This is a genomic window from Bradyrhizobium sp. 17 (genome assembly GCF_023073515.1).
GTDB lineage: Bacteria > Pseudomonadota > Alphaproteobacteria > Rhizobiales > Xanthobacteraceae > Bradyrhizobium > Bradyrhizobium canariense_D.
Window position 1 is genome coordinate 1 of the sequence record NZ_JADPJQ010000039.1, and the last position, 57,671, is coordinate 57,671.

At 57.2% G+C, this 57,671-nt stretch carries 43 protein-coding genes, 1 tRNA gene and 4 pseudogenes; 36 read left to right on the top strand and 12 right to left on the bottom strand.

All coding sequences use genetic code 11. The features are described from left to right. The first annotated feature begins 392 nt into the window (after positions 1–392). The 3 genes and pseudogenes from IVB13_RS07350 to folD all read left to right on the top strand — a co-directional run bounded on the left by IVB13_RS07350 (position 393) and on the right by folD (position 4,415). Entirely contained in the window at positions 393–1,196 is an 804-nt protein-coding gene (locus IVB13_RS07350) for an enoyl-CoA hydratase (protein ID WP_247488124.1), read from the top strand. A 195-nt stretch (positions 1,197–1,391) separates the two neighbouring features. Next, a pseudogene (locus IVB13_RS07355) lies at positions 1,392–2,459 on the top strand (porin); the annotation flags it as partial. A 990-nt stretch (positions 2,460–3,449) separates the two neighbouring features. Next, the gene (folD, locus tag IVB13_RS07360) at positions 3,450–4,415 is read left to right on the top strand and encodes a bifunctional methylenetetrahydrofolate dehydrogenase/methenyltetrahydrofolate cyclohydrolase FolD (RefSeq protein WP_247488126.1); all 966 of its coding nucleotides are present in this window, start codon (positions 3,450–3,452) and stop codon (positions 4,413–4,415) included. A 16-nt stretch (positions 4,416–4,431) separates the two neighbouring features. On the opposite strand, the gene IVB13_RS07365 is transcribed toward folD, so the two are convergent. Next, positions 4,432–5,433, bottom strand: coding sequence for a GlxA family transcriptional regulator (locus tag IVB13_RS07365; RefSeq protein WP_247488128.1), 1,002 nt, complete (start codon positions 5,431–5,433; stop codon positions 4,432–4,434). A 296-nt stretch (positions 5,434–5,729) separates the two neighbouring features. Here IVB13_RS07365 and IVB13_RS07370 point away from each other — a divergent pair, with 296 nt between their 5' ends. The 14 genes from IVB13_RS07370 to IVB13_RS07435 all read left to right on the top strand — a co-directional run bounded on the left by IVB13_RS07370 (position 5,730) and on the right by IVB13_RS07435 (position 24,765). Further along, the gene (locus IVB13_RS07370; protein ID WP_247488130.1) at positions 5,730–7,388 is read left to right on the top strand and encodes a class I adenylate-forming enzyme family protein; all 1,659 of its coding nucleotides are present in this window, start codon (positions 5,730–5,732) and stop codon (positions 7,386–7,388) included. A 552-nt stretch (positions 7,389–7,940) separates the two neighbouring features. Continuing rightward, complete coding sequence (locus tag IVB13_RS07375) at positions 7,941–9,122, top strand: alpha-hydroxy acid oxidase (RefSeq protein WP_247488132.1); 1,182 nt, start codon at positions 7,941–7,943, stop codon at positions 9,120–9,122. A gap of 156 nt (positions 9,123–9,278) precedes the next feature. Continuing rightward, entirely contained in the window at positions 9,279–10,721 is a 1,443-nt protein-coding gene (locus IVB13_RS07380; protein ID WP_247488135.1) for an FAD-binding oxidoreductase, read from the top strand. A gap of 49 nt (positions 10,722–10,770) precedes the next feature. Further along, positions 10,771–11,676 carry a fumarylacetoacetate hydrolase family protein gene (locus IVB13_RS07385; RefSeq protein ID WP_247356425.1) on the top strand — a complete coding sequence of 302 codons (906 nt, stop codon included), beginning with the start codon at positions 10,771–10,773 and terminating at the stop codon, positions 11,674–11,676. Between the two features lie 809 nt (positions 11,677–12,485). Continuing rightward, positions 12,486–13,736: a sarcosine oxidase subunit beta family protein gene (locus IVB13_RS07390; RefSeq protein WP_247488188.1), complete on the top strand. Its 1,251-nt coding sequence runs from the start codon at positions 12,486–12,488 to the stop codon at positions 13,734–13,736. Positions 13,737–13,756: 20 nt separating this feature from the next. Continuing rightward, positions 13,757–14,032 (top strand): sarcosine oxidase subunit delta, encoded by a 276-nt coding sequence (locus IVB13_RS07395; RefSeq protein ID WP_247356423.1) that lies wholly within the window; start codon positions 13,757–13,759, stop codon positions 14,030–14,032. Then, complete coding sequence (locus IVB13_RS07400; protein ID WP_247488138.1) at positions 14,029–17,013, top strand: sarcosine oxidase subunit alpha family protein; 2,985 nt, start codon at positions 14,029–14,031, stop codon at positions 17,011–17,013. Before IVB13_RS07395 ends, IVB13_RS07400 begins: the two co-directional genes overlap by 4 nt. Next, complete coding sequence (locus tag IVB13_RS07405; RefSeq protein ID WP_247356419.1) at positions 17,006–17,626, top strand: sarcosine oxidase subunit gamma family protein; 621 nt, start codon at positions 17,006–17,008, stop codon at positions 17,624–17,626. The genes IVB13_RS07400 and IVB13_RS07405 overlap by 8 nt, the downstream gene beginning before the upstream one ends. 79 nt (positions 17,627–17,705) lie before the next feature. Further along, the gene (gene purU, locus IVB13_RS07410; protein ID WP_247488190.1) at positions 17,706–18,569 is read left to right on the top strand and encodes a formyltetrahydrofolate deformylase; all 864 of its coding nucleotides are present in this window, start codon (positions 17,706–17,708) and stop codon (positions 18,567–18,569) included. A 160-nt stretch (positions 18,570–18,729) separates the two neighbouring features. Further along, positions 18,730–19,518: an SDR family oxidoreductase gene (locus IVB13_RS07415; RefSeq protein ID WP_247488140.1), complete on the top strand. Its 789-nt coding sequence runs from the start codon at positions 18,730–18,732 to the stop codon at positions 19,516–19,518. A gap of 1,405 nt (positions 19,519–20,923) precedes the next feature. After that, positions 20,924–22,183 carry a Glu/Leu/Phe/Val dehydrogenase gene (locus tag IVB13_RS07420; protein ID WP_247488142.1) on the top strand — a complete coding sequence of 420 codons (1,260 nt, stop codon included), beginning with the start codon at positions 20,924–20,926 and terminating at the stop codon, positions 22,181–22,183. Positions 22,184–23,241: 1,058 nt separating this feature from the next. After that, entirely contained in the window at positions 23,242–23,514 is a 273-nt protein-coding gene (locus IVB13_RS07425) for a hypothetical protein (protein ID WP_247488144.1), read from the top strand. 394 nt (positions 23,515–23,908) lie between these two features. Next, positions 23,909–24,175, top strand: a complete 267-nt coding sequence (locus IVB13_RS07430) for a DUF3551 domain-containing protein (RefSeq protein ID WP_247488146.1) — start codon at positions 23,909–23,911, stop codon at positions 24,173–24,175. 389 nt (positions 24,176–24,564) lie between these two features. Next, a complete protein-coding gene (locus IVB13_RS07435) occupies positions 24,565–24,765 on the top strand; it encodes a hypothetical protein (protein ID WP_247356764.1) in 201 nt (66 codons plus the stop codon). 1,495 nt (positions 24,766–26,260) lie between these two features. On the opposite strand, the gene IVB13_RS07440 is transcribed toward IVB13_RS07435, so the two are convergent. After that, positions 26,261–26,791, bottom strand: a complete 531-nt coding sequence (locus tag IVB13_RS07440) for a gamma carbonic anhydrase family protein (RefSeq protein ID WP_247488148.1) — start codon at positions 26,789–26,791, stop codon at positions 26,261–26,263. A 51-nt stretch (positions 26,792–26,842) separates the two neighbouring features. Next, positions 26,843–27,133 carry a hypothetical protein gene (locus tag IVB13_RS07445; protein ID WP_247488150.1) on the bottom strand — a complete coding sequence of 97 codons (291 nt, stop codon included), beginning with the start codon at positions 27,131–27,133 and terminating at the stop codon, positions 26,843–26,845. Positions 27,134–29,761: 2,628 nt separating this feature from the next. Here IVB13_RS07445 and IVB13_RS07450 point away from each other — a divergent pair. The 4 genes from IVB13_RS07450 (at position 29,762) to IVB13_RS07465 (ending at position 36,515) form a co-directional block, all read left to right on the top strand. Continuing rightward, on the top strand, positions 29,762–30,805 hold the full coding sequence (locus tag IVB13_RS07450) for an ABC transporter substrate-binding protein (protein ID WP_247356768.1): 1,044 nt from the start codon (positions 29,762–29,764) through the stop codon (positions 30,803–30,805). A 538-nt stretch (positions 30,806–31,343) separates the two neighbouring features. Then, a complete protein-coding gene (locus tag IVB13_RS07455; RefSeq protein WP_247488153.1) occupies positions 31,344–33,452 on the top strand; it encodes a hydantoinase/oxoprolinase family protein in 2,109 nt (702 codons plus the stop codon). 4 nt (positions 33,453–33,456) lie between these two features. Further along, on the top strand, positions 33,457–35,208 hold the full coding sequence (locus tag IVB13_RS07460) for a hydantoinase B/oxoprolinase family protein (RefSeq protein ID WP_247488155.1): 1,752 nt from the start codon (positions 33,457–33,459) through the stop codon (positions 35,206–35,208). A 260-nt stretch (positions 35,209–35,468) separates the two neighbouring features. Beyond that, positions 35,469–36,515, top strand: a complete 1,047-nt coding sequence (locus IVB13_RS07465; protein ID WP_247488157.1) for an ABC transporter substrate-binding protein — start codon at positions 35,469–35,471, stop codon at positions 36,513–36,515. 30 nt (positions 36,516–36,545) lie between these two features. Here IVB13_RS07465 and IVB13_RS07470 read toward each other — a convergent pair. Continuing rightward, positions 36,546–36,782 (bottom strand): annotated as a pseudogene (locus IVB13_RS07470) (IS3 family transposase); the annotation flags it as partial. A gap of 1,016 nt (positions 36,783–37,798) precedes the next feature. Between IVB13_RS07470 and IVB13_RS40030 the strand changes: the two are divergent. The 3 genes from IVB13_RS40030 (at position 37,799) to IVB13_RS07485 (ending at position 41,049) form a co-directional block, all read left to right on the top strand. Further along, positions 37,799–38,212, top strand: a complete 414-nt coding sequence (locus IVB13_RS40030; RefSeq protein ID WP_253075495.1) for an extracellular solute-binding protein — start codon at positions 37,799–37,801, stop codon at positions 38,210–38,212. Between the two features lie 564 nt (positions 38,213–38,776). Then, positions 38,777–39,673 carry a carbon-nitrogen hydrolase family protein gene (locus IVB13_RS07480; RefSeq protein WP_247488160.1) on the top strand — a complete coding sequence of 299 codons (897 nt, stop codon included), beginning with the start codon at positions 38,777–38,779 and terminating at the stop codon, positions 39,671–39,673. A gap of 317 nt (positions 39,674–39,990) precedes the next feature. Further along, positions 39,991–41,049, top strand: coding sequence for an amidohydrolase family protein (locus IVB13_RS07485; protein WP_247488162.1), 1,059 nt, complete (start codon positions 39,991–39,993; stop codon positions 41,047–41,049). Between the two features lie 121 nt (positions 41,050–41,170). Here IVB13_RS07485 and IVB13_RS07490 read toward each other — a convergent pair whose 3' ends face one another. Continuing rightward, the gene (locus tag IVB13_RS07490; protein WP_247488164.1) at positions 41,171–41,320 is read right to left on the bottom strand and encodes a hypothetical protein; all 150 of its coding nucleotides are present in this window, start codon (positions 41,318–41,320) and stop codon (positions 41,171–41,173) included. A 746-nt stretch (positions 41,321–42,066) separates the two neighbouring features. Between IVB13_RS07490 and IVB13_RS07495 the strand changes: the two genes are divergently transcribed. The 4 genes and pseudogenes from IVB13_RS07495 to IVB13_RS07510 all read left to right on the top strand — a co-directional run bounded on the left by IVB13_RS07495 (position 42,067) and on the right by IVB13_RS07510 (position 46,279). Continuing rightward, positions 42,067–42,357: a hypothetical protein gene (locus IVB13_RS07495; RefSeq protein WP_247356675.1), complete on the top strand. Its 291-nt coding sequence runs from the start codon at positions 42,067–42,069 to the stop codon at positions 42,355–42,357. A gap of 856 nt (positions 42,358–43,213) precedes the next feature. Then, positions 43,214–43,558: a hypothetical protein gene (locus tag IVB13_RS07500; protein ID WP_247488167.1), complete on the top strand. Its 345-nt coding sequence runs from the start codon at positions 43,214–43,216 to the stop codon at positions 43,556–43,558. Between the two features lie 214 nt (positions 43,559–43,772). Further along, positions 43,773–45,078 (top strand): annotated as a pseudogene (locus tag IVB13_RS07505) (IS701 family transposase). A gap of 124 nt (positions 45,079–45,202) precedes the next feature. Continuing rightward, complete coding sequence (locus tag IVB13_RS07510) at positions 45,203–46,279, top strand: methyl-accepting chemotaxis protein (protein ID WP_247488169.1); 1,077 nt, start codon at positions 45,203–45,205, stop codon at positions 46,277–46,279. Between the two features lie 406 nt (positions 46,280–46,685). Here IVB13_RS07510 and IVB13_RS07515 read toward each other — a convergent pair whose 3' ends face one another. From IVB13_RS07515 to IVB13_RS07525, 3 genes are read right to left on the bottom strand one after another with little or no spacing between them, the layout of a single operon-like run. Next, a complete protein-coding gene (locus IVB13_RS07515; RefSeq protein WP_247356680.1) occupies positions 46,686–46,910 on the bottom strand; it encodes a recombinase family protein in 225 nt (74 codons plus the stop codon). 14 nt (positions 46,911–46,924) lie between these two features. After that, positions 46,925–47,761 carry a recombinase family protein gene (locus tag IVB13_RS07520; RefSeq protein ID WP_247488171.1) on the bottom strand — a complete coding sequence of 279 codons (837 nt, stop codon included), beginning with the start codon at positions 47,759–47,761 and terminating at the stop codon, positions 46,925–46,927. Continuing rightward, the gene (locus IVB13_RS07525; protein WP_247356684.1) at positions 47,742–47,933 is read right to left on the bottom strand and encodes a hypothetical protein; all 192 of its coding nucleotides are present in this window, start codon (positions 47,931–47,933) and stop codon (positions 47,742–47,744) included. The genes IVB13_RS07520 and IVB13_RS07525 overlap by 20 nt, the downstream gene beginning before the upstream one ends. A gap of 190 nt (positions 47,934–48,123) precedes the next feature. Between IVB13_RS07525 and IVB13_RS07530 the strand changes: the two genes are divergently transcribed. The 4 genes and pseudogenes from IVB13_RS07530 (at position 48,124) to IVB13_RS07545 (ending at position 49,671) form a co-directional block, all read left to right on the top strand. After that, positions 48,124–48,285: a hypothetical protein gene (locus IVB13_RS07530; protein ID WP_247356700.1), complete on the top strand. Its 162-nt coding sequence runs from the start codon at positions 48,124–48,126 to the stop codon at positions 48,283–48,285. After that, positions 48,246–48,443, top strand: a pseudogene (locus tag IVB13_RS07535) (transposase domain-containing protein); the annotation flags it as partial. The gene IVB13_RS07530 and the pseudogene IVB13_RS07535, both read left to right, overlap by 40 nt. Then, positions 48,440–49,042: a plasmid pRiA4b ORF-3 family protein gene (locus tag IVB13_RS07540; RefSeq protein ID WP_247488173.1), complete on the top strand. Its 603-nt coding sequence runs from the start codon at positions 48,440–48,442 to the stop codon at positions 49,040–49,042. The pseudogene IVB13_RS07535 and the gene IVB13_RS07540, both read left to right, overlap by 4 nt. Before the next feature lie 224 nt (positions 49,043–49,266). Beyond that, positions 49,267–49,671, top strand: a complete 405-nt coding sequence (locus tag IVB13_RS07545; RefSeq protein ID WP_247488175.1) for a hypothetical protein — start codon at positions 49,267–49,269, stop codon at positions 49,669–49,671. On the opposite strand, the gene IVB13_RS07550 is transcribed toward IVB13_RS07545, so the two are convergent. The 4 genes from IVB13_RS07550 to IVB13_RS07565 form a co-directional block, all read right to left on the bottom strand. Further along, complete coding sequence (locus IVB13_RS07550; RefSeq protein WP_256467682.1) at positions 49,623–50,408, bottom strand: extracellular solute-binding protein; 786 nt, start codon at positions 50,406–50,408, stop codon at positions 49,623–49,625. The two genes, IVB13_RS07545 and IVB13_RS07550, sit on opposite strands and share 49 nt — an antisense overlap. Before the next feature lie 869 nt (positions 50,409–51,277). Further along, positions 51,278–51,353: transfer RNA gene (locus tag IVB13_RS07555), tRNA-Ile, on the bottom strand. A 529-nt stretch (positions 51,354–51,882) separates the two neighbouring features. Then, the gene (locus tag IVB13_RS07560; RefSeq protein ID WP_247488179.1) at positions 51,883–53,589 is read right to left on the bottom strand and encodes an MFS transporter; all 1,707 of its coding nucleotides are present in this window, start codon (positions 53,587–53,589) and stop codon (positions 51,883–51,885) included. A gap of 115 nt (positions 53,590–53,704) precedes the next feature. Beyond that, the gene (locus tag IVB13_RS07565; protein ID WP_247488181.1) at positions 53,705–54,817 is read right to left on the bottom strand and encodes an ABC transporter ATP-binding protein; all 1,113 of its coding nucleotides are present in this window, start codon (positions 54,815–54,817) and stop codon (positions 53,705–53,707) included. Between the two features lie 88 nt (positions 54,818–54,905). On the opposite strand from IVB13_RS07565, the gene IVB13_RS07570 reads away from it, so the two are divergent. From IVB13_RS07570 to IVB13_RS07585, 4 genes are all read left to right on the top strand, one after another. After that, positions 54,906–55,730, top strand: coding sequence for an ABC transporter permease (locus tag IVB13_RS07570; protein ID WP_247356692.1), 825 nt, complete (start codon positions 54,906–54,908; stop codon positions 55,728–55,730). 10 nt (positions 55,731–55,740) lie between these two features. Continuing rightward, on the top strand, positions 55,741–56,574 hold the full coding sequence (locus tag IVB13_RS07575) for an ABC transporter permease (RefSeq protein ID WP_247356693.1): 834 nt from the start codon (positions 55,741–55,743) through the stop codon (positions 56,572–56,574). Positions 56,575–56,763: 189 nt separating this feature from the next. Beyond that, positions 56,764–56,931 (top strand): hypothetical protein, encoded by a 168-nt coding sequence (locus IVB13_RS07580; protein ID WP_247356694.1) that lies wholly within the window; start codon positions 56,764–56,766, stop codon positions 56,929–56,931. Then, the gene (locus tag IVB13_RS07585) at positions 56,910–57,293 is read left to right on the top strand and encodes an SET domain-containing protein-lysine N-methyltransferase (protein WP_247488184.1); all 384 of its coding nucleotides are present in this window, start codon (positions 56,910–56,912) and stop codon (positions 57,291–57,293) included. The genes IVB13_RS07580 and IVB13_RS07585 overlap by 22 nt, the downstream gene beginning before the upstream one ends. Positions 57,294–57,671 lie beyond the last annotated feature (378 nt).

Genomic DNA, 57,671 nt, shown 5'->3' on the forward strand with positions numbered 1-57,671 from the left:
ATTTGGTGCGACCGAGACTGAAACTTGGGAGTTCGAGGATACCGGACGCTGGCTCTGGTGAGCCGCGAGCAGATTCGATGCCTCCGATCGTCGCGAACGGGGGCCTTGGGTTGGACGCGCATCATTGGGCCGGGCGCACCCTGATGAGCTCTCCACCCCAGAGGTTTTGATCTTGATTAGCGCAACGAAGCCGTTTCTCAGCGATCGGGTACGGATGAGAAATTGCAATACTCTAATCCCAGTGCCGTACGAGCAATAACTATCGCGATGAAGCCGCTAAGCTCGCTGTCAAGACGAGTTTGAATCGTTTCGTCCCAATCGGGACGTCCGGGGCGGGGCCGTGCAGCACATACCGAGGTAGCTCGGAATTCGACTTTAGAGAGGACATATATATGAGTTACGATTGTATCGCGGTGGAGCAGCGAGGGGCGATCGCTTGGCTATTTCATAATCGACCTGAGTCGCGAAATGCGGAAAGTCGACAGTTGCTCGACGAGTTGGATACCGCGCTCGCCAACGCGGTGAAGGACGACTCAGTTAGGGTGATCGTGATCGCCGGAAAGGGGGATCACTTTTCCGCAGGACATGACCTTAAGGAAGCGCAGGCAACCCGGGCCGGATTCACCGTCGAGGAGCGTTATGCTTATGAGGAGCAACGCTACCTGGACTACGCGCTTCGGATTTGGGATTGCCCTAAGCCGACCATTGCGTCTGTTCAGGGAGCCTGCGTTGCGGGCGGCTTCATGGTCGCCAATATGTGCGACATCGTGGTTGCCTCTACCGACGCCTTCTTTGCTGATCCTGTCTGTAAAAGCCTTGCGTCAGCCGCAGTCGAAGTGCTTGTTCATCCTTGGGTGATGGGGCTGCGCGCTGCGCACGAATTCCTTCTAACTGGTAGAAGGATGTCAGCTGTAGAGGCGCATCGTCTAGGCATGGTAAATAGAGTTGTACCGCGCGCGGACCTTGAGGTCGAAACAACAACGCTCGCCGAGGACGTAGCTTCCGGTTATCCGTTTGCATCGAAGCTTATCAAGCGCTCGTTAAAGCGCGCGGCCGACATCCAAGGCTTTCGCGCTTCGTTGTTAAGCCACTTCGATACTCATCAGCTTTCGCATGTGTCAGACGAATACCGCCAGATGCGGGAAGGGGGAATTGCCGCAGGAATTGCGCGCGGCAAGGAAGCAGCAAAGAAATGATCAGCCAGACGCATGCGTCTCATGGCTTATTTTGAGCAAATCATTTTGCGGTCTCGAAAAATGCGAGAACTTGGGCGCCTCCAGCTTCGAGCGTCGAGTAGGGTACAGTATACCGACCCGGAATTGCTGACCTGTGCAGAAAAGCTGCGCTATCAGGGTGGTTCGACAGCGTATACCACGTCGATCGGTTCTGCGGTTGGCGCCGGTTCGCTTGGCGTTTATGACGCTCCAGTTCGCTGGGTTCACTTTCGGTAAGGCGGCCTCGCAGTTTAGCTCGCCCTGGACCCCTTATCCCGGCAACCTCTTCGAGCTACCCGGTGGTGGCGGCTGGGAGCCCGTAAACCAGTTTACTTACACGGCTGACTTCGGTCGAGGCATCACAGCCTCCTTCTCGGCCCAGGACCAAGTCGTTAATTACACAACCAACATCTGGAACGTGAGCGGTGCGACCGCAACTGGTCTCGCCACCGGTGCGTACGGTGCCAACGACGTTGGTCGCACGCGAGCGCCAGACCTAGTCGCGATGCTTCGTGTTGACCAGACGTGGGGTCTCTTCCAGGCGTCGGTCGCCGCGCATGATAACCATGCTGCCTACTCTGGCGCGACTGAAGTCACCGGCCATCCAGGCGACAAGTGGGGTTGGGCTGGTCAGTTGGCATTATCCATCAAGAACATTCCGACGGGACCGGGTGATACCATCAACGTCCAAGGCGTGTATACGAACGGGGCAAGCCGCTACAACTTCGATAGCTATAAGTCGACCACCTACCGATGTATGGGGGCACCGGTCTCGCGGGTGCCAACCAGAGCGTCGGCTTTGCTGGTATCTCTGACACCGTGTTTGTGACTGGCTCCGATCAGCAGTCGACCACGACCTATGGCTTCAACGGCGCCTACACCCACAACTGGGATCCGTATTGGAGCACGGCAATCTACGGTGCGTGGGCAGCCGTACGCTACAACAACGCGGCCAAGGGCTATGTCTGCGGCGCGGTCGTCGCGACTCTGGCGCTGTCGAGCGGTCTTGCCGGCTGCAACCCCGATTTCAACTATCAGGTTGTCGGTACAGTCACGCGCTGGACCCCGGTCAAGAACCTGACTTTCTCGGCTGAACTTACCTTCATGATGCTCGACCAGAAGTACAAAAGCGGAAGTACGGTGACTCTTCCGGTACAGTCGAGCACTGCCAAGCCGGGTGCCGCGTATGAGCTGAAGGACCAGAGCAACCTGGCGCTGTTGCTACGCGCTCAGCGCAATTGGTAAATTTAACTCGAACTTGCGAAAGGAGAAAAGACGCGGCCTATGGATCTGAGTTGACCTCCAAGAAGGCCTTCGGCATGCCCGCCGGAGGCCTTAGAAAGTTAGAACCGATAAGCTTTGGAAACAATCTTCCCAAGCTCTGCAAAAGCATGGTGTCGCTGAGCTACTTCCCGCGAGCGGTAGGCCGCGCGGAGGGATTCCTAAAGCCAACGGCGTCATCTGTTCTCTGAGCCTTCGAGCGCCGCGGACCGCGTCGACAGATCGATCATCAAACAGTATCTGCAACCGGACTTGGATCCTGTAGATCCTGACTCCTAGGCCCATCGGCCGAAAAAAAGAGCACCAAGCGATCGAGCAAACGACCAAGCGATGCTGAGTCTGTGACTGGGTTCTGGATGTCGCATCGAAGGCGCTTTCGGCACGCTCATCATGCCATTCCGGTGAGAGCGCTTCGGAAGCACTGTTAGGATCCCGGGTTTTGCTAGGTGAGGACTATCCAAAAGCCGCAAGCCGGAACATTGCAAGGCGAGTGTAGACCGGCTGCTGGCGAGTCGTTGCTTGGACGTTTCCGACGCGCGGTAGCATTAACCCACAATCGCAAATGTCGCATATGGTCATGTTAGTGACGTGCCCCGTCAAGGAAGCTTGGTCTCACCTGAGGTTTAATACAAATCAACAGGGTGGCAGATAGGGCTGCAATCGGCCGATCTCCGCTGAACGTGCGTGAAATATGTCAAATGCTCTCAATCAAACCGGCGACGTCGCTAGTTTCGTGCATGTTGCGTTGCCGTACTGCATGATGGTGGAGCGCGGTATTCCGAACCGTTGGAATGGCAGAGTGCGTCGGAAGCGGGATTGCGAAAAATCGACAGTGCCGCGCGAACGTGCTGCGTCATACGCGTCAATCGATGGGGGCTGCGATCATAACGACAGCAGCATCATTGGCGGCCCGCCGAATAGGCGAGAAGTCACTAACATGCTCAGGAATTGACGATGAGTGCTATCGTAATCGATGGAAAGGCGATCGCCGAGGTCCTTCGGAATCGCGTTGCGCGCGATGTGGCGTGGCTTCAAGCCGAATGCAACGTTACCCCGGGGTTAGCCGTGGTGCTGGTTGGCGAGGACCCGGCCAGTTCGGTTTACGTGAGGACGAAAGCCAAGCAGGCGCAAGCCGTCGGCTTTAAATCTCAACAATTCCTGCTGCCGAGCAATGTTGGCCAAGCCGAACTGCTGACGTTAATCGAGAAACTTAACGCTGACGACACGGTCGATGGCATCCTCGTTCAGCTTCCACTGCCGGGGCACATCGACCGTTGCCGTGTCCTGGAAGCCATCGATCCGGCTAAGGATGTCGATGGCTTCCATCCTTACAACATTGGACGATTGGCGGCCGGTCAGCCCGCTCTTGCCCCTTGCACCCCTCTTGGTGTTGTCCACCTCGTCAAGACTGTTGTGCGTGACCTGGACGGGCTTGACGTTGTCGTTATTGGTCGCTCGAATATCGTCGGAAAACCTCTGGCACTGCTTCTCGGTGATGCCGGATGTACCGTTACAGCTGCACAGCTCCAGACGCGCAATCTGCCGGAACATTGCCGAAGGGCCGACATTGTCGTGGCTGCCGCCGGCTGCGCGGGGCTGGTCCGTGGCGATTGGCTTAAGCCGCGCGCGATTGTCATCGATGTTGGCATCAATCGCGCGACGGATTCGACCGGCTCCCCCAAAATTGTCGGAGATGTTGCTTTTGCCGAGGCAAGCAAGCGCGCGAGTTACATTACTCCTGTGCCTGGCGGCGTTGGTCCGATGACAGTCGGCTACTTGCTCGCGAATACTGTTGACGCGACGATTTCGCGCCGAGAGTTGTCATCGCTGGCGAATCCTTACGATCGGGACATTTCGTCATCATCCAAGCTCAAATCCGACAGAGAGATCGTTCGGCTTGATCCTGAGCGAGCAACCTAGAGGCCCGGCGTAACTGCTACCTTTCGGGCGTTTCGTGCAATCGCTCTGCTCGCGGCGCTTTACCGAAGCGTGCCCGGTATGTGCGAGAGAAGTGGCTCGCACTTGTAAATCCGCAGGCTAGCGCAATCTCGAGTACCGAAAGGCTGGTTTGCCTGACCAGATCACGCGCGCGATCGAGCCTCAGCGCTAAATAATGCTCGCCGATTGAGTGTCCGAGATGTTGGCGAAAAAGGCGTTCGAGATGTCGGAGCGAAACGTCAGCTAGACGAGCCAGATCTTCCCGCGATACTGGATTTTCCACAGTTTGCTCCATTCGACTGATCACCCGAAGCAGGGGCGCATGTGCGATGCCGAGACGTTCTCGCAATGGCATTCGCTGGGGACCGGTTCCTTCGCGAACGTGAGTCTGAAGGAACCACTCACTCACAGCCATTGCTAAAGCGCTTCCGTGTTCGCGAGCAAGCAGGGCGTGCATCATGTCAAGCGGCGCAGCGCCACCGCTCGATGTCAATCGATCACGATCGATCTCATAGAGAGAGCGCCGCAGATCGAGGTCGGGGTAGTCCTCGACAAAGGCCGGCGCATGCTCCCAGTGAATGGTAAATCGGTAGCCGGTGAGCAGAGTCGCCCGCGCAAGAATGTAAGGTCCGCCCGATACCCCACCTAGAGTGACGCCGAGCCGAGCAAGTCTCCGTAGCCATGCGAAAGTCGGAGCATGTCGAAAGAGCGCCGGATTGCCGCCGGCGCATACGAATAAGTAGTCGAAGTGAGCGTCTGTCCCGACACAATAGTCCGTTTGAATACGTACGCCGTTCGATGCCGCGGTGGCTTCTCCGTCGATCGAGACATGACTCCAGTGGTATAGCGCTCGACCGGATAGGCGATTTGCGGCGCGCAGCGGTTCGATCACCGACACATAAGGCAACATTGCAAAATCAGGAATCAACAGGAAGCCGACATGAGCCGCTGGTTTGGTCAAGTTGTCGCTTTTGGGCAATCGAAGGTCGCTGGCGATCATGACGGAGAAGCTACGCCGTTCAATGTGCACTAGACAAGCGGGACTTTTGGGGCGCCGGCTTTGGGCCGCTGATGCCGGCCTCAGGAAAACGCCTGGCGCAAAGAAAGCGAAAGAGGTTGCCTGTGCTTTTGCAAACAGATGATGTCTTGTTGCCGTCGTTGTTGCGATGCAGCGATCAATTGGTGGCGACGTCCTGCAACCAATCCTCCCGCACGAAGGATTCAATTCTGGCTCGATCGCGCCGATATCTTCACATCAGCTAGTTGGCTGCATTTTTACTCCTTAGGCTCCCTATGATGACCTCTGCAAAAATAACACGAAACAAGCTGCGTGATCAGGTGGCAGGCGCCTTGCGCAAGGTTGAGGCGCTGGAAGCGGCATACGAGACGATCACGGTTGGACAGCTTGTTTCAGAGCGAGCGCGAACGCACGGTTCGGCCACTGCGATCAACGTCTTCGAGCGCGACGAGCGCGCAACGTACGCGGAGATGGACCGCTGGTCCAATAAGTATGCCCATGCTTTGCGGGCATTTGGAGTGAGCAAGGGGGATCGCGTTGGTGTGATGCTGCCAAATCGAATCGAGTTCCCGATCCTTTGGTTTGCCTTTGCAAAACTCGGTGCCGTGATGGTGCCGATCAACAAGCGCCTGACGCCAAGAGAGATTGAATATGTTCTTAGCGACACGCAGGCTAAGTTTGCGGTCGTTGACGAGTCCTCATGGGCAGTGTTTTCGGCAATGGATCCATGGCCGCAAGACCTCTCGAAGGAGCGGGTCATTGTTGTCGGGCAACGCCCATCGACGAGCGGGACGTGTGCTTCCCTGGATGATCTGCTCAAGGGCGCGGGAGAGGCTCCGGTTAACGAGGATGTCGGCCCCGACGATCTGCTGAACATTCAATATACCTCGGGGACGACTGGCTTTCCCAAGGGCTGCATGTTGACGCACGACTTCTGGGGCATTGGCTCGTATCGATGGGCGTCCATGGACTATGAGCCGTACAAGAGCTATCTCTCCATGGGGCCGTTCTCCTACGGCGAGCCGCAAGCCCATCTTCTGAAGTCATACCGACAAGGCGGAACGCTTTACCTCGCTCCGCAGATCAGCTCGACGCGGTTGCTCGGCTGGATCAAACAATACGGCATCGAATGGTGTTCGTTTCCCGAATTGGTTGCGCGTCAGGCAGAGGCCGAGAATATCGACGGAACGACTTCGCTCAAGCAGACCATAAATTGGGGCTGGACTCCCGAGACGCTAGCCCGTTTCCGCAAGCGGTTTGGCGTGCGTACCGGCGACGGTTTTTCGATGACGGAAATCAGCTTCGGCACCATATTGCCGAATGAACTTGAAGAGGCGATCGACCTTGGCTCGGTGGGCATACGCGCGCCGTTCCGTGAGTTGCGGTTGGTCAATGACGACGGCAGCCCTACGCCGATTGGCGAGATCGGTGAGCTCTGGGTGAGGGGGCGCGGGATTTTCAAGGGTTACTGGAACAATCCACAGGCAAATGCTGCCGTATTCGAAGGTGAATGGTTCAAGACGGGTGACCTGTTACGCTGCGACGATCTCGGCTTCTATTGGCTGGTCGGACGCAAGAAGGACATGATCCGTCGTTCGAGCGAGAATATTGCTGCGCGCGAGGTCGAGGCGGTCATCTGCGAAATCCCCGGGATCTCGGATGTCGCCGCGGTGCCAGTTCGCGATGTCAAGCGGGGTGAGGAGGTCAAGATCTACGTGGAGCTCAAGGAGGGCGTCACGCCAGCAGATCTGCCGGTGGAGCGCATTCTCGAGCATGCTCGAGCGCGTTTGGCTGCCTTCAAGGTGCCGCGATACATTGCCTTCATTCCAGCTCTTCCCCGGCCCGATACAAAGTCACGGGTGCTCAAGCGCGAATTGACGGCCATCAGCGATCCAATCTCCGGCTCCTATGACACCGAGGAGATGCGCTGGCGTTAGCTCGTTCTCTTTCGCGCGAGCGAGCTGAGGCCGCGGTTTGTATATTTCGACAAGGAGAAGGGGCGTGCGCAAAGCTGAGTGGCAAGAGTGGTTTCGTTACGACTTGGCGGCGGCCTACAGATGCACGGCAGAGCCGTAATCACCTTAGTAGGAGCTACGGCCAGGCCAGCGCTCAAACGCCGCTTTGATCGCATAAGCCCGGAGCACGCGACCTGACGGTACGTAGGGGCGTGCAACCTGAGCGGTGGCAACCAATAGAGCCCATCATGAAAAGACCCTCCAAGACATTTCCTTGATGAATGGGGTGCGCTCGCTCGCGACTGGAGCACAAGAAAGATCGAATGATTGGAGTAATCAGCCGCTCCGTCATTTCGCATGCGGAGTGGATTTGAGGTCAAGTGATGCCTTTCAAATGGAAAAAAGTGGCGACCGCCTTTTCTAGTTCGGAACGGATATTGTGGACGTGGTCGTGGGTCGGAAAACGTAGCGCGCCTACCTCGGAAAGCGCTGAAGTCGAAATGTCACGCAATCAATCTTCGTGGAAGTAGCAGGATGATGAACGATGTGGTGAATATCGATGATCTGCGTAAGCTGGCGAAGCGCCGGCTCCCGAAGATTGCCTATGATTACGTTGAGGGCGGCACCGACGACGAGGCGGCCCTACTCACCAATCTACAGGCATTCCGCCGGACGCGTGTCATTCCGAGGTACCTCGTCGATGTCAGTGTGCGCGATCAGTCGACCGTCCTGTTCGGTCGCACTTATTCCAGCCCGATCGGTATCGCGCCGACCGGACTGGCCGGCCTTCTTCGCCCGGGTGCGGACATCATGCTGGCTCAAGCGGCGCGCGACGCCAACGTGCCTTTCATCATGTCGGGCGTTAGCACGGGTTCGATCGAGGATCTTGGGAAGGTGGCACCCGACCATGGATGGTACCAGCTCTACTCGTCCAAGGATCCGTCGATCTCCGAAGACATGATTAAACGGGCGAGCGATGCTGGGCTGAGGACTCTGGTCTTTACCGTCGACGTGCCGGAATCCTCCAACCGCGAGCGCGACCTTCGGAACGGTTGGCGGCGACCGTTAAAGCTCACCTGGAAGACCAAATTCGAAGCGCTCCGGCATCCGGCCTGGATGATGCAGTGGTTGCAACATGGGGCACCTTACTTCGACAACTGGACCAAGTACGCAGGTCCCAATGCTAGCGTCGAACAGGTGGCCGATCTTGTCGCCAACCAATGCCGCGCGCCGATGACCTGGAAGCATGTTGAGCGCTATCGTGAGCTGTGGAAGGGAAACTTTGTGATCAAGGGAATCATGCACCCCGATGACGCGGTGCGCGCGCATTCCCTTGGCGTCGACGGTATCATCGTCTCCAATCACGGGGGCCGCCAGCTCGACAATGCGCCTTCGCCGCTCGAGATGCTGCCCAGGATTCGCGACGTGGTGGGCGACAACATGACCGTGATGCTCGATAGCGGAATTCGGCGGGGGCTTGATGTCTTGATCGCCATCTGCATGGGCGCTCAGTTTGTCTTCCAGGGCCGGCCAACGCTCTACGGCGTGACAGCTGGTGGAGTAGCCGGCGCAGCAAAGGCGCTGGCGATCTTCCGTCGCGAAATCGACATCAGTATGGCCCAGATGGGCGTGAGCAGCATCGCCGATCTAGGCCGGCATCACTTGATGTGGAAAGACAATGAGGATTGGCGCAGCAATCGCCGCGAAGAAACGTAGCGGGTCGACTTCAATCTGGTCTTGAGCGGCCATTCCTACCTCACCATCAAGCCGACTCGGTCGCGCCCGGGTGTGTGTCTGCCTGCGGCCACGCCAGCCTCCCCGCCGTGAGTATCCGCGACTTGACTTTCAAGAGCATCGATGTTCGGAGAAACAATGATCATGTCTGACGTTCAGAATTTGCTTGAGCGGTTGATCTCAGCGGGCACTGAGATCATTGGGGATGGTGGAATGCTATCGCAATCTACAGATATCGCGGGGTATCTCGAAGATGGGCGTCGCCGCTACAAGGGTGAGGCGTTGGCCGTGGCACTCCCCAAGAGCACCCAACAAGTCGCCGCTATTGTCAAACTTTGCGGTGAGCTGGGCATCGCGATCGTACCGCAGGCCGGCAATACAGGCATGACCGGTGGCGCAATTCCCCTCGGCAATCGCCCTTCGATGATCCTTAATGTTTCTAGATTGAACCGCGTCAGAGAGATCGACATTCAAAACAATTCGGTGATCGCCGAGGCTGGCTGCATCCTGGGAACTCTGCGAGAGACCGTGCAACAAAAGCAACGGCAATTTCCGATGTACCTTGGGAGCGTCGGAAGCTGCCAGATCGGCGGGCTAGTCTCTACAAATGCGGGAGGCACAGGCGTATTACGGTATGGGAACATGCGCGATCTTATCTTTGGACTGGAGGTCGTGCTGTCCGACGGACGGATCTGGAATGGCTTGAAAGTGCTCCGCAAGGATAATTCAGGATACGATCTGAAACAGTTATTCATTGGCGCAGAAGGTACACTGGGGATCGTAACCGCGGCCGCCTTGAAGCTGTTCCCGCTGCCGACGACGACGGGGACGGCGATGGTGTCTCTATCGCGAGTCTCCGACGCTGTTGATCTGCTGAGGCTTTTTGCCGACTGCACGGGCGGCAAGGTTGAAGCATTCGAACTGATTTCGAAAGGGCAGCTACAAAATGTCCTGGCTCATTTCGGTGAGCGGCCCCCTATGGACATCTCATCGCCATGGTATGCCTTGATCGAACTCGCCGACAGCAGCACGAACTGGGACCCGTCTGAAGTGTTCGAACGCGTTCTGAACGAAGGAGTTGAGCGCAAGCTCGTTAATGACGCGATTGTTGCATCGGATTCACTTAAGGCAGAGCGCTTGTGGAAGTATCGACACAGTATTTCCGAAGCAAACATGCGCAAAGGCTTCTCGGTGGCTAATGACACATCAGTACCAATTTCTAAGCTGGAGATCTTTATCGAGCGCGTGGATGCGCGGCTCCAAACCGAGTTTGACGCTGCGGATGTATTCCATTGCGGTCACATTGGTGACGGCAACATCCACGTGATCATCGTCTTTGACAGGCTCGTCTACGATACCCCTGTCAAGAGGGAGACGGCCGCGGCGCGCGCGAACTTCATCGTACACGAGGCAAGCGTCGAGCTTGGAGGAAGCATTAGCGCCGAGCACGGGATCGGGCTCATGCACGTCGAGGAGTTGAAGACCTTCAAGGAAGGCATCGATCTGGAGCTCATGGCTGGCATCAAGAAGACCCTAGATCCCCGAAATATCATGAATCCTGGCAAGATCTTGGGCTGCTGATGTCCTGCCGAAGACTGTACATTATTTCCCACACGATTGAGAGAGTACGATGAAGTTATTTTGTGCGCGGCTCCGCGATACGGTTCGCGTCGGCGTCCTTTCAGGTGATGAGGCCGTCCTTCTGCCACAGCGATTTGGAGACCTTCTGGAAATTATTGAGGCCGGCGAAGAGGCCCTGGAGGAGATAAGGCGAGTTGCCAGTGAAGCGAGCGCCGAACGTATGCCGTTTGCGGACCTTTCGCTGCTTTCTCCCATCCGGCGCTTTCGCCGTGACGTCTTGTGTGTTGGCTGGAACTATCTCGATCACTTCAATGAGGGGCGTGAGAAACGCGCTCCGCAAGCGGCAAAAGAATTGCCTAAGGCCCCGACGTTCTTCACGAAGAGCCCATATACAGTCATCGGTCCGCGCGATGCTATCGCTTACGACGCGAGACTTTCGGGTGAATGGGATTACGAGGCGGAACTTGCGATCATCATTGGGCGAGCCGGGCGCAGCATACCCGAGAAGGACGTTCGCAATCATATTTTCGGTTACAGCCTGGCGAACGATATCTCGGTGCGCGATATGCAGCGAAAGCATGGCGGACAATGGTTCAAGGGAAAGAGCATGGACGGAACGATGCCGCTCGGCCCTTACATCGTGACAGGCGACGAGATGGATCTCCCGGCTGTTCGACTGCAATGTCTGGTGAACGGCGAGCTTCGCCAGGATGCATCGATTTCTCAAATGGCTTTTCCGATTGAGCGCCTTATCGCCGAAATTTCGCTTGGAATGACATTGCAGCCGGGAGACGTGCTTTTGACCGGAACGCCTAGTGGCGTTGGATACGCGCGGACCCCTCCATTGTTCTTGAAGGAAGGTGATGAAGTGCTGGTCCGGGCCACTGGGCTCGGCGAATTGAGGAATCGCCTCGTGCACACCGATCTTCTTGGTTGCTCTGATGTAAAAATTTGAGCGCTCACTACGTGCAGCTCGGCCATGATAGGGCAATCGCCATCCATGCTGCCGAAGCAGCCTTCCGTCGGCCTCGTTCGGTCTACGCGTGCGATTTCCAACCCAATCGACCGATCGAATGGAGCTGACATAGACGCGTCAAACCGATCTGCCTAAACGACGTTCTCGGAAGCCGCCCCTGTGGAGCTCGATACTTCCGAGTTCCTGACGGCGACCGATACGAGCGCGCGGCTCCTGCAAAGAGTACACGCTCGCCAAAGGCTGTCGGCACCCAATCCCGCAGCTGTTCCGAGAGCGATGCGAGGCGCATCGGCCGCAGTTGGTGCGGTTGCGGGCGCGATCGTATCAATAGTTTTGTCGGACCAGGATCCGAGCGGACGACAGACGATACGTTTCCGGCCTTCACACGAGCGCGCAGATGGCGGTCGTTCGCAGTCCAGCCACGTCTCAATCCGAATAAGATCGGATTGTCAGCGCTCGTATTGGACTGGTTCGATCGATGGCGCGTAGACATCGGGGAGCGACATTCCCTCGCCAAAAGATGTCCAAGGCAGCTAACCTGGATATCCCGCATCGCGATCCTCAAGTCGGGGGCTGCGGCTGGCGGCCTGATGCTGCTGCGCCCGATTAAGGCATTGGGGCAGGTTACCCGGCCATGAGGCGTCCGAACCTGGCATCGGCTGTGGCCAGAGGACCTGTCGCTTTCAGGCAATGGCAGGTCGCTAGCGATCATGCCGGCGAAGCAGAGCAGTTCAATGTGTATCAGAAGGCAGGACGATCCGGCCGCGCTTACCCAGTATTCGGACCCAATGCGCTATTCCATATTTTCTCTCATTGGCCAAACTCTAAAGGGACATCGTGGCTGGCAGCCTACCTGGCGCGACGCAGCGCCCAGGCCCGAATACGACGTTCTGATCATCGGTGGTGGCGGTCACGGTCTTGCCACAGCTCACTATCTTGCAAGTCGATTTGGCATCAACAACGTTGCCGTGATCGAGAAGGGTTATATTGGCTCTGGTAACGTGGGCCGCAATACGACGATCATTCGGTCAAACTATCTGCTGCCTGGAAATACCCCTTTCTACGAATTGTCGATGAAGCTCTGGCAAGGGCTGGAGCAGGACGTGAACTACAACGCGATGGTCAGCCAGCGCGGGGTTCTCAACCTCTTTCATTCGGACCCGCAGCGGGACGCCTACGCGCGCCGCGGCAATGCGATGCGGCTCGCCGGCGTCGATGCCGAGCTGCTCGATCGCGAGCGGGTGCGTGCCATGGTGCCCTTCCTCGATTACGAGACAAGCCGCTTCCCCATTCAGGGTGGGTTGCTGCAGAGGCGTGGCGGCACCGCGCGCCACGACGCCGTTGCGTGGGGTTACGCACGGGCGGCCGATAGTCGGGGCGTCGACATTGTGCAGAATTGCGAAGTCACCGGTGTCACCATCATGAACGGCCGCGTGAGCGGGGTCGCGACGACGCGTGGCCCGATCAGAGCGAAAAAGGTTGCGCTCGTTGTCGCGGGTAACTCTTCCCGTCTTGCCGCGATGGCAGGGATGCGGCTACCAATCGAGAGCCACGTTCTGCAGGCCTTCGTCTCCGAAGGGCTCAAGCCTTTGATCGATTGCGTGGTAACTTTCGGCGCGGGCCATTTGTACATCAGTCAGTCGGATAAGGGCGGCCTCGTGTTCGGTGGCGACATCGATGGCTACAATTCCTATGCTCAACGCGGCAACCTCCCGGTGATTGAAGACGTGATGGAGGCGGCGATGGGTCTGTGGCCCGGCTTGGGCCGGGTGCGGCTGCTGCGTCACTGGGGCGGCATCATGGATATGTCGATGGACGGTTCGCCGATCATCGATCATACGCCGGTTCAGGGGCTCTATCTCAACGCGGGCTGGTGCTACGGCGGCTTCAAGGCGACGCCGGCCTCCGGCTTCTGCTTCGCCCACCTCATCGCCAAGGATGAGCCGCATCCCGTCGCTGCCGCTTACAGGCTCGACCGCTTCGCCACCGGTCGGGTGATCGACGAAAAGGGCGCGGGCGCGCAGCCAAATCTTCACTGAGAGATCATTGAGCTATCCCAATGCGCATTCCATGTCCCCATTGCGGCGCGCGTGACGTCCAGGAATTTACCTATCTGGGCGATGCGGGCCTGCAGCGTCCCGATGGCCTCGCTGCCACGGAAGCTGCGATGTTCGATTACGTCTATCTCCGTGACAACCTTCGCGGTCTTCACGAGGAGCTCTGGTATCACGGCGCCGGTTGCCACGCCTGGCTCGCTGTGCGCCGTCACACATTGACCCATGCTATCGAGTCGGCGGTGCCGGCAAAGAGCCGCTGGACGGGAGCGGCAGCATGAGCACGCTGCCGTTCCGTCTCCCCAGCGGTGGCCTGATCGACCGCACCCAGGCGCTCTCCTTTCGCTTCGATGGCAAAGGCTATGCCGGGTATGCCGGCGACACGCTTGCCTCGGCGCTTCTCGCGAGCGGCGTGCGGCTCATCGGTCGGTCTTTCAAATATCACCGGCCCCGCGGTGTTCTCTCTGCCGGTTCCGAGGAGCCGAACGCGTTGGTCGAGCTGAGGACAGGTGCGCGACGCGAGCCGAATACGCGAGCGACGACCATCGAGCTGTTCGATAGTCTTGAAGCAACCAGCCAGAACCGCTGGCCCTCGCTCGCATTCGATTTGCTATCTCTAAACGGTCTCGCTTCGCCAGCTCTCGTCGCTGGCTTCTACTACAAGACCTTCATGTGGCCGGCCTCGTTCTGGGAGAAGCTCTACGAGCCATTGATCCGCCGCGCCGCGGGACTGGGACGTGCCGCCCAAGCCGGCGATCCCGACCATTACGAAAAGGCCTTCGCCTTCTGCGATGTTCTGGTGATCGGTGGCGGGCCGGCGGGCCTGTCCGCCGCCCTCGCGGCCGGCCGCAGCGGCGCGCGCGTCATCCTCTGTGACGAAGACTTTAGGCTCGGCGGTAGTTTGCTCGCTGAACAGCGCGAGATCGATGGGCGTCCCGCTGCCGAATGGCTAGCCGTCACGCTGGCCGAACTCGCAAGCTTGTCCGAAGTGCGCATCATGCCGCGCACCAGCGTGTTCGGCCTCTACGATCACGGCATCTACGGTGCGGTTGAGCGCGTCAACGATCACGTCGCCCTTCCGCCCGCGCATCAGCCGCGACAGCGCAGCTGGCGAATCTACGCCAAACACGCGGTCCTCGCCTCCGGTGCGCTCGAGCGACCGATCGTCTTTCCCGGAAACGATCGCCCCGGCGTCATGCTCGCCGGCGCGGTGCGCACTTACATTAACCGCTTCGGCGTTCTGCCTGGCCGCGAAGCAGTCCTCTTCACTGCCGGCGACGGCGGTTGGGCGACGGCGCGCGATCTCGCAGCGGCCGGTGCTCGCGTGGCAGCGATCGTTGATTCCCGTAGCGAGATCGATCCATCACTCAAAACGCTGGCCCAACGTGTCGGCGCGCCGCTGTTTGCGGGCAGCGTGGTCGAGGCGACGCAGCGGAGTCGTGAGCTGCGCGGCGTCGTCATTCGCGATGCTTCCGGCAAACGAACGACTCTGTCTTGTGACCTGCTTGCGGTCTCCAACGGCTGGAACCCGACGGTTCACCTCACGTCTCACCAGAATGGCAAGCCGGTTTGGGATGATGCGGTCCAGGCATTTGTGCCTGGCGCGCTGCCGCCGAACCTCGCTGTCGCCGGCAGCGCAGCCGGTCGCTTCACGCTCGCTGAAGCACTTAAGGACGGAGCGCGGCTTGGCCGGGAAGCGGCAGCGGAGGTTGGCCTCGCACCGGCGGCGGCCGAGGCGGCTCACGCAACTGACGCTGAGCTGAATGGCCTGATGCCTGTCTGGCGCGTGAGCGGCGGCAAAGGCAAGGCCTTCGTCGATCTCCAGAACGACGTCACCGACAAGGATGTCGAGATCGCAGCCCGCGAGGGCTTCCGTTCGGTCGAACATCTCAAGCGTTATACGACGCTCGGCATGGCCACCGACCAGGGCAAGACCTCGAATTTCGCCGGTCTCGCCATTATGGCCGAGCAGTCGGGCAGGGCGATCCGCGAGACCGGTACGACGAGTTTCCGTCCGCCCTACACGCCGGTTGCCATCGGCGCGCTTGCCGGCCACCACCGTGGCAAAGATTTCCGGCCAGCTCGTCTGGCACCGACCCATGAATGGTCGTGCCAGCAGGGCGCCGTCTTCGTCGAGACCGGCCAATGGCTGCGAGCGCAATATTATCCCAAACCGGGAGAAAACGATTGGCTGACCGCGGTCAACCGAGAGGTGCTTGCGGTGCGCGGTAGTGTCGGATTCTGCGATGTCTCAACGCTTGGAAAGATCGATATCCAAGGCGTCGACGCAACAGAGTTTCTCGAACGCGTTTACATCAATGGCTGGAAGGCGCTGCCGGTGGGCAAGGCCCGGTACGGACTCATGCTGCGTGAAGATGGCTTTGTCTTGGACGATGGCACCACCTCTCGCCTGGGCGAACATCACTTCTTGATGACCACCACGACAGCCAACGCCGGCAAGGTGATGCAGCATCTGGAATTCTGCCATCAGGTGCTTTGGCCGGAGCTTGACGTGCGGATGGTTTCTGTTTCCGAACAATGGGCGCAGGCATCAATCGCTGGTCCAAGATCTCGCGATGTTCTGCATCGTGTGGTCGACGCCGAGCACGATATTTCCAACGACGCCTTCCCATATCTCGCCGCGCGCGAAATCACGGTTGGTCGAGGTATCGCAGCACGCTTGTTCCGTATTTCGTTTTCGGGGGAACTCGCCTACGAGCTCGCAGTTCCGGCTGAATACGGCGAAGCGATGATGCGCGCGCTCATGGTGGCTGGGGAGCCATACGGCATCACACCGTACGGCACCGAGGCGCTTGGCGTGATGCGCATTGAAAAAGGGCATGTAGGAGGCAACGAGATCAATGGCCAGACGACAGCGCGCGATCTGGGGCTCGGCAAGATGATGTCGTCAAAGAAGGATTTTATTGGCCGACTGATGGCGAAGAGGGAAGCCTTGATGGAGAGCCACCGTCCGAGCTTTATTGGTGTTCGGCCTGTGAATTCCTCCGACCGCCTACGGGCCGGTGCACACTTTCTCGGAGTTGGTCGCGCAGCCGAGATGGAGAATGATGAAGGCTACATGACCTCGGTGGCCTACTCGCCAAACTTGAAGCAGTGGATCGGGTTGGGCTTTATCAAAAATGGGGGGAGCCGAATCGGCGAGCGTGTCCGCGCTTTCGACCCGGTCCGCAATGGCGATGTCGAGGTGGAGATTTGCTCTCCCGTGTTTCTCGATCCCGAAGGAACTCGACTTCATGGTTGAGCAAGAGACTGCCACTTGGCGTGCCCGTGGCGCTTGGGCCGGTATTGCCGAACCCGGACAGATCGGCGCGAGGGGCGATCCGGATATCACAGCAGTGACCTTGGACGACGCAGGTTTTGCAACGCTGATTGCGTCTTCCGGCTCTGCCGATCTGGAACTTGCCATCAAGCGGACGATCGGCCTCGATCTACCACGGAGGCCATTGGTCTCACTATCGAACGCGCATGGTTTGGCGTGGGCTGGTCCGGACCAGTGGCTCCTTATTGCCCGACAGAGAGCTGGCTTCTCTGACGTCCTCGCCTCGTTGTCGGGTTTTGCCGCGGTGAGTGATCAGAGTCATGGCCGCGCCGCATTGCGCGTATCGGGGAGGCGGGTACGGCAGGCCCTGGCAAAAGGTGCGATGATCGATCTCCATTCTTCCGTGTTCCCAGTCGGCGCGACAGCGCTGACAAGCTTTGCACATATCGGCGTGCAGTTGTGGCGAACCGAAGATGGGCCGGATGGCGCAGTCTTCGAACTGCTTGTAGCGCGCAGCATGGCCGGCAGTTTTTGGTCCTGGTTCACTGCTTCGGCAGCGGAGTTCGGCTGCCATGTTACGTGTGGTCGATGTTAGTGTCCGCGCGCTACGTTCGTTTTATTTCAGCGTATCTTCACCGCAGTTCGCGAGGGATCGCCGTCAGGCGATGACTACCATGTCCGAGCATTCTATGATCCTTGCATTGTCATGCCCTGATCGACCGGGCATCGTATCGGCTGTCTCGAGCATCTTGTTTGAAGCAGGCTGTAACATCACCGACGCTCAGCAATTCGATGATGAAGAGGCCGGCCGCTTCTTCATGCGCGTGGTGTTCGATCGGCTCGAGCAGGCGAAATCAAAAGCGGAGATTTTGGCCGCTATCGAAGAACTGGCTCAGCGCTTCCTTATGACATTTACGCTGAGAGAGACTTCTGCAAAAAAACGGGTGATGCTTCTGGTTTCTAAATTCGATCATTGTCTAGCGGATTTGCTATATCGCTGGCGCATTGGCGAATTGCCCATGGAAGTGAGTGGAATTGTTTCCAATCATGGGCGCGAGCACTTGGCTTCTACCGATCTGGGAGAATTGCCGTTCTATCACTTGCCTGTCACGAAGCAGACTAAGATGGAGCAAGAGTCGCGTATTTGGGAGATTGTGCAGGAGACAAACACGGATCTTGTTGTCCTTGCGCGCTACATGCAAATCCTATCGGACGGATTCTCGGCGAAGTTGTCGGGACGCTGCATCAACATTCATCACTCATTTCTACCTGGATTTAAGGGCGCCAGGCCCTATCACCAGGCCCATGCGCGAGGCGTCAAGCTCATCGGAGCAACCGCCCATTATGTGACCTCAGATCTCGACGAAGGACCGATCATCGAGCAGGATGTCGAAAGGATCTCGCATCGCGACACGCCAGAGGACCTCGTTCGCAAAGGGCGCGACATCGAGCGGCGCGTTCTCGCCCGAGCTGTGCGCCATCACCTGGAAGATCGCGTGATGCTCAATGGAATGAAGGCGGTCGTCTTTACCGGCTGAACGGAGCGCGACAGAATAAGGCGGAGCTGTTCGAGAGCAGCGCTGAAGCTTGACGTGCGACAATGTGGCGCGCGAAGCACATAAATGCATCGCGAATTGATTGGAAGCCCACAATCGTTTGCCGCTGCTTGAGAAGAGTTTGGCTACATAGGAGGAAGCGATGTCAGAGAATGGTTTGTGTGCAATCGTGACGGGTTCAGCGTCGGGGCTTGGAGCGGCCACCGCGACACTGCTCGCCAAAAATGGCGCGAGCATTGTGATTAACTATTCCAATAGCCAGAAGGAAGCTGAGGCCACTGCCTCTACCTGCCGTGCGGCCGGCGCTGCCGAGGTAATTGTGGTGCAGGGGGATGTTTCGCGTGATTCGGATTGTAGGAAAATTGTCGCTGTTGCTGAGGCGCAGTGGGGCCGGCTCGACGTTCTGGTCAACAATGCCGGTACGACGAAACATATGGCGCACCACAAACTCGATGGGCTTTCAGCTGAAGAGTTTCAGCAAATCTATGCGGTCAACACCATTGGGCCTTATCAGATGATACGGGCAGCACGAGCGCTGCTGGAAGCGAGTGCGAAGGCAAATATGCGGGCCGCCTCTGTGGTCAACGTCTCGTCTGTCGCCGGCATCAATGGCTTGGGTTCGTCGGTCGCATACGCTGCAAGCAAGGGCGCTGTCAATGCTATGACGCTCTCGCTGGCTCGTGCGCTCGCGCCTTCCATCCGCGTGAATGCGGTTTGCCCCGGCTATATTGATACTCCCTGGTTCACGAAGGGCCGTGGCGAAGCTGGCGCGAAACAGGTGCGGGATGCGATAGTAGAGCGCGTGCCGCTCAAGATCGCCTCCTCCGCCAACGACGTAGCGCAGCTCATCTACTTCCTGGCCAGTCCTGCATCTAGCAATATGACCGGCGAATGCGTCCGCGTGGATGCGGGAATGCATTTGCTCTCGTAACCAGTTTGCCCCTGCCTCCAGGCGTCGCGCCATCTGGCGGAGGATAAGTATCGCCGCGAGCAATCTGCAAGCGCAGCTGCGTCAAGCTTAGCTCTCCCGAGCAGGCGTGGGAGAAGCCGATCGGTCCGAAACGCGGTCAGGCCCCCATGGGCGCGAGAGCTTCCCGCCTTAATGTCTCAGAGCAGCGATAACATCGTAACCCTTTCGATTAGTCTTTCGATCGCCTGCCTACAGGGTGTGGTTACACCGACATGCCAGTCTAGCAAGCGGACGCAAACCCGCCCCATCGATGCTATGATGATCAAGTTCCACGCCATGAGTGGGTGTCCGCAGCTCGCTGCGGCTGAGCGGTCCTTTTGGCGCTGCAGCCAAACTAACCTTTGCGGTTGCGTCTACTGTATAGTAGCGCGATGCGCTACGTAGTATTTACGAGACAGTTTGCCGCCGGTAAACCCTAACTGCATCCATCCCCATCTCCGACCGCTCTCCTTTTTGGATGTGGACGGACATGAGTATCGTGACTTTGTTTGCGAGATGACGGCGGGAATATACGGTCACAGCCATCCAGTTATCCGTGAAGCAGTGATGAGGCGGCTGGACCTCGGCTGGAGCCTCGGCGGCCACACGTCCCTTGAAGGCGAACTGGCGGAGCTCCTCGCAGGACTGTTCTCTTCCATAGAGCGTGTCCGTTTCGTCAATTCTGGAACGGAAGCAAACATGTTCAGCATCCAGTTAGCTCGGATCGTCACCAACCGTTCCGCCGTGCTCGGCTTCGACGGTTGTTACCATGGAGGGTTGCTTGGATTTTCAGCCAAGCCTAATCCGCTAACTATCCCCTTTGTAAAAAAAAGCGGAGATGCGCTCGCGGAAATCTGCGCGATCCGAACTCTACCTAGCACGCTGTCTCGCCCTGCCTTTCGCGACGGCGTCAGGAGCCCTACCGCTGCATCAGCTCCTACGACCGTCTCGTTCGTTCGAAGGAAGAACTCATTTCTTGGAGCGTCTGCGCTCGCGCGCGAGATACAAGAGTCTGGAGCGTCCGTTCTGACGACTGAAAGGTTTCAGCGTGTCGCTGGAAGGCAATCGTAGGTCGGTTGCGGTCACGCCAGGAGGATCAAGTTCTGCGAAGACGACAAAAAAGTGGCTACTCTTTCGTTGCTGCTACTTCCTGTGTGAGGCCTTTGGGTCCTCACCTATTTTCATGGCTCTCAGCAGCCAGATGCAAACTGGAGCTCTAGCTTGAGATTTGGAAGCGACGCGCACAGGAGCTGTTGCCCTCACTTGGGTGATTCAGTGGCTTATCAGTTGTGCCACCAATAGAGCATCGTCATCCGTTCGATGCGCCTCCGTCCAAGTACAGCACGGGTCAACATCTGATGAGTCGTTTGCAGCTAAAGGAGCTAACGTGACCGCATATCATGGGCCGGTCTTTGAGATGGCCGAAAAACAGTTTGAAGTAATAGCGGATTATCTGTGCCTACCGGGAGACGTTAGAGCTAGGCTACTACTGCCCAAGCGAGCAGTCATAGTCTCTTGTCCGATACATCGTGACGACGGGACGACCGCCGTCTTTGAGGGCTATCGCGTTCAGCATCACCTCACCCTTGGCCCGACGAAAGGTGGCACGCGTTTCGCGACCAGCGTTGATCTCGGTGAAGTGGCTGCGCTCGCGATTTGGATGAGTTGGAAGTGTGCGCTGGTCGGACTGCCGTATGGTGGCGCAAAAGGAGGAATTTGCGTAGATCCTTCCAATCTGACTAAGCGCGAGCTCGAGGCGCTTTCGCGTCGGTATATGCAAGAAATGATTCCCTTTGTCGGGCCGCATACCGATGTGATGGCACCAGATATGGGGACAAACGAACAGATTATGGCTTGGTTCATGGATACGTATTCAATGTACCAGGGGCAAACGGTCACCGAAATCGTGACAGGCAAACCTGTCAGTGCCGGCGGCACCTTGGGGCGCCGTGAGGCGACAGGACGAGGCGTTGCTCATCTGGTCGGTCGCGCCGCGGCCGAACTCAACATGAATCTCGGTGGCGCAACAGCGATCGTGCAAGGGTTCGGAAATGTTGGTTCGATTACCGCTCTCGAGCTACACAATATGGGCGTCAAGGTGATCGCGGTGAGCGACCACACGAGCGCACTCTATCGCCCCGCGGGTCTCGATATTCCACAATTGGTCAGACATGCAGCTTTGCGTGGTAGCTTACAAGGCTACTCTAGTGAGCTCGTTTTGGATTCTCAGGAGCTGTTGACGCTGACGTGTGACATACTCGTACCCGCGGCAATGGAGCGGGTAATCGACGCCAAGATCGCCAATGGTCTGCGATGCCGCATACTCGCGGAGGGCGCGAATGGCCCGACAACGCCCGAGGCCGACCGGATCTTGGAAGAGCGACAGAAGGACATCTTTCTCATCCCGGATATTTTGTGCAATTCCGGAGGCGTAGTTGTTAGCTACTTTGAATGGGTGCAGGACCTTCAGAGATTGTTTTGGGAGGAGGACGAGGTCATGCGGCGGGAATATCAGGTGTTGGATCGCGCGTTTGATCGCGTCTTGGCGCGAAGCAAGCGAGACAAGATCTTAAGCCGGACTGCTGCTATGGCCATAGGCGTAGAGCGGGTGCGCGGTGCCAAGGAGACACGTGGGCTGTTCCCATAGCAGAGCGCCCCCTGCAGGCTCTTTCCGTTTGCTGCCCTCGGCGTGTCGGACGGCGAGGTGTCAATCTCAGCCTTTATTCTCGAGGGCATTGATTGGAAGAATCCGCGACACGGGCGACCTACCAGCACGAGCTGGGCGAAGAAGTTTGCGGTTGTAGACCATTTGGAGGGTACAAGGTCCAATCTGTGATTCACTGCTTTGCTTTAGGGCTGATGGCGATTCGAGATCGGTTGACGTTGCCGCCCTGAAAGGGCGCCGGTGATCGAGCGCGCGAAGGCTCTGGAGACCGCGGAAGAATTCTCAATCCCACGCGCGAAAAGTCCGCGGGTGCCTTCACCATCAAGGGAGAGGATCCGAAAGGTCGCTTTGCGGCCAGAGTTGCTTCAGGCGTGCACGGATTTAAAACGGCGGTCGGATCAGCTTGCACCGCTGACGTCCAATATTGACTATTTGCAGAATCCGACCGTTTCCGCGTCTCTTTCGCCTCCAGCTCCTCCTCCGCCGCCAACCCCCACCATTTCAAAACTGGCCAAGAGGAGCAGCCAGCCCGCGTAATCAGAAGGGTCGGTTTCAGCTGGGGGCGCGCCACTGATCTCCGACCCGGGCACGGACCAAGGTTGATCACATCCTAAAAGGCTTCTAGCCGCAATCCAGCCCACCAAAGAGGCCTTCATCGACATAATATATGTCGGGCCGCTTGCGGAGCCAGGCCGATTTCGGATGATTTGAAAGAGGGTAGCGGTGAAGTTCGTCTGCAGGCCGGGCCCGTTCCCAGCAGAAACTTGTCGGCCAGGGTTAAGCTTCCTGAATGGTAAAACTAGGAAACAACGTGTTTTGGGTTAGGATCTCTGTCACCGGGGCTGGTCTGCATTTAATCACGACGAACAATTTTGAGCCCCGGAGGGCCGCGGGCTATACTGTCGGCGGCCGTTTTTCAAGAAGAGGCGGAAGAGGGTTGGTCGTTCCGATCTGGCGTTGGGCGTCTGCGCCATCATGTTGCAGGCTGGGTTGTGATGAACTGGCTCGTCTAGCGCGGCCGAGTCGTGCGGAGGGCTTCAATGTATGACTGTAAGAGCGAACTCGATGCGCTCGTTGCTGAAACGATGGCGTTCGCCAAATCGCTGAAGGTGGAGATCGAGCGGCCGCGGCCGCAGCCAGACAAAGTCGGCGAGTGGACTGGCCTCAGCGTGCCCGACTATGGCGCCAGCGAACGCGATGAGATCAGGAAGCGGGTCGAAATCTTCAAAGCGCATCAAGAGCGCTTCACGCTCGAGCGCGAGGAGTATGCCGATTCACTGCTGCGCCGGATCAGGCCGATCACAAAATCCTAGAGCTCTTGGTCGAGCCATTCATGAGCCCCCAGGTCCCTTAAGTGCTGCAGCTCAAGCAATACGCGCTCGACGGCAAACCAAAAGTGCCGCGAATTTTCCATCGTTTCCGTCATTGCTAAGCTCGCCGTCGACTTGCGACCGACCCGAACCGGCTCATTCCGGAGCGCGAGAGATCCCAAGCTCGATCCATTGTTTGACCTCGTTTTGCGCCGCATCACGCTAGAAAGGTGCAAACAGAATTAAAGCTCCGAACTAGGAGCTCCGTTACACCCGAGCTTCTTTCGAAAGGCGATCGGCCCCGGGACGGCGACCGGTATTTGCCATTGACTAAGATCAAAGCATCAAATCCGGATCCTATATCTTTCAGCAAGACTTAACGGAGGCTAGTGATCTCATGCGGAACGTTCTGTTTATCGGTGTGCTTGCCCTTCCCATCCTCGTCGGCGTTGGATCGCCTTCGACCGCGGCTCCGCGGGGGCGTTCGAATATCCGTCCGGCTCCGCGGGACGTTTATTGCCTGCAGGGACGTATCTGGGGATATCCTGGGAATTGCCAGTTTTCGACCTATGACCAGTGCACGGCAACTGCATCCGGCACCTACGCCTATTGCGGTATGAATCCGATCTACGCTTTCCAGCGACAAGGAGGACAGTTGCGCTGATGTGTGATCGTCAGGTCTGATCGAGACATCGGTCGGAGTATTGCGCACATCAATGGGCCTGCCGTGCAAGCTTGAGAGACGTTGGACGCCGCCTGATCTGGGCGCCCGGCATCGAGCGCGCTCGCGATGCAATTTCCTCAGGTGCATCAAGACGCGGAGCAACAACGATTGGGACCTAGTGGCTGATCGGAGTCACGCGCCGTCGAGTGTGGGTTTTTAATTCAATTCAAGGAAAACAACGCGAAAGCGTCAAACAGACATCTCCTTGTTGCGTTCTTGTCAGCTTATTCCTCCACAGTGACCTTTCGACTGTTCTACTTTGGGTAGCTTTCCGCGCGGGGCGCGAAATTCCGCCACGCTACCCGCTAGAGAATGAGGGAGATCTCCAAATGTTGGATGCCCCCACCACTGCGCTCCTACGGATGGTCCTCGACGACGTCTGCAAGAATGTTTCCCGGTACGATACCGGTGCTCGTACCCATGTCGCCTCGAAAATGTTGGAAGCCGCGGCCACAGGTGAAATGAGACCTGACCGCCTCAAACAAATCGGTCGCGATGCTCTTTCCAAAGCCCCGACAACGGGGCGTTAGGCTCAACTAGGGTCTCGTCACTGAGGAGCCACGGAGCCGGTTCTGCAGCGACGATTTATGTGACTGCGTCCGCCACGCACTTGGCAGAAGCGTATCCCGACGAGGCAGCCAAGTCGATGAGGCGCGTAACGGGAATTTTGCTCGACTTCCAGACCTCAGATCGATCGGGGGTAACGAGTGGTCTGATCACTAAATGCCGCTGCTATTCGTCGCGCAGTCGTTCATTTCGTTGCTGTCATCTCTGGCCTTACTTTTTCGGCTCGTCTGTCGTTTGCCAATGCTGGCCTCGTTCGGTCATCCTTCATATTCGCGGCCTTGATTCGACTCACTTTCGTTCTCAGGTCAACGTAAGGATTGGCTTCTGTGCGGGTTTCGATGCGCTCGCGCCGGCAGTCGTGATCGCGAATAGGGGACCGCGATCCAATCGCCGAACGGAATCAGAACTGATGATCCTGATGTTGCTCGTAGCGCTAATGCGCAGAGCTTGGTATAAGCGGGGCAGGACCTGAAATCTTGATCGGGACCTAGCTGTCGCTTCGCTGCAACCTGAGCTGCTCCTTCGGGCTTCCATCCCATCTGCAATCCGATTTGCGTAGTCAAGGGCGTAAGGGCTCGCTCGATCTTCGGCTATGGGCTAGGGGCCACCCAAGGTTGCCGTTTTCACCGACGTGCCTCAAGTAGGCCAACGTGAATGCCCAAGGCGTCGTGCTGATGCTCGCTACGCCAGTGATCGAGCGTTTCATGGCACCCATCGCGCGCTTGCCAAGGTACCTCGACGCTCGACCAGTAAGATGACGCTCACAACAAACGCGGGGCGGCGGCAGTGAGTTGCGAGCTTCTCGCGGCCTCGCTCATTGATTTTCCAGTACACTGCGCCAAAAGTTGTATCAGCTCCATTGGCGCGGACGCGCAATGCTCGCGCAAACTACGCGCTTTCACCGTTGGCGAGCGCCGTAGTTCGTGACGTTTGGTTCGAGCCGCTATCTTTCAATGTTCCAGCCGCTATCTTCAAAAAGCTGTTGCGTTTGGCATAAATATAATGTATTAGTATACAATACGGAGTGTTTTGGCCGGTGCCCGGCCGCATGCCAGTGTTGGCGGCGCGCAATTCTAGTTATGACGTTGTTCGTCGCATTATTCCTCCCGCGACGGACCATACTGGCCGCCCCCTTTTGCGGGGCGGCCTTTTTTCTCTATCAGATCGCGCAGCATTGCGGGCCCGCGCCGTCAAGGACGAGACGCGCAGGCTGATTTTCTGATCAACCGATAGTCTGGAGACCTGTGGAGCTGGCAGCAGAAATCAATTCTCAGGTCGCCGCGGCTCGCGAAGGTCACGGAACGTTCGCGCCCAGGTCGTCACAATGGTCGCCATTTATAAGAACTGCTTGGCTCAGGCATCGGGCGACACGTCCAGCCGCAGGATGCTTAAAATGACGAGCATTGCAAAGTGATGGTGAAACGCCTTTGAGCGGCGGTCCTTGGCTCCGGTTTAGAATCAGCCGATCCGCTTCAAACCTTTCTCGAACCGTGGGCCGTTCGCGAGGTAAAACGTTGCGGCTCTCTCTATCCGCTCGATTTGGGCGAGATCAAGTCGCCTGATCGCTCGCGCCGGCGCACCCATGATCAAGGATCGTTCAGCAAACGTCTTACCTTCGGTAATAACCGAACCCGCACCTACAATGCTGCCCCGACCGACCTTCGCGCCATTCAACACAATAGACCCCATACCGATAAGCGCGCCATCTTCCAATGTGCAACCGTGCAGAACGACGTTATGGCCAATCGTACAGTTCTTGCCAATGATCAGCGGAAAACCTGGATCACTGTGGCAGGTCGAATTGTCCTGGACGTTTGAACCTTCGCCGATCTGAACCCACTCATTGTCACCGCGAATCACGGCACCGAACCAGACGCTCGCGCCCTTCTCAATCCGCACCTTGCCAATCAGTGCTGCAGTATCCGCAATAAAGTAGTCCCCATTAAGCGGAAGATCGGGCGCCTGCCCGTCCAGTTCGTAAATTGCCATGAACGTCCCCTGCGTAAGAGAAGCGAACTTGGCACAGTCGAACGCATATCTTCAAGCCTGTACCTGCGGTGTCGCGGCATGCGCATCGTCCCGGCTGACGGAGCGAAAAGCAGCAACGATTTCGGCGTCCTCTGCCGCGCGCGCAATGTCGCATACGGTCATGTAAATGACGTATCCCCTCAAGCGCACTTCGACAAACGGCCAATCATCGAGCAGATGTCGTGCGGCTCTCGCACCGGCGATGCGCCAGACGGTCTCGTCCGCAAAGGGCGCGATACCAAATTCAGGGGGCATGCATGCATCTCGGATTTTGCAAACGGATTTGTGATCGAAAGCGCTCATTCCAAAGAGTTCAGCTGCTGCCGCTGGACCCAAAAGCTGTGGCCGTTTCAAAGATGCGCTGAGAGGGCCTCACGAGTGCTCAAATCAAGAAAGTGGACATCTTGACGTTTCGACGCGCTTGTAAACTCTGAACACCATTGCATTAGGGGCCCCTTCCTTGTCGTAGTTGCCTTGTTGAAGGCGAGGACGCCCTGAAACCTCTCTCACGCGAGACACTGGGTCGAGCCAGGATCGTTCGCATGGTCGAAACGATCAAGCTCCGGAATCTATGTAGGGCGTATCAAGCTCCGTGTCAGTGCGAAGCACGTGAGGATTAGAACCGCCGGTCAAATCGTTGAAAAAAGGATGCCCGCGCTCCTCTCGGGGATTCGGTTAATTCCTTCCTCGACTCGCACAGAAAGTCGATCAAGCTATTTCGCTAAATCAAGCAAGAGCTGCAGGTGAAGGAACCGTATACTTCCGCGGGAAGGAGACGACCAGGCATACCAACTTAGCTCCAAAGCTGGCAGTCGTCCGCGCTGTGGCATCCAGCATTTTGGCATTTTGCATCCAAGGCGCGTCGAAGACGGAGCCAGCGGGGGGGCGCTTCAATCTCCTCGCGGTAAGGAATTGGTGCCCCCGACCAAGACCTGGTCGCAAACAAGGAACCCCGATTCTGAGTGGCGCAGTGCGACCGCCAAGCCCAGCAAAACGAACCCTTGCCAATCCCGCTAAGATAGGAGATATTATATAGCGATACATGGTATCAGATGCGACATTCAAACGAAGTGACTTTCAGATGGGAAAACAGTCGGGGCACCTCGATGCGCTTCGAAATTCGCTGCGAGCCGCGACCGCTGCAGCAACAAGATACTAACGCGGCAACCATGCCCTCAAAGGCGAGATGGGGGGGGCGGTAGTGATGCTTGCGCAACGCATCAACATCAGGAATACGATTCTGAATAGTCTGCCGCCAGCAGAGTTTGAGCGCCTGCGGTGCTACCTCCGTCCGGTCTCCTTTAAACGAAATAGCGTTCTCGAGGAGCAGTCCAGGCCCGTGGAGAATCTCGGCTTCATCGAAAGCGGCCTGGTATCCCTTCGCCGAAATTCAAGTATGAACTCGGTTGAGATCGCGCTCATCGACCATCGAGGAATATTGGGGGTATCCACGCTACTTGGTATGGATGTGGCGGGTCACCAATCAATTGCGGTGACGTCAGGGACGGTCCTTTCTATCCGAGTAAGCGATTTGCAGTGCGCAATGGAAGCCCAACCTGACATTAAAAGTCGGCTCTTTTGCCGCGTTCAAGCGCTGTTGGTTCATACTTCACAGGTTGCGCTTTGTGCTCTCAGCCATAGTGTTGAGCAACGTGTTTCCGGATGGCTGTGCCACGCGTCGGATGCTTTCGCTGGAATGGAACTTCCCGTGACCCATGAGCACATAGCCACAATGCTCGGGTTACGTCGAGCTAGCGTAACCGAAATGCTTATTCGATACGAGAACCAGGGACTGATTGCAAAGACGCGTGGGGCGCTTCGTGTTCGGGATCGCGACCGATTGAGACAGATCGCCTGTTCTTGTTGCTCAACAATTGCTTCACATAGTCCATATGTGGCTAAGCCGCTGTCGTCGATCGGCTCGCAAGGTTAGCTCCTTGAGAGCTTCTTCTTGCTCCGCAATCCGTGTGGTCTCTTATCCTGTTACTGAGGCGCAGGCATCGCGCCTGAAAACAGCCCCTAGGCTCCGGAATTGGGAGCATGCTGAACCGCTCGCTCGAACGTGTTGTGCGAGGTTGGATGCCGATGACGTGCCGGGCTACCGCGTTCAGATCGAATGTCCGTAGACTTTGAATCAACGAAAGCTCAGCTAGATGGAGTACGCCAAGATCGTCACGCTTCCTGACAAGCGTGGCGCAGCGCCACGCTTGTAGTTGACGAGCAATGCAACACAGCCAACGACATCCGTCTGTTCGCCCGGCAAAAGCGGCTCGTCCAATTCAGATCAAGATGATATCGGCTCGGTCGCCGACATAGCCAAAGCCGTCTTTGTCTGCAAAGACAATGGGATCAGCGTGCATCTTGGCGGAAGCTGTACTGAAACAAATTTGTCGGCAAGGGCAGCCGCGAAAATTGCGGCGGCAATACAGCCTACATGATGCTCGCAAACCCGGGATAGAAGCCGATGAAGGTATCTCCATCATCGAAAATGAGCAAAAGCGGATTCCGACGTACCCAGAACTCCATTCGCGATAAGAACGCCGCGACTCGCATGGCGACGGACTCGAAGGGTACTATCGTTTTGCTATCGAGCGGGCGGTTAGCCGTGCCTTGCGCCTCTTCACGCGTAGCTGATGCCGGCGCGCGTGCAACTAAGGTCGAAATTGTGAATCCTCTTTCCTCGTAAACAGCTTGGGTCCGTTGGAGCGCTCAAACTGACGGGCGCCTTCGGAACGCACCAAGATAGCGCGCAAGTTGCTGACTCGGAATCGACGTGTACGCGACGACAAGCCTTTCTCACTTGCTCGGCTCGTGACGCCAACACAGCGGGCGCTGATCTCAATATAATAGCCGTTGACAGTCTAATACGATGAAATACTCTTCGCTAACTCGTATCGCATAGCACGACTTCATGGCGGGAGGCAGTGAGATATGAATCGGCGAGATGTTTTGTCGGGCGCGGTAAAACTTGGCGCGTTCGCTGCGAACGTGGCTCCCTTCGTCGTACCGTGTCAGGCCCAAGCTGGTACAACAATTTCTTTCGCGAGTTGGGGTGGGAGCTACGGTGATTTCATCAAGGAATTCTGGATCAAGCCGTTCACGGCAGAAACCGGGATTTCTGTAGACTACGTCAATGGTCCAGATCTGGCGAAGGTGAAGGCACAAGTCACGAGTAACAGCGTTCTATGGGATGTGTTCGATACGTCCGGTGCTGTGGCCTATGCGGGCGCGAAGGAAGGTTTTTGGGAGCTGATAGACACCAAAATAGTTGATTCCACGCGATTTGCGCGGAGCTCGCCCGCTTTCGCTGTGCCCACGGCCATCTATGCGGGTGGGATCGCATATGACCCAAGCCGAACGAAGCGCCCGGCGGACGACTTTGGCCAGCTTTGGGATGTCAAGAACTTCCCTGGGCGTCGTTCCCTTCGCGGGGAAAACGGCACTAGTGAGACGCTTCAGCTTGCATTGCTTGCGGACGGTGTTGCGCCGACCGAGCTGTATCCGCTTGACGTAGATCGGGCCTTCAAGGCGTTGGATCGGATCAAGCCGCACGTCAAGAAATGGTATTCGGCCACTGCCGAGGGGGTATCGCTTATTCAGACCAATGAAGTGGACTATACCTTCACGTTTGCGAACCGGGTCAGGTCTGCGAAGGAAGCGGGTGTATCTATCGATTTCTCCTTCGGCCAGTGTATCAGCTCTGTGCAATACTGCACCATACTCAGGGGCAGTCCGCGGAAGGAAGCTGCGATGCGCTTCCTTGAGTTCATTACCAGGCCAGCGCAGCAAGTTTTAATAGCCAACAAACTTGGTGTCTTGCCGGTGACAAAAGGCGCCGAGCAAAGCATGGACGAGAGGGCGCGGCGTTGGGTTCCCGATCTCAACAGTCCCAAGAATGTGTTCACAAACGAGGAGTACTGGGCCGATCATCACGTTGAGCTCGACAAGCGTTTCAAAGAGTGGATCCTAATGTAGGATTTCGCATTTTTCTTTTTCGACCACGATCGTACATGGAGAGGAAGGCGAGAATGGCGGGCGATATCCTTAGTTCCAAATCCAGGCTCACCGACTCGCGGCGCGATATGTTGTGCCAGGTTCGGATTGATCCCCCGCGCTACCTCGTCTTCATTCCATCCCTTTCGCGATCGGACACGAATGTGCGGGTGCTTAAGCGCGAGTCGACGCCCATCAGCAACCCGATTTCCGGCTCTTATGACACTGAGGAGAAGTGCCGGCGCTAAGCCGCCGCCTTAGTTCAGTTCGTTCGCGCATGCGCAGTGAGCCATTTGATACTTCCAGGCGAACTTCAAGGACAACCGTGGCCAGCTTCGGTGTCCATTCTGCCCCGCAGATCACGCATCGATCGGACAGACTTGACTAAGGATGCGCCAAGCCAGGCTCGTGATCGAGTGACTCGGTCGCGTCTCGCTACAGCTGTCTGGCGGTCAGCAGGCGCGAGTAGGCAATGCTCGTGCGCTGATGGTCAACCCGCATCAGCATTGGAGAATGTGCGATGAGTATCGGCTCGGTCAACAAGACAGACCTCAACCAAAAGCCCACCGCAACTGCCCCGTGGCGAATCGGAGTTGATGTCGGAGGCACATTCACTGATCTCGTAGTCGCTGACGCTACCGGCGCGCTCTTCACCTTCAAGTCGCCGACCAACGTGCCTAATCCGGCCATAGGTGTCATTGCCGCCGTGGAGCTAGCTGCAAATGGTCTGGGGATCTCCGTTCAAAGCCTGCTTGCGAACTGTCGTGTGTTTGTTCACGGATCGACGATCGCGACCAACACAATTCTTGAGCGAAAGGGAGCCGTCGTTGGCCTGCTTGCGACCGAAGGCTTTCGCGACGCGCTCGAGATTCGGCGTGGCTTTCGGGAAGATGCATGGGACCATCGCACTCCGTTTCCGGATCCGATCGTTCCACGCCATCTGCGGCTGCCGGTTCGGGAGCGGATGGACAAAAGCGGCTGTCCAATACGAGCTCCTGAGCCCGAGAGCATAGAACGAGCGATCGATACGTTCCGACGAGAGGGGGTGACTTCCGTGGCGATCTGTCTGCTCAACAGTTATCGCAATGATAGACACGAGCGGATGTGCGCTCAGCTAGTTCGAAAGAGTTGGCCAGAGGTCTGGTTGTCCATTTCGGCGGATATCGCTCCCGTGCTCGGTGAATATGAGCGTACCTCAACCACGGTGCTCAACGCCTACGTGACCCCCCGTGTTGTCCCGTATCTGCGTCAGCTTGAGCAAGATCTGCGAGCGCAGGGATTAGCCTATCCGCTTCTCCTGATTCAGAGCAATGGTGGAGCGGCGAGCGTTGAACAGCTGGTCGACCGTGCGGCCATGTTGGCTCTATCGGGGCCTGCCGCAGGGGCGAGCGCGCTTCGTGCCGTGGCGGACATGGCAAAACGCGATGACCTGCTGCTAATGGAAATCGGCGGCACAAGTTGCGACGTCACCTTGATGAATGGAGGTGAAATCGCGATGGTCGATTCGTTTTCTCTCAACGACTATCACTTAACCCTCCCGTCGGTTGATATCCATTCAATCAGTGGGGGTGGGGGCACAATTGCGGCGGTCGACTCCGGAGGACTGCTAAACGTTGGCCCGCACGGTGCGGGCGCCCGACCTGGTCCGGCTTGTTATAGTCTCGGCGGCGACGATCCCACAGTTACGGATGCGCATCTTCTGCTTGGCCGGATGCGTCCCGGCCCCTTTGCCGGTGGGCTCATCACGCTCGATCTCACCCTCGCACGCTCAGCAATCGAAGACAAAATCGCGGCCCCACTGAGGCTCGATGCTATTTCTGCTGCGTCTGGCGTTATTCGTTTGTTGGAACAGAGTCTGCAGCATGCGATCGAGCGCGTTAGCGTCGAGCGTGGACACGATCCTCGGCGCTTCCTGCTCGTTGCGGGCGGAGGCGCGGGAGCGCTGCATGCGGTCCCCGTCGCGCGCGCACTGGGCTGTCCGGCGGTGTATGTGCCACGCCTTGCAGGAGTGTTTTGCGCGTTCGGCATGTGTAGCACCGACATACGCGAGGACTTTCTCGAGACTTGGTTGAAGCTACTCGACCAACAATCGAGTGACGACATTGACCGAGGCTTCTCTCAGCTAGTCGCTTCGGCTAAGACACGGCTAGCGGCCAGCGGATTTGCGCTTTCAGATATCAGCTTCGAGCGAAGCGTCGACTTGCGTTATGTCGGACAGCAATGGTCGCTGCAAGTCCCTGTCAACAGCTGGGAAGCGTGGTCAGTTCGCGCGGAGTTCGAAACTCGACACCAACGCCAATTCGGTCACTATCAGCCCGACGGGCAGATCGAAATCGTTCACCTGCGGCTGGTCGGGATCGCTCGTTTGGGGCGAGTACGGCGCCCCGATCTGCCGGCGCTCGAGACCACACCAGTGCCATGCGAGCGGCGCTCTGTATATCTTAACCGAACTTCAGGCTTTCAAACGGTGCCGGTCTATGATGGTAACGAGATGCGTCCTGGCCAGGCGGTGAGCGGTCCGGCGTTAATCGAGGAAAAGAACACGACCATCCTGATTGGTCTTGGCGATCGCCTCGAAGTCGACGCCAGTGACAACTTTCTCATTCATGTGACGAACCCCGCGGAGTAATGCGATGATTGACGATCCCATCGGCCTTTCAATCGTCCAGAAGCAGCTTGACCACATCGCGCGGCAGATGGGATGGGTGATGATGCGGACAGCGCGGAGCACGATATTCAGCCAGTCCCATGACTTCTCCTGCTTCATTTGCGACGCCCACGGGAACATCGTGTCGCAGGCCGACGGATTGCCTATTCATACCGGTGGCGGTGGATTTGCGGTCAGAGCCGTACTTGAGAGGTTCGGCCGGGAGATTGCCGATGGGGACGTGTTTATCCTCAACGACCCCTATCTTGCTGGCGGCAATCACTTGCCTGACTATACGATTATTCGGCCCGTGTTTCTGCTGGGTGAATTGCTGGCCTTTTGTTGCAACAGAGCCCATCAATCGGATATCGGAGGAGGTGCTGCCGGCACCTACAATTCGGTAGCAACCGAGATCTTTCACGAAGGGATCAGGCTTCCGGTGCTGCAACTGATTGCTGCCGGTAAGTTGCGTCGCGACCTGTGGGAGCTGCTTCTTGCGAATACTCGGTGTCCGGATCTCTTGGATGGCGACTTGCGGGCAATGATCGGCTCAACTGAAATCGGTGCCAGACGTTTGGCCGAGGCGTTATCGCTCTTGCGGCAGGGGACAGCGCGCGACTATCTCAATGGCATTCTCGACTATGCCGAGCATCTGGTTCGTGAAGAAATCACTCGATTGCCTTGCGGTGTCTATGAAGGCGAGGATGAGAGCGACAACGACTGCTTTGGGCCTGCCGATATCCGGGTTCGCGTTCGTGTTACGGTCTCTGATAAAGATCTGCACCTCGATTTCACGGGCAGTTCGCCGCAGATCTCAGGCTTCAAGAACTCTTCGATCGCCAATACCTACTCCAGCGTCTATCTTGCGATCATTGCGTTTCTTGGTCCGCAACTGCCTAAGAACCAGGGCGCTTTCCGCGCAGTCACAGTGCACGCTCCAGAAGGGACCGTCGTGAATGCCCGGTCGCCGGCGCCGATGACGATGAACACTATATTTCCTGCAACCAACATCGTTCATGCTTGCTGGAAGGCATTGGCTTCATGCGATCCAAAGCGGGCGTGCGCCGGCTGGGGAAAATTGCTGCATTGCGTGACGTCTGGCCGCCGCTTAAGTGGAGAAACCTTCGTCCTGTACCACGGGCATGGGCTGCCATCAGCAGGTGCCGTTCGCGGTCGAGATGGCTTTCCTGGAATGGGATTGGTACCAACATTATGCGGATCACGATTGGCGAATGTGGAGACCCAGGAGCAGTTCTATCCTATCACCATCCACAAACATGAAATGCGGTGCGACGGCGAAGGTGCCGGTGAATTTCGTGGCGGTCCTGGCATGAACTATGTCGCGGACGTAGAAGTGGCCGCCGAATATTCGTTTCGGGGCGAAGGGGGGTATGGACTGACCGCCTTCGGAGTTAATGGCGGCTCCGCAGGTCAGTCCGGCTCAATGACACTTGCCGCCGCGAATGGCGAGCCGTTCGACATTCCCCAATATGGCGTACGCAACCTGCCGCCGCTCCGGATTAACATTACCTCACCCGGAGGCGGAGGATATGGCGATCCGAGGCGACGTAACCCTGATGCCGTGCTTTGCGATGTTCAAGGCGGAATCGTGAGTCCCAAAAGGGCGCGAGATGTATACGGCGTGGTCCTCACTACGGATCGGCGTAGTGTTGATGCTGACGCCACTGCCCTGCTGCGCTCAAGACGACAGACGGCATCCGAAGCTTTGAGAGCTTGAGATAACATTGCGTGAGGCAGGCCCGCTAAGGCGGCAAGATGCTCTCTGCCGCATGTTGGATAGAAGCGGTTTTTCTCTCGGAGCATACAACGTCCGCGTGCGACCATGCATCCAGCCTCGATTTCTTATGGCCTAGCTGGTGGCGGCGTGCTGCGTTTTGACGATCTCGCTCGGTCCGGCCGGACGAATTCCTTGGAATAACTTGTCCGATATGTAATATTGTAATGAACTACAGAGAATTGTGTTGGAGGAGGCAACGTATGAACCGTCGAGATCTCTTAACGGGCGCAGCGAAGCTCGGCACTGCACTATCGCTGAGCGCGACTCCATTTATTTCGCCCCGCCGTGCGCAAGCTGCCACGACAATTTCCTTCGTGAGCTGGGGCGGGAGCTACGGTGATTTCGTGAAAGAATTCTGGATCAAGCCGTTCACGGCTGAAACGGGAATCTCAGTAGAATATATCAATGGTCCAGACTTAGCGAAGGTGAAGGCTCAGGTCGAAAGCAATAACGTTCTGTGGGATGTATTCGATACGCCTGGGACTCAGGCTTATGCGGCCGCCAAACAAGGTCTTTGGGAGGCAATCGATACCAAAATAGTCGATTCCGAGCGTTTTGTTCACAAACCGCCTCCTTTTGCCATCCCTACAGCCATCTACACGGGAGGCATAGCGTACGATCCAGCCCGAACGAAGCATGCAGCGAATGATTTTTCGCAACTTTGGGACGTTAAGAGTTTTCCTGGGCGCCGCGCACTTCATGGCGCAAACGGAACCGCTGAGACATTGACCGTTGCTTTGCTTGCGGATGGTGTTGCCCCTAACGAGCTGTACCCACTTGATGTAGACCGCGCTTTCAAAGCGTTAGAGCGGATCAAACCATACGTTAAGAAGTGGTTCGGTGAAACGGCTCAAGGGGTGAGCCTCATTCAAACGAATGAAGTTGACTATACCATCACATATGCGAACCGTGTCAGGTCTGCGAGGGAAGCGGGTATTTCGATCGATTTCTCTTTCGGTCAAAATATCAACGTGGTGCAATATTTCACTGTACTCAAGGGGAGCCCGCGGAAGGAGGCTTCGATGCGCTTCCTTGATTTTATCAGTAGGCCGGCGCAGCAGGCCTTAATAGGCAACCAACTTGGTGTTGTCCCGGTAACAAAAGGTGCCGAGCAAAGCATAGATGAGCGGGCGCGGCGCTGGCTCCCCAATCTCAGCAATCCTAAAAACGTGTTCCTCAGCAATGAATACTGGGCCGATAACTTCGTCGACCTCGATAAACGTTTCAAGGAGTGGATCCTAACCTAAAGAGCGGTGCATCCACGCGATCGCCCTGCACTCGACCTTGCGTTGGGTTTGCGGGTGCAGCGAAGTCCCTCGCACATGGCTCATGCCGTTGGCCTCGATCCATTCCGCCAATTCGCCGTCGATGTAACTAGAGTCGTTGTTGCTGAGCAGCTTCGGCTTGTGCAGCAGCTCGGCGGACCCAAAGCCTGAGGATTCGACGGCCAGCTCCAGCGTGTCAGTGACGTCCTGGGCGCGCATGGCGGAGCATAACTTTCACGCGATCACGTAGTCAGAGAGCTGAGTGCCGCGTTTTCAGCAGACCGGCCGCGGCGACATGCGCAGCACCTGTTGGCATCTAATGGTGAACGCAGTCGGGCCTGCATCGACGCTGTCCGTCAACCGATGCATCAGGTACATACCGTCATCTCCGACCACGATTGATCCTAAGCTGCTTACGGCCGCCAGTGCAGATCGATCTACAGCCCGCAAATTAAAAGCAAGGGACCAGGCCACCGGGGGAAGCAAGCAAATCCTGGTGCTTTTCGGACGGAAAAGACATGCGAATACACCAACTGAATTAAAGACGTGTTCTGTACGTTACGTGCAGACTTATTGCTTGTATAGATCTTCCGCATCCAGAAAAATACCAACGGTGTTTGTGAAGTGGAGGACAGTCGTATGAACCGTCGAGATGTCTTAGCGGGCGCGGCGAAACTCGGTGCGACCCTCTCTCTGGGCGCGGCTCCCTTCGTATCATCCCGCCGGGCGCAAGCTACTACAACAATTTCGTTCGTCAGTTGAGGCGGAAGTTACGGTGATTTCATCGAGGAGTTCTGGATCAATCCCTTCACGGCGGAAACCGGAGTCGCGGTTGAATATGTTAACGGTCCAGATCTAGCGAAAGTGAACGCCCAAATCCAAAGTAACAACATTCAGTGGGACGTATTGGATGCAGCCGGTGCTATGGCTTATGCGGGCGAGAAGGAAGGTCTTTGGGAGGCGGTCGATACGAAACTAATTGATCCCGCCCGATTTGTTCGGAAGCCGCCTTCCTTTGCTGTGCCCACGGCCGTTTACACGGGTGGCGTCGGCTATGATCCAAGCCGAAACGAGCGTCCGCCGAAGGACTTTGCCCAGCTTTGGGACATCAAAAACGTCCCTGGTCGTCGCGCACTACCTAGGATCGTCGATGAGGTGTTGGAGCTTGCTTTGCTTGCTGACGGTGTTACGCCAAGCAAGCTGTATCCGCTTGATGTAGACCGCGCCTTCAAAGCGCTCGATCGCATCAAGCCTTATGTCAAGGTCTGGTTCGATGCAACCGCTCGGGGGGCTCGCTCATTCAGACGAATGAAGTCGACTACACCTTTACTTATGCGAACCGGGTCAAGGCCGCGAAGGAGGCGGGCATTTCGATCGATATCTCTTTCGATCAGACTCTTAACGTGCAGCAATACTTCTGCGTGCTCAGAGGCAGCCCGCGAAAGGAAGCTGCCATGCGCTTCCTTGAATTCGTTACCAGACCTGATCGGCAGGCCCTGTTAGCCAATAAGCTTGGGGCGACTCCGGTGGCAAAGGACGCAGAGCAAAAAGTAGACGCGGTGGCGCGGCGCTGGCTACCCGATCTCAACAATCCCAAGAACGTATTCCGGAACGATGCGTACTGGGCCGATCACTATGTCGAACTCAACAAGCGTTTCAAAGAATGGATCCTAGCGTAGGGATCTCCGCTTGCGTCCGGGTGTTTTGGCGTCCGACCTTCTACGATTGCCAGTTAAAGGAGGCGGCAAGCTTACAGGCGGGCTTTCGAAGATGATCTCCACCGATGCCTTTGTATTGCCGGATATGCTGCGCCATCAGTTTCCTTCAATGAACGCCAATGCCTCGGTCGCGAACGTCAGCACGGATCCGCCGGCACGAACTGTGCCGGCTGTGGCAAAGCCGGACGCGAGCCAGATTGACGCTCACCAGGCTCGCTCAGCAGGACCACGTCGGGAGAAACATCGAGAATATGAATGCTCTGCCCCAATTCACAGCCAATGAATTGGAGTTCGATTGTCACGCGGATACACTGCCGTGCCGAACTTGAGGGGCACTTAAGAACCAACGAAGTCGTCAAGATCGCGACGCGTCCTCGAAGGATGCAGGATTTTCCGGCATCTCGCAGAGACGGGCCGCGATTAATCGCGCAAATCCATCGTCCGTCCAAAACCAATGTCCGAGCCACCATCACCGTAAGTGCCCGTTAGACTGCCCAAGCCCCTCGTCGACCGAGGAGACCTTAAATGTCAGAAACAGTGATCGCCACGTGTGCGTTTCCAGGGACATACGACATAAACAAGAGCCTCGAGTTGCATCTGTCCTACATCGAGGAGGCTGCTGCGGCTGGCGCTGCTCTCGTCGTCTTCCCCGAGACGAGCCTACAGGGCTACCCGCCGATTTTGAGCTTAGTGGGCATCGAGGACGTACTCCACAATGCTCAACGCACGGCCGAAACAGTGCCGGATGGCCCGACTGTGGCACGCATGATCGCTGCAGCAAGAAAGCACAATATTCACGTGGTCTTCGGCCTCACCGAGGCGGGTAAGCAGCCGGGCATCCTCTACAATACTCTCGTGCTCGCAGGACCGCAGGGGTACATCGGATCATACCGGAAGTTCCACCTCGGGCTCGCGGAGCAGCTCGTGTGGCGGTCGGGCGATCAGTGGCCGGTATTCGATACCCCTCTTGGCAAGCTCGGCTTGTTGATATGCTATGACAAAAGATGGCCAGAAGCGTGTCGGGAACTGACCTTCTCCGGGGCTGAGCTGCTGGTCGTGGGGAACGCATGGCCCGCGCTGCCCGGCCACGGCGGAGGAGAAGACAACCTCAGGGTGGGCTGGTGCGATCTATTCGACCGGGTGCGCGCTGTAGAAAATTACCGTTGGCTCATCTCGTCGAACTTCGTCGGTGAACTTGGCGGATCAAACTTCATTGGCTTCAGCCAGATTGTCGATCCGCTCGGCTGCATCGTCGCAAGCAGTGGACTTAATCACATAGGTTTGGTCAGCGCCTCGATAGATATCCGCGCCGGCCTTTACCGCACCGCTGCAATTTTAGGGGGGCCGCGCCTCATCAGGGACCGTCGTGCCGATACCTACAAAGTGCTCAACGGCTCTCTGCCCATAGTGGTGGACGGTTGATGGTTAATGGATGGCCTCGATCGGGAAGAGCCTATAGGGAGCCCTTTCCAGCTTTACGTGCTGACGTCTTCGGCGGCGGCACGGCTGTTATGATGTTTGCGGTGCGATCGATGTCGGCGTCTTAGCGGCGCGGGATCTTAGTTCGTCCCGATCGTGGAGCGCGTTCGCCGATAGAAGTGGGCGGCTTTCAAGCGTTTCGGCTGCTGTCGGAGTTCGGCGAGAGAGCCGCCGGCTCCTGATTGAAGTGCTTGCGGAGCGCTGCCACTCTGATTAAAAAATCATACTCAGGGGTTTTTCGATATCAGCAAGCACTCCCAATGATTGCCGGCGCCGCCTACATCTCGAAGAGCGGGCTCTACGCCGATCCGCGCGAAGATTGGCTTGCCCAACACCGTGAGCAAGTCATTGATCCTGCTCGTCCGATCGTCGATCCGCATCATCACTTGTGGGACTGCGACGGCCAGCGCTATCTAATCGAAGAGATGGCCGTTGACATCGGCACCGGCCATAACATTGTCGCTACCATCTATGTCGATTCACGGTCGATGTATCGCGCGGTGGGACCAGAATCTTTACGTCCTATCGGCGAGGTTGAGTTCGCCAACGGCGTTGCCGCCATGAGCGCGAGTGGCGGCTATGGCAAGGCGCAAATCTGCGCCGGCATTGTCAGCCACGTGAATCTATTGCTTGGCGAAGCAGCAAAGCCGGTGCTGGAAGCCGAGATTGCCGCCGGCGGCAGCCGCTTTCGAGGCATCCGTCATTCCTCGGCGTGGGATTCCGATGCCGGCATTGCCGGCATATATACGACGCGGCCCAGGGGGCTACTGCTGGATGCCACCTTCCGCAAAGGCTTTGCATGCCTGGCGCCGCTCGATCTTAGCTTCGATGCCTGGCTGTTTCATCCGCAGATCGGCGAGCTCGTCGATCTCGCTCGCGCCTTTCCTGATACGAAAATCGTGCTCGATCATTGCGGTGGCCCACTTGGGCTCGGCCGATTTGCGGGCCGGCGCGAGGAGACTTTTAGTGTGTGGAAAGCGTCGATCACGGACATCGCAAAATGCCCGAACGTCGTGGTCAAGCTCGGCGGCCTCGCAATGCGGCTATTGGGCTATGATTTTCACGAACGGCCGCAGCCGCCTTCGTCCGAGGAGCTTGCCGCCGCTTGGCGACCGTACATTGAAACCTGCATTGAGGCGTTCGGCGCTGGGCGCGCAATGTTCGAGAGCAACTTTCCACCCGATAAGGGCCAGTGCAGCTATCAGGTGATCTTCAACGCCTTCAAGCGGATCACGGAGTCCTGTTCAGAAGACGAAAAGAGCGCGTTGTTTGCGAAAACGGCTGTGGATTTCTATCGCCTTGACCTCGCACCGAGCTGAGTGAATCAAAAACGATTCCCAATCAGCTGTCGCATGACTCAAACTCTCTGCCGTGGCTGGAGGCCGGCAGCGATGCGGTCGAAGTATTCGAACTCCACGCCGTCCCGGCCGAAATCGCTCTTCAGGGCACAGAGATGCTTGCGCCCGCCTGGCTGGCGGAGACATAGATGTGGCTCCAGTCGCTCCAGTCGCAGTCGGTCGCGTGGACTGCGACATCCAACACCATCACCATCTCGGAAATCAAATCGAACACGCTTGAGGAGAAAGTCACCGAGCGTGGACCGGCAGCGGCGAGGAACTTGCCTTGCTCATCAAGAAGTCTTTACGTGACGGCCTCGAAGCAGCAACTATGGAAGTCGCCCGCCTCAACGATCGTAGCGGTCCTGGCTCTTTGGGCCAATCTGTGACGTAGGCCAGGCATTGGGACACGCTTAGCTTGGCGGCCTTACATTTGAGACCTGCATCGAGGCCTTCGGCGCGAGGCGCGTAAGATTTCCACCGCCTTGATCTCGGGAAACGTTAGAGCATTCGCCCTGCTTAGCAAATCGAGGGCGAATCCCAGATCAGCTGCCATGCGCCAGCCATTGTAGTACGTGAAGCCAGCCCGATCAGAATCCGATGGATCGGCCGGGGTCCGACGAAATAGCGCTGGCGTTCGGCGAGGGAGTTCCCCGATAATGCTCACGGCAGTGCCAAATCCGCGGATGCACGTAGAAATTCGGCGACTTGAAGCCGACCTGCCGTGTGCGATGTTCGTCGCGCCGTTCGAGGATCCCGCCATTGGGCTGCCGTTATCGAGCAGTTGAAGGCGAAGACGCATTGCCATAGGGCGAACTTACAGAAATGCGAGGCTTTGGCTCCGGACGTGCTCGGTTGGATCCAGTACGGGATTAAGGTGTCCTCTGTACGGTCCGAACAGAATTATTCCTTCATCAGAAGATCGAGTTGACCTAATGAACCGTGGCGCCTGCAAGCTGTCTTCGATTTGACCGGTTGCGTGGCCAATGCCGATCGACGTTGGAACTAATCCCGGAAGCCGCGGCCCTGATCAAATGGAACACTTTTCGCATGCCGTACTACTCTTTTGATCTTGTGATTGGCGCGGAGTACAGGGACCAAGGCGGTCTTATCCTTGAAAATCTTGAGCTTGCTTCCGAGCGGGCGCAGCAGCTCGCGACCGAACTCTCTGCCGTATATCCAGGCCTGAAGGCCAAGGGCTGCGCGGTTCGCGTCATTAACGTCGACAACACCGAACTCTATCGCACGCCGCTTGATCCGGCGCCGCCATCAAGGAGGCATCAGTACTAAACTCCATCAACACTGGCTTCACTCGAAAGCTGGCGGCTCCACGAGTCGTGATTCCCATTTTGCGTAGTCGCCGATGGAACCTCGCGTGATGGGCCTATCCTCGCGAAGCGCTGATTGTTATTCGGCCTGCAATATTGCCGCCTGAGTCGGGTGGCTACGGATAGGAGACGGCACTTTTACATGCGCGCCGAACGATCGCCGCGCCGCCGCATCTCTGGAGTTGAGACGCCACAAGCGCATGGCTGCCAAGTTGACCGACAGGCTCGCTAGCGCCAAAACACACGTCGGAACGAAATCGCCTATAGCGTGTTTTCTAAGCCCTGTTTGCAGGGCCCGGGATGTTGCTCGCATTCGCCGTAGTACGATAGCGTTTCGGTGTGAGACAAGCACGCTCTCGTGTCGACAAACTCCGACATTCGTACGCTGCGGATCGACAATTATCTGCCTTGCACACCGCATGCGGGACGAAACCGCTTTGGCACTGACGTACCGCCTCAACCTCACAGTTACAACAAGCTGCAATAATGACAAGGAGTCCTCGCATTCTGCAGGTCTTACTCGAGATGCCGTATCACATCTTTCAAACGGTCTATCTCTCCTGCCTCAGGAAGAACAACAGATTGGCGAAGATCGAAGACAAGTGGCAGCCGATCACAGCGATCTGTACGTAACGTACTGTTCAGGTTGAGGATTTCGAAAACAATTGAAGGTAGTTTTTCCGTCGTCCATTCCGATTCGAACGATAATACGAGTTCAAGGTCTACGTCGCGTCATCGTCGCAACCTACCTCACCAACGATTCAGTGAACGCTGTCGCGTTTGCTTCGCACGATACCATTCTCACGTTTGGAGTCTTGATGACGCTCGTCAAGCGCTTGATTCTTGCTTTCACCGCCGTAGTCGCCGTCGGATTGATCGCTACCGTTGTAACCAGCCTCTCGCTTGGTTCGTTTAGTGGCAACGATCAGAACGTAACGGAATCGCATGCAGCCGTTATAGCTGTGTACGAAACACAAATGGCTCTGTCGCGGCAAAACACGTTACTTGTAACCTACATTACAACCGCGGAGCGAAAATATCGCGACGAATTTGACCGACAGGCGATCGGTTTCGATCATGCCCTCGATCCGGCTCTCATCCTCGTCGGGGGGCACGCGGAAACAAGGCAAAACATAGAGCAGCTGAATGGCTTGATGAAGTAATGGCTGGAAAGCGCCGGAAAGAGCATGCGTTTCATGTCAGAGCTCGATGAGACGCGGAATCTGAGGGCGAAGATCACTGAGCAAGCCGGGCGCGCCGTTGCCGCACTGAATGAGTCGATAGCCGAGCACTACTTTGGCAGAGTTTAAGCTGCGCGGGATTCCCAAATCAGTTTTTTTGTGACTCATGGGTTGTCGGCTTGTGGAGGGGCCGACCATGGGAGGCGGGAGATCGGATTGGCGGAAGGAGCTTGGACGCTTTCTGGAGCCGTTTTTGGATCGATTGGGTCACAAGGCTCGGCGGCAGATGTGCCCAGCCTATGTGGCGGGACTGATTGGCTCCGGCGATCGCAACAGCATCCAGCCCATGGCAGCGCGCGACGGACAGGTCGGCTACGACCAGCTGCATCACTTCATAGCAAGTGGTGTATGGGATGCGGCCCCGCTGGAGAACGTCCTGCTTGCCGAGGCCGACAAGATGTTGGCAGTGATGACGCCTGGCTGATCATCGACGATACGGCGCTGCCGAAGAAGGAGGAGCGCTCGGTCGGCGTGGCGCCGCAATACGCTCCAGCCCTTGGCAAGACAGCCAACTGTCAGCCTCTGGTCTCGGTGACGCTGGCCTCGCGCGAAGTGCCGGTGATGGTCGGGCTGCGGCTATTTCTACCCGAGACCTGGACGAACGATCCCGAGCGCTTGAGGCGAGCCCACGTGCCGAAGGATCGGCAGATCGCTCTAACAAAGCCGGAGATCGCGATCGAAGAAATCGATCGTGTCATCGCCTCCGGCGTGCGTTTCGGCTGTGTGCTTGCCGATTCAGGATACGGATCAAGTGGGCCTTTCCGCCAGGCTTTGAGCGAGCGCGGGCTGCTGTGGGCAGTGGGACGGTCGCGACGCCAGAACGTCTACCCCGCGGACGTTGCCCTTATCTTCCCCATCGCAAAAAACTGGAAAGCGCCGCAAATACCACATTCCTGACCGGCCTCCGGTTTCCGCCGAGGCAACGTTGAACGGAGAGAAATGGCGAAAGGTCAGCTGGCGACGGGGCACCGAGGGCCGGCTGAGCTGTCGCTTCGCGGCTCGCCGTGTTCGGGTTGCGGACGGTCATAAGCATCGGATGCTCGATAATCGTATGCAGTGCATGCCTGGCGACGAGGTCTGGCTTGTCGGCGAGCGGCGATCGACCGGAGAGCAAAAATACTATGTGTCGAACCTGCCGGCCGATGCCACCATCGTGATGCTTACAGCCGCCATCAAGGCCAGATGGGTCTGTGAACAGGCGCACCAGCAACTCAAGGAAGAGCTTGGGCTCGACCACTTCGAAGGCAGATCCTGGACCGCTTACACAGACATACCTTGATGACGATGATCGCCTACGCCTTCCTCCAATCCCGCCGCCTCAAAGCAGCGGGACGGAAAAAAAGAATCGTAGGACCGCCACCCCAGCCCAGCATGCCCGCCATCAGGCAAGCCATTCTCGATCTCTTCGAACGCCCTCCACCCCTGCGATGCTCCCATTGTGAAAGGCTCCTCGTAGGAATCGCTAAAACAAAAGTGCCAAAGTAGTGCGAGGCGTCGGCCGCAAAGAAGGGCGCGCGACACGTAATGGAAGTGGCTTCGCTCTCAGGCCCGGCCGCTGGGATCCTGGTGTCCATCATCGTGTGCATCTGGCTCCTGACTACGCTGCAAAAGCCCATGTGTGATCTTGGACTTGTCGTGGGAAGCTTCGCTGAAGGGCGCTTGGAGGCCAGTATCCCGCACATCGAACGAGCAGACGAGATCGGAACAATTGCCCGTTCGCTTAAAGTATTTCGTGACGCCTTGCTCGAGCGAGGAGCGCTCATTCAAGCTTCGATGGCGGACAAATCGCGCCTCGCGGACCAGGATAGAATGGTCGGGCATGTGCGTTCGTTCCAAGCCGAAATTCAGGGCGTGCTCGATCATGTTAACGTTCAAATTGGAGCGATGGACGACATATCGCAGGCACTAACGGGAGTGGCGAGCGAGCTGACGAATCTAGTGTCAAGCGCGGTGGCCGCATCGCAGCAAACCAACTCGAATGTCAGCGCCATCTCGGGCGCGGTCAATGACCTTGCCGGATCGATTTCTGCAATAACTCAGCAGGGCCAGACGCTAAACAGGACCTTCGGTCAAGCCGAGCGACGAACTAAAGAGGCGACGATACGCGTTACGGATTTGACGACAGCATCGAGCAAGATTGCCGAGGTAATCACGCTCATCAAGAAAATCGCCGGGCAGACCAATCTTCTGGCCTTGAATGCCACGATCGAGGCGTCTCGAGCAGGCGAGGCCGGCAAGGGGTTTGCTGTTGTTGCCGCAGAAGTGAAGGCCCTCGCGAGTCAAACAGCGAAAGCCACGGATGAGATTATTCGGCACGTCGATGGGATACAGGGCTCCATAGCTGGTACTGCGGAAGCCATTAGAGAGATCGCGGATGTCGTGAGCGTGGTCAACAGCGCAGCGACTGAGATTGCCGCGGCCGTTCAACAGCTCGAAGCGACAACAATGGGTATCAGCGACTCGATGCGGCAAGCCGCTGGCGGCACCGATCACGTGGAGTCTAATCTATCCACTGTTTCGGGTGTTGCAGATCGTACGAACCGGGCGGCCGTAGACGCTGAGCGTGCATCGTCAGATGTGGCTCTTCGGACTGCTGAACTGCGCCAAGTAATCGGAGAGTTCTTAAAGCAGGTCACCGCTTAAGAGTCGGAGCAGAGCCATGTCGGACATGGCCTCAAACAGCCTGCTCCAACATCAGATTATCGTTTCGCCGGCGAGTGACACTTGGCAAAATTGAACAAGATCGGAGCGCTAACAAGCTTCGTGTCGTGAGTGAGCCAAATAGGCGCCCTAGCTATTGAGCGGCTCGGACGTCGAGAGCCCGGGTTTCAATGTGCAGAGTTGTTGCCAGTCATCGGGGCTGGCCTTCAGGACCGATCCACGCGGGATAGAGTTCGTCGAGCTCGCCGAAGACCTCGGCTATCTCGCTCCGCTGAGCTCAGATGGGTCGGCAAGATCATCAAGCGGTCCGTAGGACATCCAGACCGTCGTGATCGGCGATATCGACATCGGGGGCTTTCTATGGCGCCCTTCTCAAGCTGATCGCGGCTTACGCGCCGATCAAGGGCAGTGTGTTGCCGCCTTTGCCGGTATAAGCGACATGCAATCGGCGGCCGCAGCGAGCGCAACGGAACAGACCAGGCAGCAGAGCTTCGCCGCGCCGGATAGCCCCGCGGCCCAAATAGCTCTTTCCGTTGGCATTGTCGGCGATCAGACGCTGATTCCGTTCGAACTCCTCCGAGGAAATATATGCCTCGTGATGGTCGCGGATCAAACTTCCCAGTCTTTTCAGTTCCGACGGATACTGTCGCGCACGACTCGCTTTCTGCCACCTTCGATCAAAACGCGCGTGCCGCGCCGGCCGAAGACGAATGCGCCGGCATAAACCGGATTGGTCAGCACGTGGTGCAGTGTGTAATAGACCGGCGCTTTCCACTCGGTTGTTTGCTTGCCATGGCCGTGAACGACCGCCGGAACGACGACTTGCTCCTCCCGGAACCAAAGCAACACCTGCCGAATCGACTGCAGTTCGGCGAATTTGCGAAACACCAGGGCGATGCTATCCTGAATGCGCCGATCCGGGTCCTTCTCGATCCGGCCATCTTCGGCCTTGACGTAGCCGACTGCCACGGTCAGTAGGAGCTCTCCACGGCGTGCCTTCTGCTTAAGCGCCTCGAGGGAACGCTGCCGGAATACCGAAAGCTCCATCTCGCTCATCGTGCCCTTCATGCCAAGCAGGAGGCGATCGTTGATCGAGCGAGGATCATAAATGCCGTCTTCATCGACAATCAGTGTTCCGACTAACCCGCAGAACTCAAGCAAAGTATGCCAGTCGCGGCCATTGCGCGCGAGCCGCGACGCCTCCAGCGAAACAACGGCGCCCACCCGACCCTCGCAAATTGCTGCCAAAAACTTCTCGAAGCCGGGTCGAGCCGTGCCGGCGCCAGATCGGCCGAGATCATCATCGACGATTTGAACATCGCTCCAGCCCAATCGGCGAGCCCGGTCGGCGAGGGAATATTGGCGCCGCTGGCTCTCCAGGTTGTTCGCGACTTGGTAGGATGTCGACTGGCGGATGTAGACGATGGCGTCGCGGCAAAGGTGCTCAGCGCTGATCTTGCTCATCGCGCACCTCCGCGAGGCTTTGGACCGGCTGCCCGGCCGTTGGCGTGATTATCGCTTCGACGAGCCGACACCGCAACAGCGCTATTGCCTTCAGCCTCTCCTCGTCCGACAGTTCGGCTGGTGGTACGGCGATGGCGAACAAATCCGGTTGCGTCCGCAGCGGGATCTTCATTGGCATCTCCTCCTTCGGGGGTGGAATCCCCCACAGAAGAGGCTACGAGATGATCGAGCATGGCACGAATCTCGAGGAGGGCCTTAAGCGGAATCCGGGGTGTGGCAACAATCGCAATCGAACCGGCTTGTGGGGTGACCATCCAGTCTGGAACGTAGAGCGTTCCGTCATGCGGCTGCCGGATTAAAAAGTGGCGAATGCCGTTATGTTCCTGCTCACCGACTACAAGAACGGTTTGACCAACGAGCGGGTGGAATGGATAGGCTACAACAACATCGAACGCCAGATTCCCGGCATTATGGCGCTGCTTCCGACGAGGGCGCCGAGAATTGGGCAGTTCTGGCTTCGTTAATCGAGACCTGTAAGCTCAATGGCGTCAGTGCCGAGCACTGGCTCGTTGACGTTCTCGCGAAGCTCGTCAATGGTTGGCCTGCGGCGCGACTGGACGAACTGCTCCCTTGGGCGTCGTTCTACACGATGCATGCACACGATCCGAGGCTGGCGGCATGAGCCTGAACACGACCGCGGTCCGGGTCAAGGTAATCCTCAAGGAAGTAAAACCAGAGGTGATGCGTCGCCTTGTCGTACCCGTCACGCTGCGCCTTGATCGGCTGCATCTGACGCTTCAGGCGGCGTTTGGTTGGTCAACCAGCCACCTCTTCGAGTTCTTCGCTGGTGAAGACCGTTGGGGGATTCCTGATCCCCACAACGACTACGGCCATCAGCCCATGGATGCCAGCAAAGTACGGCTCTGCGATGTCGTTCGCGAGACCGGCGCCAAGACGATCCACTATCTCTATGACTTCGGCGACAGCTGGGATCACGTGATCAAGCTCGAAAAGTTGTTCGACAACACCACGACGGAGGGCATGCCCTTCCTGCTCGAGGCCGCCGGTCGTTGTCCTCCGGAAGACGTCGGCGGTGCGCCAGGCTATGCCGAATACCTCGACGCCATCAGCGACCCTGCTCATCCGGAGCACGAACATATGCGCCGCTGGGGCCCTGAGCAGTTTGATCCCAACCTCGTCGACCGGAAGGCGCTCGAGGCCGCCGTCACCGCTTTGTCGGAAATATGGAAGCCGCGCCGGCGCACCACGGGTTCAAAATAGACGTCAAGCACCAATCAAATGGGCCTCAGAGCTACGCTTACGTCCGATCAAGACGGCGCGCGATCTGATCGGCAGTCGCCGTCAATAAGCTGAGTGCGCATCTGGAGTTCGTGTTCGCGAATATCTCGCGCGGAACGGCCTCAGCGCGAGTGAGGCCAAGCAGGTCACGCTGGTAGCGGTCCCACCTGTGACCGGCGAGCAGGCTCCGTCAGGGGCAGGTCGAGGTGAGCACGCTCAGTGGCATCTTGCGCGACGAGGCGCTGGAGCGGGGTGGAATCCACTCGCTCTTCAACGACACCAATCTGTTCGGCCAGTTCACCGGTGGTTCCTATGTTCTGCGGGAGAGGTCCATCAAGGACGATCCGAATGCATCCCGCATGCTTGTTGAGGGCGTCTCGCGCACGATCGCGTGGGCGCAGACGATACCGGCCGAGGAGGTGAGGGCGCGGTTCGACCGGATCATCGCGGATCGCAAGCGCTATGAGGATGGCCCCGCGATCAAATATTGGAAGAGCGCCGGCGCGCGAACGGCAAGACCATCGTCTTCATCACACATGGCGTCGACGAGGCCGCGATATAGTTACGTCAGGATCCACTCCTTAAATCGCTTATCGAGCTCAACGAAATGATCGGCCCAGTACTCATCGTTTATCAACACGTTCTTGGGATTGTTGGGATCGGGAAGCCAGCGTCGCGCCTGCTGGTTCAGCTGTTGCTCGGCACCTTTTGTAACCGGGATGGCGCCAAGTTTATTGCCAATTAATACCTGCTGCTCTGGCCTGGTGACGAATTCGAGGAACAGCATCGCGGCCTCCTTCCGGGGGCTGCCCCTGACCACAGTGAAGTATTGTGTCTCGCTGAAACATTGGCCGAACGAGAAATCGATTGACACGCCTGATTCCTTCGCAGCCCTAACTCGGTTTGCAAAGGTAATGGTGTAGTCGACTTCATTTGTCTGAATGAGCTTTACCCCCTCAGCGGTTGCAGCGAACCACTTCCTAGTGTGCGGCTTGATCCTATCCAGCGCGGTGAAAGCGCGCTTTACGTCAAGCGGATACAGCTCGCCCGGCGCAACACCATCAGCAAGCAACGCTGGCTCCAACGTCTGCTCGGCGAGACTGCGAAGGGCGCGACGCCCAGGGAAGTTCGTGATGTCCCAAAACTGCCCAAAGTCACTTGCGGGATACTTCGTTCGGCTTGGGTCATAGGCGATACCACCCGTGTAAATAGCCGTGGGCACAGCAAAAGGAGGCCGCTTCCGGACAAACCGGGCGGGATCTATCAATTTGGGATCGACCGACTCCCAAAACCCTTCCTTTGCGCCTGCATAAGCTGCAGGTCCGCCCGCATCGAATACATCCCACAGAACGTTTGTTACTTGTGACTTGGGCCTTCACCTTAGCCAAGTCCGGACCATCGACGTATTCTACAGAAATTCCGGTTTCTGCCGTGAAGGGCTTGATCCAGAATTCCTTCACAAAATCACCGTAGCTCCCGCCCCAGCTCACGAACGAAATCGTTGTAGCAGCTTGAGCTCGGTGGGGTGCTGCGAAGGGAGCGGCGCCTATCGTAAGGGCCGCACCGGCCTTCACAGCACCGGACAAAACATTGCGACGGTTCATGACGATTACCCTCGGGTCATGAGTAACGCGGCGTGCTACTTGGCATACAACTCGTCTCTCACCGACGAGCTCCTAAGCGTCATCGTTTCTCGTCGCGGGAACTCTGTCAAAGGATGATTCTGCACGTAACGTACAGAGCGTGTAGTCGTTTCTCTTTCTGATGCTTCACTCCCGCGAACACTCGTCGCATCCGCTTTTGCCACGCGTTCGCGTTCGATTCGTCTTCTAGAGGTTCCATCTCGTGGTGCTTCAGTCAGGTGCCGGTCGCAAGCCGCGCCTTGCCTAATACGATACCTTACCCTCGGACGAGCGTGCCGCATTTCTGCCGCTGCGAGGAAATGTACGGGCGCGGAAATTTCGGAGCAGTCAACGTTTCGGTCGCTGCTGAACGACTGTTGAAGAAAACAGACCTGCTCACGTTCTTTCGTGCTCCAAAGTCGGCAAGGAGCCGGTGGGGAGATTCGTCAGCTATGTCAGCGGATCTGAAATCGGGTCGTTCTCAAACCGAACTCGAATCGTTCTCAAAATGTCCCATAAGAAGAAGAATTAAGAAGGAGTGCGTGTGTGTGTGGTGACCACCACTACCCACCAGCAGAGCAGCAGCAGCAGTAGTTGGTGGGCCCGCCTGGATTCGAACCAGGAACCAGACCGTTATGAGCGGCCGGCTCTAACCATTGAGCTACAGGCCCCGCAGCGGGCGCCCCCTGAAAGAGGCCGGCAACGGTGCGCGGTTCGGGCCGGCATTTCGGCAACGCCAAGTTGGGCCGATTGAGCCACGCCTTAGCTCATCTCCACTGAAAAGAACGAGCTAACCGCGCAGGTGAATTTCTTGCGTCGCTCCAGCAAGGGTTTATCCGACTTGTTTCTCCGCTTTTAGGCGTGCTGGATATCTTCGGTTGCCATTCGAGAAACTTTGCGGCCAAATCGGCATTGGTTTCTGCAGAATCCTTGGCGCTTCGATTGCGAAAACGAATGCATGATCGGTCCTACAATCGCTGATGCCGATCCGCAACTTCAAACTATCGTCCTCCTCGTGGAAGCGAATTTCATAACAACAGCCTCTCTGCGCAGCAAGTCGTGACCATGATTCCTCTTCCCGTGAGATTGACGTTGCCCGTGCCATTGCGGGCGGTAAGTGCTTCAGTTGCCACTCTAAGGGCCTCGGCGTAGCGAAGCTGACTTGAACGAGGTGGACTATTGAATTGCGCGGCTATAGAGCTAGCATCGATGCGACGACGAAGTCGTGCCTTGCGCCATACTTGTGATCACCGGCAGAACGTCGTCGGTTGCACGATGGGGTGTATCGTCCCTCCAGCGCACCGAACCAAACGGTCGCTCGAGCATGCGGCGCACTCGCACCGGGACCGGGCCGACGTGAAAGGACATGGCCTGCCGTTCCATCGCCCGCTCCGAATGGGTCCAGCGATTGCGCTGACGAAGGTAATCGAGCCAAGTCGGGCAGTGATAGCGCTCGGTCCACAATTCCGGTTCGGCGATGTCACGCGCGATTGACCAACCGTAAGCGCCATTGCGTTGGCGCGACAACTGCACGTCCTGCATCACGTTGTGAAACGCTCGGGCGTTCTCCTGAGGGACCCGGTATTCGATCTCGACCACAAGCGGGCCGCTGCGTCCCGTAAGCGCAAGCCGCACCTCGGGATCTGCCAGCACTTCAGCTTCCTCCTCACGCGCGCTGATTCGCGGCATACGCAGCCATAGGGCCAAGAGCGGCGAAGCAAGCATGAGGACAGTCGAGACCAGCAAGGCAGCTTCGACGCCGACAGCATCAGTCAGCCGTCCCCAGCCCCAGCTGCCCACGGCAATCCCGCCTGATGACACTGCTTGGTAGGCAGCAAGCGCGCGTCCGCCCACCCAACGCGGCGCTGACAGCTGCACACCGATGCTAAACAATGCCCAAGCAATCGTCCATGCGACTCCCGCCAACAATAGCGCGGCTGCTGTTAACAGCGGCTGCCGACTTAGCGCCACCGCCGCAATCGCTAAGCCCATCGATAGTGCGCAGGCGCGGATCGCGGCTTCGCCGCTCATACGCTTGCGTACCTCAGTCACATTGAGTGCGCCGATCACTGCGCCCAAACCAAAGGCGCTGAGCATGATGCCATAGGTTTGCGCGTCACCATGCAGGAGATCGCGCGCCACAAGCGGCATCAGTGCAATAATCGCCCCGCCGATTAGACCGATCACCATGGCGCGGATTAGTACAACCTTGATTGCCGGCGAATTGGCGATGTAGCGCACGCCAGAAGCGACGGCGCGGCTTAGCCGTTCAGCCGGCAAGCGCGGAGGCGCCGCGACGCGCTTCCACATGTACAACGCGACAAACAGCGGCAGATAAAGGAGAGCGTTGAGCGCAAACGAGGCTACGGGGCCCGCGCTCGCCACCAGCACGCCTCCAATGGCCGGGCCCACGCTGCGTGCGATGTTGTAGTTGCTCCCGTTGAGAGCGACTGCCGCAGGCAACGCTTCTGACGGCACCTGCTCGCCTATCGAGGATGACGAGGCAGGTCCCATTATCGCCATGCCGCTGCCGAGTATAAAGCAAAGTGCCAGCAACAGCTTCGGGGTGACTAGGCCGAACCAGGTGGCCGCCGTCAGCGCGCTTGCGCCAGCAAGCGCGATGGTAAGCGAGACAAGAGCCACGATCCGCCGGTCGTACATGTCGGCAATTGCGCCGGCTGGTACCGAGATGAGCATTACCGGCAACCATAGCGCGGTCTGCACCAGTGCGACCATGTCAGCCGACGATGTCATCTCAGTCATTGCCCAAGCCGCGCCGACGCCCTGAATGAGGATGCCTAGATTAGAAAAAAGGCTTCCAAGCCAGATGCGCCGGAAGGTGGCATAACGCAGCGGCGCGGCGATCCCATCGGCGCTGAAGGCCCGCGGCTTGGGCGCGTCGGTCATCAGCTCCTCCCTTGCCTGCTATGGCTTGGATCAGAGGGCGTTTCCACGCCGGCCGGATTTGCGCCATTTGCGTGTGAAGGCTTCATGGAAACCACTGATGCCCTGAAGCTCCGAATCAGAGCAGCGAAATCGCGTCGCCCGGTAACCAGTCAACCCAGACTTGGTCATTGGATTCGAGTACCGGTATGCCGGAGCCGCTGTTCTGCAGAACGGTTATCCGTTGATCTCCCGCCAATACGGTATATCGAATTGCGTGTCCTACGAATGCACGATTTTCAATGACGCCTCGCAGCCCGAAATCACCGGGCTCTGTGAAGCGGGTCAGCCGGACGAATTCTGGTCTAACCATCAGTTTCATCTGATTGCCTGGGCCGAGATTGCTCTGCAATGCGCAGCCCATCATCGATCCGTCATTCGTCCGGACGCGGGCGACACCATCGGAAGCGTGATCTATAGTTCCCCGTATCAGATTAGCGTCGCCTAGGAAATCTGCAACGAACTCATTTGTCGGCCGAAAGTAAAGGTCGTTTGGCGTGCCGACTTGCTCGATTCGAGCATGGTTCATGACGCAAATCCGATCAGACAGAACGAGAGCCTCTTCCTGATCATGGGTGACATAAAGAATCGTAACACCGAGTTCCTGATGTATTTTCCTGATCTCGAATTGCAACTGATGTCTTAGCTTCTTATCAAGAGCTCCGAGAGGCTCATCCATCAGGATAAGTTTTGGCTTATAAACGAGGCAGCGAGCGATCGAGACCCGCTGTTGTTGGCCGCCAGATAGCTCTTTCGGCTTGCGTTGCGCGAAATCCTTCAGCCGAACCAAATCCAGAATGGCCATTACATCGCGCTCAATTTCGTGCTTAGCGCGCTTGCGGATGCGGAGAGGAAAGGCGACGTTCTCAAAAACAGTCATATGGGGCAGAAGGGCATAGTTCTGGAAAACCATGCCGATGTTCCGTTCGCGTGGAGGGATGTTCGTGACATCGCGTCCATCAATCAGCACGGCGCCACTCGTCGGCACTATCATCCCCGAAACAACGTTGAGCAGGGTCGTCTTCCCGGATCCGCTTGGGCCTAGCAGAGTCAAGAACTCCCCTGGTGCAATCGATAGATTGACACGATCGAGTGCAACCACCGAGCCATAGCTCTTCCTGAGATCCTGAAACTGTAGTGCGGCCTGCAATGGCGTGTCCCTCGTATGTTCGGCTGGCTTGGTTCCATGCATTCTTGGAAATCTCCTCCAAAAGGAGCTGGAATTTAGCATCAAAGTTCTCTATATTGCAATCCGATATGATGAATTGTATGAAGAGACAATGGCTATCCAGATGAATCGACGGGAATTAGCGCAGTTTCTTGGCCCGGTGACGGCTGTAATGGCATTCGGCCTGATCATTCCGCTTGCATTCATTGTCTATAGTAGCCTTGGCGGCGGGCATCTATCGCTGAAGGCTTACATTGACTTATTCAATAGCCGCCTTTTCGCGCGCGTCGCACTGACCACTGTCGAGATTTCGCTGTCAGCGACTGCAGTGAGCCTTTTACTTGGCTATCCCATTGCCCTGCACCTCTCTCGACTTTCGGACTTGTGGCGTCCGATCTTCCTCATCTTTGTATTGCTGCCCTTTTGGACCAGCATTTTGGTCAAGAGCTTCTCTCTTATTGTGGTCCTGGGGGAGCAAGGGCTCGTCAACAGCACGCTGGCTGCGATCGGGTTGCCGCGCCTACCAATGGTGTTCAATCGAATCGGGGTTCTTATCGGGCTAAGCAGCTGGCTCATTCCCTTTGTCGTGTTCCCTTTGCTTTCCAACTTGATTGCGCAAAGCGCAGATCTGCGAAAGACGGCGGCGGTAATGGGAGCGTCGGATCTCCGCATCTTCTGGCAGATCACCTTTCCGCTGAGCACCCCAGGTCTCCTTGCTGGAGGCATTATGTGTTTCGTTATTTCGCTTGGCTCATTCGTTACTCCAGCCTTGCTCGGCGGACGACAGGATATGATGGTCGCGAACCTGATCGATTTCTACACACGCGAATCGCTGAATTGGGCAACAGCATCAGCGATTGCCGTACTTCTCTTCGCGGTAAGCGGGGCCCTGTTGCTCTTGCTTGGTAAGCTGCGAGGCAACAGCGCTTTAGTTTGAGGAGATCAGCTTGACTTCTATTGCATCGCAGCAGGCCTTCATTAAGGCTCCAAGGCAGACCTTTACCAAGGGGCGGATTGTGGTTGGGCTGGCCACCATCCTTTACATCTACTTGCTCTTCCCAAGTTTGATCATAGTGCCGATATCGTTTGGCAATCGGGTCGAGCTTGTCTTTCCGCCGACCTACTATTCTCTTGACTTGTATCGCGCCTACTTCGGGTCGACGGCTTGGCTGACAGTCACATATCGGAGTGCCACTTATGCTTTGCTCGCATCGGCACTCGCGATGGCGGTTGGTGTGCCGGGTGCCTACGCGCTCGCGCGCGCGAATTTTCCGGGCAAGCGGTTGCTTGTCCTGTTAATCCTAAGCCCAATGTTGGTCCCAATCGTCGTGATCTCGCTCGGACTTTATATGTACTATCTACGAATTTCCCTAACTGGAACGGTTACGGGGTTGGTTCTTGCGCACGCAATGTATGTCACGCCTTTCGTAATCCTGACAATTTCTGCCGGTATCGAGAATCTTGATGAAAGGCTGGAAAAGGTAGCAATCATCATGGGGGCAACTCAGTGGCGCGTGTTTCGCCAAGTCGTCTTGCCGCAGCTCGTTCCTTCGCTCATTTCAGCGGGCTTGTTCGCCTTCTTGATGTCATTCGATGAAGTTGTGATCGCTTGGTTCGTCACCGGTCCGAGCACCTTGACGCTGCCGGTTAAGATGTACTCCAGCATCAAGTGGGAAATTGAACCGGTTTTGGCGGCGATCGCGACAATCCTGACCGTTCTTGCGATTGTCATTTGTCTTGCCACGGCTGTGGTGACGCGCGGACGGGCTAGGGCAAGATAAAGTCGACATGGATTGCGTGCCGGTTGGGTCACGCAACCGGTTGCATGCTCTTCGCGCAACTCCAGCACGGTTCTCAATGCGGATTGCTTCCGATTGCGAGCCTAGATGGCGGGCGGGTAGGCGTGCATAAGGTGAACAAGATGGCGGCGGACGGTGCAATTTTATTTGGACGTCCTGCGGGAGGGAAGAATGCAAGAACCAAAAATGATCGCATCTTGGATCGCGCCCAAGGCGACTAAAGATGCCAAAAGCCATATTGCCGGACGCGGGGCCACCGCCCTTCAACCGATCTGCAAGGGTGAAGTGGTAGCGGTCAGAAGCGGGCACATCATGAAATGCTCAAATGTCGCGCCTTGAGTCAAGGTCGTTTGGAGAACAATTGCTTTCAGATATCTGAAGATTTATGCATCGCGGGTGTGAGCCAGGAAGAGTATGAGGGGGTCCAGACCTTCGTCAATCACTCTTGCGATCCGAATTTAGGCATGGCTGGCAACGTGGTCATGGTTGCGATCCGTGACATCGAGCCCGGTGAAGAGCTTGCGCTTGACTACGCGATGCTGGGCAACAGCAGCGATAAGGTAATGGATTGCTGCTGCGCCGCCCCTTCATGTCGGAAAATTGTTGCCTTTCACGACTGGCGTTTACCTGAGCTTCAAGCGAGATATAAGGGGTACTTCTCTTGTGCCGAGGCCCGCATTCGATCGGCGCAGGAGCTATAATCGTCGGAGGGCCGGGGCAGGTGAAAGACAGCCCCGATCCAAGTCTCATATCTTGCCCGACGGCCAGCGGGCTGCCATCTTGCTTTTGGCGTTCCAGGATGATCAGGCCGTGCGGGCTCGCCGAATTGTGGGACCGCCAAGCCACATATTGCGGCGTTTGATGAGACCTTGAGCAGCGAGGGATCCGGACCCTTGCTTATCTTCCGCCAAGATCGCACTCGTTGGCTGCGCACCAGCCAATAGGTTTGTTGATCGGCGCAGACGGTCTGGCGGTTCGAGAAAATCCAAATTGGCTTGTCTTCCCGGGATCTCCTCCGCCGGACCGGTGGAATGAGAAGCGGGCCCAGATGTCGCGTTCCGGTGCATAATGTGACCTCA

Excerpts from the sequence above, each read along its gene's own strand:
- IVB13_RS07525 (WP_247356684.1), bottom strand. The coding sequence starts at position 47,933 with ATGAAGATCCCGCTGCGGACGCAACCGGATTTGTTCGCCATCGCCGTA.
- IVB13_RS07385 (WP_247356425.1), top strand. The coding sequence starts at position 10,771 with ATGAAGTTATTTTGTGCGCGGCTCCGCGATACGGTTCGCGTCGGCGTC.
- IVB13_RS07465 (WP_247488157.1), top strand. The coding sequence starts at position 35,469 with ATGAACCGTCGAGATCTCTTAACGGGCGCAGCGAAGCTCGGCACTGCA.
- IVB13_RS07425 (WP_247488144.1), top strand. The coding sequence starts at position 23,242 with ATGTATGACTGTAAGAGCGAACTCGATGCGCTCGTTGCTGAAACGATG.
- IVB13_RS07435 (WP_247356764.1), top strand. The coding sequence starts at position 24,565 with ATGTTGGATGCCCCCACCACTGCGCTCCTACGGATGGTCCTCGACGAC.
- IVB13_RS07455 (WP_247488153.1), top strand. The coding sequence starts at position 31,344 with ATGAGTATCGGCTCGGTCAACAAGACAGACCTCAACCAAAAGCCCACC.
- IVB13_RS07570 (WP_247356692.1), top strand. The coding sequence starts at position 54,906 with ATGGCTATCCAGATGAATCGACGGGAATTAGCGCAGTTTCTTGGCCCG.
- IVB13_RS07585 (WP_247488184.1), top strand. The coding sequence starts at position 56,910 with ATGCTCAAATGTCGCGCCTTGAGTCAAGGTCGTTTGGAGAACAATTGC.
- IVB13_RS07560 (WP_247488179.1), bottom strand. The coding sequence starts at position 53,589 with ATGACCGACGCGCCCAAGCCGCGGGCCTTCAGCGCCGATGGGATCGCC.
- IVB13_RS07415 (WP_247488140.1), top strand. The coding sequence starts at position 18,730 with ATGTCAGAGAATGGTTTGTGTGCAATCGTGACGGGTTCAGCGTCGGGG.
- IVB13_RS07440 (WP_247488148.1), bottom strand. The coding sequence starts at position 26,791 with ATGGCAATTTACGAACTGGACGGGCAGGCGCCCGATCTTCCGCTTAAT.
- IVB13_RS07520 (WP_247488171.1), bottom strand. The coding sequence starts at position 47,761 with ATGAGCAAGATCAGCGCTGAGCACCTTTGCCGCGACGCCATCGTCTAC.
- IVB13_RS07380 (WP_247488135.1), top strand. The coding sequence starts at position 9,279 with ATGATCATGTCTGACGTTCAGAATTTGCTTGAGCGGTTGATCTCAGCG.
- IVB13_RS07460 (WP_247488155.1), top strand. The coding sequence starts at position 33,457 with ATGATTGACGATCCCATCGGCCTTTCAATCGTCCAGAAGCAGCTTGAC.
- IVB13_RS07540 (WP_247488173.1), top strand. The coding sequence starts at position 48,440 with ATGAGCCTGAACACGACCGCGGTCCGGGTCAAGGTAATCCTCAAGGAA.
- IVB13_RS07370 (WP_247488130.1), top strand. The coding sequence starts at position 5,730 with ATGACCTCTGCAAAAATAACACGAAACAAGCTGCGTGATCAGGTGGCA.
- IVB13_RS07390 (WP_247488188.1), top strand. The coding sequence starts at position 12,486 with ATGCGCTATTCCATATTTTCTCTCATTGGCCAAACTCTAAAGGGACAT.
- IVB13_RS07500 (WP_247488167.1), top strand. The coding sequence starts at position 43,214 with ATGACGCTCGTCAAGCGCTTGATTCTTGCTTTCACCGCCGTAGTCGCC.
- folD (WP_247488126.1), top strand. The coding sequence starts at position 3,450 with ATGAGTGCTATCGTAATCGATGGAAAGGCGATCGCCGAGGTCCTTCGG.
- IVB13_RS07450 (WP_247356768.1), top strand. The coding sequence starts at position 29,762 with ATGAATCGGCGAGATGTTTTGTCGGGCGCGGTAAAACTTGGCGCGTTC.
- IVB13_RS07395 (WP_247356423.1), top strand. The coding sequence starts at position 13,757 with ATGCGCATTCCATGTCCCCATTGCGGCGCGCGTGACGTCCAGGAATTT.
- IVB13_RS07430 (WP_247488146.1), top strand. The coding sequence starts at position 23,909 with ATGCGGAACGTTCTGTTTATCGGTGTGCTTGCCCTTCCCATCCTCGTC.
- purU (WP_247488190.1), top strand. The coding sequence starts at position 17,706 with ATGTCCGAGCATTCTATGATCCTTGCATTGTCATGCCCTGATCGACCG.
- IVB13_RS07485 (WP_247488162.1), top strand. The coding sequence starts at position 39,991 with ATGATTGCCGGCGCCGCCTACATCTCGAAGAGCGGGCTCTACGCCGAT.
- IVB13_RS07580 (WP_247356694.1), top strand. The coding sequence starts at position 56,764 with ATGCAAGAACCAAAAATGATCGCATCTTGGATCGCGCCCAAGGCGACT.
- IVB13_RS07405 (WP_247356419.1), top strand. The coding sequence starts at position 17,006 with ATGGTTGAGCAAGAGACTGCCACTTGGCGTGCCCGTGGCGCTTGGGCC.
- IVB13_RS07375 (WP_247488132.1), top strand. The coding sequence starts at position 7,941 with ATGATGAACGATGTGGTGAATATCGATGATCTGCGTAAGCTGGCGAAG.
- IVB13_RS07365 (WP_247488128.1), bottom strand. The coding sequence starts at position 5,433 with ATGATCGCCAGCGACCTTCGATTGCCCAAAAGCGACAACTTGACCAAA.
- IVB13_RS07565 (WP_247488181.1), bottom strand. The coding sequence starts at position 54,817 with ATGCATGGAACCAAGCCAGCCGAACATACGAGGGACACGCCATTGCAG.
- IVB13_RS07400 (WP_247488138.1), top strand. The coding sequence starts at position 14,029 with ATGAGCACGCTGCCGTTCCGTCTCCCCAGCGGTGGCCTGATCGACCGC.
- IVB13_RS07445 (WP_247488150.1), bottom strand. The coding sequence starts at position 27,133 with ATGAGCGCTTTCGATCACAAATCCGTTTGCAAAATCCGAGATGCATGC.
- IVB13_RS07480 (WP_247488160.1), top strand. The coding sequence starts at position 38,777 with ATGTCAGAAACAGTGATCGCCACGTGTGCGTTTCCAGGGACATACGAC.
- IVB13_RS07350 (WP_247488124.1), top strand. The coding sequence starts at position 393 with ATGAGTTACGATTGTATCGCGGTGGAGCAGCGAGGGGCGATCGCTTGG.